We start from the raw sequence: 57,671 nt of genomic DNA, 5'->3' as shown, positions 1-57,671 counted from the left end.
AGGGTTCGACGTGACGTCCTGGACACGGTCGAGGACATCACCGGCCGCCCGGCCAGGACCTTCCGACAGTGGGCGGAGGAGAACGCGGACGCGTTCCGGTGAGCTGATACGAGGCCGGGCGCCCACGAACCGGTCGGCCTCGTCCCACCGGCGACGTCAGTCGCCCGGGGGCAAGCACTCCCACCCGCGCCTCCTGGCTCAACCGGGTCGAGCGGTTCTTTCTCGATGCTGAACCAACATCACAAAGACGTCCGAAAGGATCTACCAGTCCGCTGTTGATCTTCCACGCCGCTTCCACGCGGGTGTGTTTCGATGCTCTCACTCGTCGATGGGTTGGAGGGCCGGGGATGAACGGCGGAGTCTGGCGTCGCGGCGCGCTCGTCGGCGCAATGGTGCTCGCGATGGTGTTGGCTACCGGGGGAGCGGTCTTCGCCGCCGCTCCGCTACGCATCATGGTCGTCGGCGACTCGATCACCCAGGGATCGTCGGGCGACATCACCTGGCGCTACCACCTGTACCAGCATCTGCTGAACGCCAGCGTCTCGTTCGACCTCGTGGGTGACCGGACGGACCTGTACAACAACGTCACCAACCAGCACGGCGACCAGACCTATCCGTATCCGTTCGACCGGGACCACCACGCGCAGTGGGGACGGCCGCTGACGTTCGAGAAGGACACCGTCCAGGGCGCGGTGTCCAGCACCGGAGCGCAGGTCGTCCTGGTCCTGCTCGGCATCAATGACCTGGCCTGGTTCTCGCACAGCCCGGCGCAGGTCGCCGACGACATGCGTACCTTCGTCAGCAACGCGCGCGCGGCGAACCCCTCGGTCACCATCGTCATCGGCCACACCCTGTCGCGCTACGACATCTTTGGCAAGGTGTACCTCAACCAGGCCGACACGGCTGACCTCAACGCGCGGTACGACGCCCTCGCTGCGTCGATGTCGACCTCTGCGTCCAGGGTGGTGACCACCGCCGACCCGGCCGGCTGGGATCCGGCGGTACACACCTGGGACGGCACGCACCCCAACTCGACCGGTGAGGCGCGGATCGCGGCGGCGTTCGCCAACGCGCTGAACCGCGTCGGCATCGGCCGCAGCTTCGTCGGACCGACGAATGTGACGTGGCCGTCGACCGGTCCGGCGGTGAGCACCACGTCGCTGAACCGGGCAGCCCGGCTCAACTGGTCGGCCACACCGGGTGCCACCGGTTACCTGGTCGAGCAGCGGGTCATCAAGCCCTCGAACGAGACGACCTTCACCCGGCTGCCGTACCCCGTCTCGGACACCACATGGACCACGGATGGCCTGGCGGGCACGCAGGTCGACTACCGTCTCGTGCCGACCAAGGGGCTGATGACCGGCCAGCCGGGCAACCATTCCCGGGCCGTGTTCGGCGGCGTCGTGCCGGGCCGTGTAACGCTGAATGGCTCGCCCGGCCCCACCGCCAACGAGTCCCGGTTGTCGTGGACGTCCACAGCGGAGGCCACCGGCTACTACATCGAAATGATCGACCTCGCGCGCGCCCCTGACAGCTGGACCCGGCTGCCCTGGGCGGTTTCCGCGACGTCGTTCAACCCCGGCCTGTTGAACGCCGGCAACTGGTACCGCTGGCGTGTCGTGCCGGTCAACGGGCTGTTGGAGGGGCCGGCCTCGGTGCCCATCGAGATACGCACCACGGGCGTGCCGCAATACACCAGGTTCTTCGCGCTGGGCGACTCCTACTCGGCCGGGATCGGCAACCAGGATTCGAAGGCCGACGCGCAATGCGGGCGCTCGCCCAACACGTGGGCCTACCTGGCCAAGGCACCGTGGGACCCGCAGCCCGAACTGTTCGCCTGCTCCGGTGCCACGACCCTTGACGTGGACCTGTACCAGAAGGGCCTCATTCCGTGGCACGCCCCCGGCCCCACGCTGATCACCATGACGATCGGCGGCAACGACGCCGGGTTCGGGCCGGAACTGACCAACTGCATCCTGCTTCCGGTGCAGTGCACCCACCGGGAGCCGGCGCTCAACGACACGATCGACGCTCTCTACAACCCGCTGCGCCTGCTCTACCGGGACCTCCGGCTGCGGGCGCCGGGCGCCGACATCTTCGTGGCCGGCTACCCGCAGCTCGTTGCGCCGGGTCTGCCCTGCCCGCTCGCCATCAACGCGGCGCTCGACGACGACGAACGGCGGATGATCGTGCGGCTCGGCGGCCGGTTGAACAGCGTGATCCAGCAGGCCGCCTTCGACGCCGGCGTGGTGGCCTTCACCGGCGAGGTGACGGGCCGGTTCGCGGGCAACCAGCACGCCGCGTGCGGCACCGATCCGTGGATCAACGACCTCGTCTTCAGCTACCGGGAATCGTCGTTCCACCCGTTCGAGCCCGGGAACCTGGCGTACGCGTTGGCGCTCAACGACCGACGCGTGCTGGTGAACACCAACGGCGCGGTGCGTTCCGTGCTCTGAGGGCACGGGTACAGCCTGCGGCAGAGGAGGGGACCGGGGTGCCAATGGGACGCTCGTCGGAGCGCCCTGCCGGCCCCTGGCGGCCGCCTACCCGCACACCATCCTGGTTTCCTTCACCTACGGCCTCGGACCTCGACGGCTCTGGCCGGTCGTGGCCGCCGGTACCGCGCTGGCGACCGCATCGGTCGCCGGTTCGGTCGCGGTCGACAACGTCTCTCGCGCCACCGCCGACACCAGCGCGCCAGTTCCGACTTGTCGACTCTGAGGAGGGGTTTCGGGGGTAGACGGGGGCGTCATGCCCTGAGTCAGGGCGTAAGTGTCGCGTTGCGACGATGGTCGGCGTGGTGGGCTGGTGGGCGATGTTGACCGCCGTCGTGGTCCTCGACCGGCCGACGAACTGGATCGTGGTCGATGAGTTCGGGTCGTTCGGGTTAGAGTGTTCGGGCCACCACCTGGTGATCGTCGTCAGACCTCAGCTCGGCGTCCGCCGGAGCGTTCCGGTGCGGCGGGTAGGGCTTGGGCGACCCGCCTCGCAGATGCCGGCACCGTTCTTACGGAGGAACCGATGCGCAGGACAATGATCAGGACGTTTGCCGCCGCCGTGGTCACGGCGGGCTTCGCTGCCGGCCTGGTGGCAGCGCCGGGTACGGCCGCCGCGTCGACCGAGCAGATCTTCATCGCGTACGGCGTCAACCCGCCCGACGCCCACGCTGCGGCCTTGCGGCAGATGGAGGCGTACAGCCCCACCTGCCAGGAGGTCAGCACCACCTACTCGCCGGCCGGATCCGGGCACACCTGGAAGGCCACGCTCACCGCGCTCTGCTGACGAGGTGGGCGCCGGTGAGCGCGCCGGCACCCGCACGTCGTGCTGGACGAGTACGTTACTTCCCACAAACGGCCATCGGCCCCATCAACGCCGGTCGCAACGCCCTCCGAACGGGGTGACGCGTCCCTTCCGCCAGTGGCCGATGCCGGGCATGATCGCGATATAGCCGCGACGCATCCTTGACTTCCCGTAGTTGCGTAATGCAATATCAGCGCTCCTCGACAAGAGGACGTTGTCATTCCGCAAAACGGAAGAGCGGCAATCCCGGTGCGAAAGTTATTGATTCCGAGTCTGTTCCTGTCCGGCGTGGCGGTGGCCGCGCTGTTGCCGGCTGCCGGCGCGTCGCTCCGGATGCCGGGCGAGGTCACCGACCCGGTCCGGTACGTCAACCCGCACATCGGAACCGGTGACGCCGGTGGCGACGTGGGCACCGGCAACACCTCGCCGGCCGCCGCGCTGCCGTTCGGAATGATCCAACTCGGTCCGGACACCGACGGCCGGACGGCGGCGGGTTATCTGGACACCGCGGATGCCATCACCGGATTCTCCCTCAACCATCTCTCCGGAATGGGTTGCGACTATGTCGGCAACGACGGCGGTTTTCTGCCGGTCGTCGGTGAGCTGAGCAAGCCCGAGCAGGCGAGGGAGGAATTCAGCCAGGACGATTCCGTGGCCGCGCCGGGCTACTATGCCACGACCCTGCGGACCTCCGGGGTGGCAGCCGCGATGGCGGTGACCCGGCGCGGCGCGGTGAGCGAGTTCAGCTATCCGGGCACCGACGCGGCGCGGATGCTCGTCCGGGCCAGCAGCCTCAACACGGGCAGCGGCGGCTCGATCTCGATCGACCCGACGCGGCGGCAGGTGACCGCCGCGATCGTGAACAACACCCGGGAGGGCGCGGGCGGTTTCTGCGACAAGCCGAACACCTACACCGTCTATCTGGCGGCACGGTTCGACGAGGCGTTCACCGGCTACGGGACGTGGCGCGGCGACGCGGTGAGCGCCGGATCGACGTCGGCGGAGGGCAGCCGGCCGGCCGGCACCGCGGCGGGCGGGTACCTCACGTTCGACACCCGGGAGGCGCGGACCGTCCACATGCGGGTCGGGATGTCGTACGTCAGCGCCGCCGCGGCCGTCGCGAACCTGGACGCGGAAGTCGGCACCCGTACGCTGGCCGAGGTACGGGCCGCCGCCAGCACCACCTGGACCGACCTGCTGCACCGGGTACGCGTGACCGGCGGCAACGAGATCCAGCGGACGAACTTCTACACCGCGCTCTACCACGCCACCCTCGCGCCGAACCTGTTCAGCGACGCCGACGGACGTTATCCGGGGATGGATCAGCAGGTCCACCAGCTCGGCGAAGGGCAGGCCGCCCAGTACACGAACTACTCCGGCTGGGACACCTACCGGTCCCAGGCCGCCCTGGTCGCCCTGCTCGACCCGGTGGTTGCCGCCGACCAGGCCCAGTCCCTGGTCAACATGGCCGAGCAGGGCGGCTTCCTGCCGAAGTGGCCGGTGGCGAACGGGTACACCCAGGTGATGGCCGGCGACCCGGCCGACAACATCATCGCGGCGACGTACGCCTTCGGGGGTCGGACGTTCGACACCGGCGCGGCGCTCGCGGCGATGCTGAAGGGCGCCGAACACGGCGGCGGCGGTGCCGACGGGGTCGGCCAGTGGGGGTACGTGGAGCGGGAGGCCAACGCCGAGTACCTGAGTTACGGGTACGTGCCCGGCAACCCGTCGCTGACCCTGGAGTACGCCGCCAACGACGCGGCGATCGCCCAGTTCGCCAAGGCACTCGGCCGGACGGACCTCTACCAGACCTACCTCAGCCGGGCGCAGAACTGGCAGAACGTCGTCAACCCGTACACCGCGACCGGTCCGTACGTCCAGCAGCGCGACGGTGGGGGAGGCTTTCCGCCCGGACCCGGGTTCCAACCGCCCGGCGACGGGGCGTTCGGCCAGCCGGGGTTCAACGAGGGCAACGCCACCCAGTACACCTTCATGGTCACCCACAACCCGGCCGGGCTCGTGGCCGCGCTCGGCGGTGACGCCGCGGCCACCGCCCGGCTCGACGCGTTCTTCGACGCCCCGGCCGGCGAGCGCTGGGGGATGGCCGGGCCGAACGCGCCGTACTACTGGTTCGGCAACGAACCGACCTTCGGGCACCCGTGGCTCTACAACTACACCGGCGCACCCTGGAAGACCCAGCGGACGGTCCGAGCCGTACTCGACCGGCTTTTCACCCCGGCCTCGAACGGCCTGCCGGGCAACGACGACCTCGGCGCGGTCTCGGCCTGGTACGTGTGGGGGGCATTGGGGCTGTACCCGCTCAACCCCGGCACCGCCGACCTGCAACTGGCGGTACCACTGTTCCCACACGTCGAGGTGGTCCGGCCGGACGGTGCCGTGCTGGCCGTCGACGCGCCCGGCGCGGACGCCGGACCGCGGTACATCACCGGCGCGACCGTGGACGGTGAGCGCTGGTCCAGGCCGTGGCTGCCGGCCGCCAAGGTGACCGCCGAGGCCGGCACCACGGTACGGCTCGCCCTGTCGGCCACCCCCGACACCTCCTGGGGCACCGCACCCGGCGACCGGCCACCGTCGGACCGGACCGGCGAGGCGGCTGGCATCGGCTACACGTCGCCGGCCGGGGAACTGGTGGTACCGGCCGGCGGGACCGGCACGGTGCGGATCGGCGTACGCGGCACCGCCGCCGATCCGGCGACGGTCTCCTGGTCGGCGACGGCACCGACCGGCCTGACCCTGTCGACGACGTCGGGAAGCCTCGCCGTCGAACCGGCCCGGGACGCCGCCGTCGACGTCACCGTCTCGGCCGGGCCCGACACGCCGGCCGGCAGTTTCGATCTGCCGGTCAGGTTCTCGGCCAGCCACAGCCCACAGCCGGTGCTGCTGCGCGTGACGGTGGTGCCGGCCGGCTCCGGCTGAGCCCCGCTCGCACTGGTCCGGTATTTCGGATTCTCGTCGGCCGCCGCGATCAGCAGCGCTGGACGTTGCCGGAGGAATCGATGGGCGTTCCCCGCGGAGCGGAGAGCCCGCCGTCGGGCGAGTGGGTTTGCCGCCGCTGCTCGCCTCATGTCTCCGGTTGCTCGGTGACGGAGGTGGCGCATCCGCAGCTACGCCGCCGGACGAGGCGGCCGGTGTAGGTACGGTGGATCACTTCCCTCTGCCGGCTGGTGACGTGTTGCACGGCACAGGCCGCCATCCGGGCGACGGGTTGGCTCACGGTGGTGAGGCCCGGATTGGCGAAGGCCGCCGCCCGTGTTCCGTCGATGGACACCACGGCGAGGTCGTCCGGTATGCGTAGGCCGAGACTGGCCGCGGCGCTGATGACGCCAACCGCTTGGACGTCGGAGGCCACCAGGACTGAGTCCGGGCGGTCACGTCGGGTGAGGAGGTTGCGCGCCGTACGGTAGCCGCCGTGGTAGGTGAACGGCGCGTGGAGGCAGCTTCCCGGATGGAGGTTCGCGGAGGCCAGCGCGCGCTGCCAGCCTCGTCGGCGGCACTGTCGGAGGTGTTGCAGATCAGCAGGGCGTAGCCGAGGCGGGCCGCGGCGCGTTCGGTGGCGTGGGCCAGTTCGGCGAAGAAGGGGTTGGAGGCGTCGGGGAGGATGAGACCCAGAGCATGGGTACGCCCCAGCTTCAGTGAGCGGGCCCGCGCGTCGGGGCGGTAGCCGAGGACCTCGACCGCCGCGAGGACCTTGTCGCGGGTGGCCGGGCCGACCGGAACCGGGCTGGAACGGCAACAGCGGTCCTCGTTCCCTCGGTCAGGAGTTGCGCGGGGCTACCAGGCCGGATTCGTAGGCGAGGACGACGAGTTGAGCGCGGTCGCGGGCGTGGAGCTTGGCCATGGCACGGTTGATGTGGGTTTTCGCGGTCTGCGGGCTGATCACCATGCGCTGGGCGATCTCGTCGTTGGACAGGCCCTGCGCGACCAGCACGACGGCCTCGCGTTCGCGGTTGGTCAGTTCTTTCAGCACCGCCTCGGGGTCCGGGTGGAGCGGCTGGGTGATGTACTGGTCGATCAGCTTGCGGGTGATCGTCGGTGCGAGCAGCGCGTCGCCGCGCGCGGCGACCCGTACGGCGTGCAGGAAGTCTTCCGGTTGGATGTCTTTGACGAGGAATCCGGCGGCGCCGGCGCGCAGCGCGTTGAAGACGTACTCGTCGAGTCCATAGTTCGTGAGGATGACGACATGTATGCCGGCCAGGGCCGGGTCGGCGGCGATGCGCCGGGTCGCCTCGATACCGTCGATGACCGGCATCTGGATGTCGATGAGCGCGATGTCGGGCAGGTGTTTCCTGGCGAGAGCCAGGCCCTCCTTCCCGTCGGCGGCCTCGGCCACCACCTCGATGTCGTCTTCGATGTCGAGAAGGGCGCGGAATCCGCTGCGCAGGAGCGGCTGGTCGTCGACCAGTAGGACCCGGATCATGACATTCGGTCCACGGGGAGTTCGGCCTGGACGGTGAAGCCGCCCTCACTGCGTGGTTCCGCCCGCAGGTGACCACCGAGGGCGGTGACGCGTTCCCGCATCCCGAGCAGCCCGACGCCGGGCACCAGGGCGGTGCCCGGCGTGGCCTTGCCGTCGTCGTCGATCTGGATGGCGAGGGTGTCCGGACGGTAGTCGATCCGGACCGACGCCGTCTCGGCGGCGGCATGACGGGCGATGTTGGTCAGCGACTCCTGGACGATTCGGTAGACGGTCCGGTCCACCGCGGCCGGCACGTCGGGTCGTTGTCCCTCGATCGTCAGCGTCGCGTCGAGGCCGGTCGTCCGAGCCCGTTGTACCAGCTCCGGGACGTGATCGAGGCCATGCGGTGGGGCCTTTCCGTCGTCCCGTAGCGCCTCCAGGGTCGCCCGCAGTTCTCGGCTCGCCTCACGACCGGCCTCCCGGATCACCAGCAGGGCCTCCGGCACCGGGTCGCCCCGCCGGTGGGCGAGGTGGACTGCGACTTCGGCCTGCACCTTGATGACGGAGATCTGGTGGGTGAGCGAATCGTGCAGTTCCCGTGCGATGTGCAGGCGCTCCTCGTCGGCGCGGCGCCGCGCGGTCTCCTCCCGGGTGCGCTCGGCCTCATCCGCCCTCCGTTCGGCCTGCCGCAGCGCTTCACCCGCCGCGCCGGCGGCGATCAGCCAGGCCAGCTCGAGGACACTTCGGGCCTGCGCGAACGCTTCGCTCGTGTCGTGCAGGCCCGCCGCCATTGCGGCGAGGGGGAGAGCGGCCAGCATGATCACACTCGCCGCTACCGTGACAGTGCGGTGTCCCGCCCGTACGGCGGCGTACACCGCGAACAGGTACGCGACGGCAGGCACGTCGACCCCGGCCGCCTGGTGACCCACCGCGCACAGCCCGGTGGCGGCCAGGACGGGAACCGGCGCGCGGCGGCGCGCGGCCAGCGACAGGCCGCCAACCGTCAGCAACGCGTAGCCGAGCAGGTCGAGGTTGGTGGCGGAGCGCTGCCCGGTCAGCCCGGTGACCAGCAGGATCGCCGCCACACCAGCGGCGATCGCCCAGTCTCTGACACCGATCCGTCCCCTGCCCATGCGCGCACCCTAGCCGGATGTCGGCCCGGGCGACTCGTGCGCGCGGATGATCGGCCGGCTACCGCACCCGCGGTACCGTCCCGGCTTCTGCGGCATCCGCGTCAGCCGGACGTGCCGCTTGCGGCAGGGTGAAGTGCCCGCGTTTGCGGGACGACAGGTGGTGGGCCCGGCGGACAGGATCAGACGAGTTCCAGTCGTAGGAAGGTAAGGAGAACCTCATGCCCGTCCGTCGCCTGTTTACCGTTTTCACCGCCCTGCTCGGGGGTTTCGGGCTTGCCACACCATCGGCCGCGCACGCCTCGGCCCAGTCGGCCGCTGTCGATGCTTACACCATGACCGCCGGGCGACTCGTGGGCAGCGTGGCCGCGCTGGTGGCGCTGGCCGGCGTGGTCGTCGGTGGGCTGGCTCTGGCCCGCTCCGCCGGTCGTATCGGCAACGGCACCGGGAAAAGGGGGGCCATCGTGGCCCTGGCGGCGGGGCTGACCGGCATGGTCGGCGGCGGGCTGGTGGTGGCCGCCGCCGAGGGTGGTCCCGGCACCGGCTACGGAATCGTGGGTGGCTTCGTGGCCCTGGTGATCGGGTTGATCGCCACGGTCCTGGGCTGGCTGGCTCTGGCCCGTTCCCGCCGCACCGTGTGACCGGTTGGCTGCGGCGAGTACCGGAGGGAGAACGATGCGACACACCATCTCGGTCTGGCGAACACTCGCCGCCGGCCTCGCCGGAGGCATCGCGTTCGTGCTGGGCACGTTCGTCACCTTCCGCCTGTTCGGCGGTTCACGCCAAGGTGCGGAAGGACTGTTGTTCGACCCCGACACCCAGCATGCCAAGGTCATCACCGTGTGGAAGGAACTGGAGCCACTTCCACGGATTCTGGAGAATCCGCCGATCGTCGTCGGCGGGATGCTCGCGTTCGGGATCGGCTACGCCTTCGTCTACCGGTCCGTCGCGTCCGCCTGGCCGACGGGCCTGCACAGCAGGGCATGGCGGCTCGGCCTCATCGTGTGGCTGGGCACGGTGTTCGCCGAGTTCATGGGCCCGTTCAACGTACTGCACCAGCCCCTGAACCTCAGCGTCCTGGCCTGGGCGATGTGGGCGGTATGCGCCTTCGCCGAGGCGTACGCGCTCGTATTCGTCCTGGACCGTGGCCGGTCCGAGCGGCGTGCACAAGGCGAACGCGGCCCCGGGCATCGCGCCACCGCCGCCGAACCCCACGTCTGAGCTGCCGGCGGCGGACGACGTCGGCCGGTAGGGCGGGTTGCGACCGGATCGCGGCCGTCGGCTGAGGTCAACCCTGCGGATCGTCGAGGCAGCTGCCGCAGAACCCGACCGGCGGCTCTGGCTGGTCGTCCTCGTAGCGGACAGCCGCCGCGACCAGCGGGTCGGTGGTCGCGATCGGCTCCAGCGTGGCGGGGCCGTCCTCCGGCCACGTCACCCGCGCACAGGCGATCCGCTCGGTGAGGGTACGCATGGCGCAGACTCCCACCTGCTGTGACGTCGGTATCGTGCCGGCGAAGTGGGTCGGCCCGCCGGGTTGGTAGCTCACCAGCGATTCCGGGTACGCGGTCGCGAACCAGTCCTGCGGCTTGAAGACGACGACGGCGAAGGCGGAGTTGGCCCGGTCCGGCGCGCATCCGGTGACCTGGCCGTACAGCGCGGTGTATCCGCCGTGGGCGGCACCGACCGCGGTGAACTGGCCGGTGGCGCAGGGGGCCGGAACCCAGGGGCCGGCGGCCTGGGACTGGGGGGCGGTGCCGAGCGTGAGCGCCAGCGCGCTCGCCAGTACCGCGGCGGCGCGGGCGGCCGGCCGCCCGAGCGGGTGTGACACGGGGTCTCCTCAGGTGGTGGTGGAGCCGGGGGTGCCGTGGCGCGGTGGCCGGGGTGCGGCACCGGCGGCGCCGAGCAGCAGCGCGAGCTGGAAGCGGTTTTCGACGCCCAGGCGGTCCATCAGGTTCCGCATGGTGTAGGCGACGGTGCGGACGCTGAGCCGTAGCTCCTGTGCCGCGGACTGGTCGGTGTGTCCCATGGCGAGCAGGCGCACCAGTGCCTGCTCGCGTGTGCTCAGCTCGATGGGCGGTACCCCCTGGTCCCGTGGGTCGGTCCCGTCGTCCCACAGCCGGTCGAACATGCCCGCCAGGGCCTGGACGGCCTCGGGGTCGGCGACCTCGATGTAGCCCCGTTCGAGGTCCAGCGGGTCGCTCGGCACCATCGCGGCGCGCCGGTCGAAGATCATTACTTTGAGCGGAAGTGCCGACAGCTCGCGGTACATCCCGCCGGCGTGGCCGAGCGCGGTGGCGTAGGCGGTGTACCGGTCGCCGTCGCTGGGCGGCAGGCCGAGCACGCGCAGCCGGATGCCGCGGGCCAGGATGCTGCGGTCGAGTGGCAGGGCGGCGGTGGTTGCCTCGGCGTCGAAGACCTCTTCGGTGTTGATGGCGAGGTGCTCGTGGCGTTCGGCGGCGATCAGGCTGGCCGCCCGCTGCCGGGCGGCGGAGCGGGTCGGCCAGCGTCGCAACGAGGCGCGGGCCAGGGCGGCCAGGCCCAGCTCGGTGGCGGCCATGACGTGCCGGCGCCACCGGTCGAGCGCCGGGGCGGGCATACGGTGTTGCCGCAGCGTGTCGAGGACCCGTTCCACCGCCACCGCCTCCCACACGAGGGCGCCCGGTGACCGGTACCCGGTGTTGGTGGCCGCGGGGACGGGACGTACCGCCGCCGCGGCCACCAGCTCGTCGAGCGCCCGACTCACCCGGCTCTGGGGCATGCCCAGCTCCCGGGCGAGCCGCGCGACCGTGCGGGGGCCGAGCAGCGACAACGCCCGGTAGCCGAGATCGGCATCGGGCGTCACTCCCCACCTGGTCAGCCTGGGCACAACCTCCGTTGACAACTCCAACGGATCCCCCCCCGTCTCGAACCCAGTACAGCTCCCGCGAGGACAGGACATCATCTCCGGGTACGGCTGTGAAGGCCGGTTCCTGGGACTTGCAGGATCATGCAGGGCCTCGTTGCAGGGAGCTGCAAAGAATTCCGGACATTTGCCATACCGGGCGGTGCTCGTCTTGTCGCTCCCAAGAATTGACGGCTATACCTTCGCTGCCCAGCCAGACCCTCTGGCTCCGCGATGGAGAAGGTGCGCCGTGACCCTGGTTTTGAAACGCCGCGTGGGATCGGTGCTGTGCGCGATCCTGGCCGGCGGATTCCTTTCCGCCGCACCGGCGTCCGCGCGCGAACCGGCCGCGACCGCCTGCACTGTTCCCGCCGGCGGTCTGGTCGCCGAGACCGAGGAGGTGGCCCTCGCGCTGGCCGCCGAATGCGGTGTCGAGGTGCGGGTCGCCGAATACCAGGACTACGCGGTGCGGTGGTTCGCCGAGCCCGACGGGCGGGTGCGGACCGAGACGTACGCGGCGGCGCAGTGGGCGCAGGACGCTTCGGGGCATTGGGTGGACGTCGACCCGACGCTCGTGCCGACCGGCGACGGCGGGTTCCGCACCACTGCGACAGTCTCCGACCTGCGGATCGCCGGTGGCGATGGTGCGTTCGTCACGGCGACCGCGCCGACCGGGCAGCGGGTGGGCCTGGACTGGCCGGGCACGCTGCCGGCGCCACGGGTCAGCGGGAGCACCGCCGTGTTCGACGACGTGATGCGCGATGTGGACCTCGAGGTGTACGCGAGCGCCGACGGTTTCTCCTACGCGTTCGTGGTCCACACCGCCGCGGCAGCCGCCGACCCGGCCCTGAAACGCATCGAGCTGGGCCTGGAGGTGGCCGGCCTCGACGTGGCCGTCGATACCGACTCCGATACCGCCGAGCTGACCGACACCGGCGGTGAGCTGGTGTACGCGGTGGAGACGCCGTGGATGTGGGACTCCTCGACGCCGGAGGCCAGCACCGCGACCGCCAGGGCGGGCGGGAACGTCGTCGCCACCGAGTCCGGCCGGGCCGCCGCGATGGACCTGGAGATGGATGGCGAGACGCTGGCCGTACTGCCGGACGCCGACCTGCTGGGCAACCCGGACCTGCGGTATCCGCTGTACATCGACCCGCGTTTCACCGGAAAGATCAGCCAGTGGGCCAACCTCCACTACGGAACGAGCGGCCAGTACGTCCACCAGACCACCTGGTCCGGCGACTCGTACCTGCGGGTCGGCTTCCAGGGTTGGCAGAACGACAACGCCGTGGGCCTGTGGCGGTCGGCGATCCAGTTCAACGGGCTGGACGACCTGGAGCACCGGGTGGTCGCGGACGCCCAGATCTGGATGACCCAGGACCACACCGGCGGCTGCGGCACGAGCTACAAGGTGCGGCTCGGCGCCATGGACTACTTCAAGCGCTCCACCGCGACGTTCGCCAACACGTATCCGGACAAGTACATCGGCATGGTGGCCACGACGACGGTGCCGACGTCCAATGAGGACCAGTGCGGCGACGAGGGCGACAAGCGGTTCAAGTGGCAGGACTCGCATCTGACCGACCGGTTGAAGTACATCGTCGACCGTGGCTGGGCCACCGCGTCGTTCACCATCTTCTCCGACAACGAGGGCAGCCGGAACCAGTGGCGCAAGCTCCTGCCCGGCAGCGGAAAGCTCGTCATCTGGCATACCGCGAACAAGCCCGTCGACCTGTTCAGCAACGGTGAGCGGTGTGCGACCTCCGCGCCGGGCTACAAGCTCAACACGCTGGTACCCACGCTGAGGGCCACCGCCCCGGCCAACCTCGCCCCGGCCGCCGAGCTGCGGTTCGAGCTGACCAAGGTCGGCTCCAGCGCCGTGATCAAGCAGCTCAACGTCGCGGTGACCTCGAAGGGGACGAAGACGGTCACGGTGCCCTCCGGCACCCTGACCGAGGGCACCGGGTACCGCTGGCGGGTCCGGGTCTGGGACAGCGACGGCGACAGCGCCCGCACCGGGCCGTACTCCGCGTACTGCTATTTCCGGGTCAACGCCCAGCCGCAGGTGCCGAGCGCGATGTCCACCGAGAAGCTGGGCTGCGGCACCCAGTCCAGCCCGACCCTGGTGACCACGCCGACCCCGACGCTGACTGCGACCCCGCGCGACCCCGACGGCGGCAAGGTGCGGCTGCGGTACGAGCTGTCCCGGCCGACCGGCGCCGTGCTGAGCCAGAAGACGCCGGACGGCCAGGCCGGCACCGCGCTGCCGAGCAGGGTGGACAAGTCGCTCGCGCTCGCCGAGGGCGTGTACCGCTGGCGGGCGCAGACGCTCGACGAGTTCGGCGCCGGGCCCTGGTCCTCGTACTGCTGGTTCCAGATCGACACCACGCCGCCGGAGCCGGCCGACGTGGCGCAGGTGACGGTGGACCCGGCGCCGGGCGACGTCGTGCACTTCGACCTCGTCGGCGGGGGCGACGTCGCGAAGTTCAGGTACGTCCTCGCCCCGGAGGCCGGCGGAAACGGCAGGTCGGTCAAGGCGTGTACCAACTACACGTGCAAGCTCACGGTAGACGCGGTGAACGGTCGGGCCAGGATCGACGTCCTGCCGTCGCGCACCACGATCGACCATGTCCTCCAGGTGTGGGCGCTCGACGCGGCCGGCAACGAGTCCTCCCGCACCGACACCTGGTTCGTCAGCGCGCCCACCGAGCCGGTGAAGCCGGTCGGGGCCTGGCGGTTCGACGGCGACACCGCCGACGACGCCGGCCCGGCCGGACTCACGGTCGCGGCCGGGCCACGGTACGGCACCGATCGCCACGGCCGGGCCGGCGGCGCGCTGGAGGTCGGCGGCGACAACACGCGGTGCGCGGTGACCGGCGGCCCGCCTCTGGACACCGCCGACTCGTTCACGCTCGCCGCCTGGGTGCGGATCGACAACTACTCGACCGGCGCCGGTCAGACGATCTTCGGCATGCCCGGCTCCGGTGGCAGCAACGTCAAGCTGCTGCTGAACGGCAACGGCACCCTCTGGTCCGTCTCCCGGCACTCCCAGGGCACGGGTGCCCAGGCGTACTGGGACCAGGCGACGGCACCGGTGTCCGGGGTCAGCGCCGGTAGCTGGGTACACGTGGCCGGGGTGTACGACGCCCCGGCCGAGCGGCTCCGCATCTACCTCAACGGCGCGCTGGCCGGTTCCGGGCCGGTCACCTTCGACCCGCCGACGGGCACCGGCCGGATGGGGGTCGGCTGCGGGTTCGGCGGCAGTCCGTTCGAGGCGATCCACGGTGCGGTCGACGACGCGGTGGCGGTGCAGCAGGTGCTGACCAGCGGCCAGATCGCGGCCCTCGCCGGGACGAACGAGGGGCTTCCCGCCGGTACCCGGGCGTGGTGGCCACTGCGCCAGCAGTACGCCGCGGAGCAGTCCGGGCAGGGTCCGCAACTGTCCACTCTCGACTCCGCCTCGTGGGTGGCGGACCAACACGGCCGGGCCAACAGCGCGCTCGCCTTCGACGGCAACACCTGCCCGACCGCCGAGCGGGTGCCGGTACGCACCGACGGCTCGTTCACGGCCTCGGCCTGGGTATACCTGGACCCGGCGCACATCACCGGCCACTCCCGGGTGTTCAGCCTGCACGGCAGCCGGCACTTCGCGGCCATGCTGAAGTACAACTCGACCACGTTGGGTTGGGAGTTCGCGGTCACCAAGGCGGACGACACCGCCGCCACCGGTGGCTCCGTGAGCGGCGCCGCGACACCCGGGAAGTGGACCCACCTGGCGGTGACCGTGAACGCCGACACCCGGCGCATCGCCCTGTACGTGAACGGCGCGCTGGCCGAAGAGCAGACCGTCGGCTTCGCGCTGTGGCGGGCCACCGAGCTGGTGGTCGGCTGCGGCGGCACCGCCGACGGCACGCGCTCGTCGCGGTGGAAGGGCGCGATGTCCGACGTGCGGGTGTGGCGGGGCGTGGCGACGCCCGACACCATCCAGGGGCTGCGCACCGAGCAGCTCGCGTACTGGGAGCTGGGGCGGGACGAGCTCGGCACCGACGGCTGGGGCGCGGACCACAACCTTGTCTTCAGCGGCGAGCACCAGTGGGTCGAGGACCGGTACAACTGGTGCCACGCGGCTTACGGCCTCGGCTTCGCCGGCGCCGGCTACGCCAGCACCACCCGCCCGGTGGTGACCACCGACCAGTCGTTCACCGTCGCGGCCTGGACAAGGCTCAACAGCGCCGACGGCTACCGCACCGTCGCGTCACAGACCGGGGTCAACCGGATGGCCTTCAACCTGGCCTTCCACCCCACGATCGACGACGGCGGTCGCTTCCAACTGTCGACGCCGTCGTCCGACGGGACGAGCAGCGGCGCCTGGCACCGGATCGTCGGCAAGCAGGCTCCCGAGCTGGGCCGGTGGTACCACGTGGCCGGGGTCTTCGACTTCGGCACCGGCACGATGCGCCTGTACGTCAACGGTGTCCCGCAGGGCGAGCAACGGATGATCGCATCGCCGTGGCAGGCCAGCGGACCGTTCGTCGTCGGTGCCGCCTTCGAGGACGGCGCGATGGTCAACCAGATGGACGGCGTCATCGACCAGGTGCGGGTGTGGTCCGGTGTGGTGGACCCGCTGGTCATCCGCGACCTGGCCAGACGCCTGCCCAGCCAGCCCGATCCGGGCAGCGGCTCCTGCGACGGCGACGACGAGCAAGCACGGTGAAGGGTCACCTGACGATGAATTCCAGGCTGCATGTCCTCGTCCGCCTGACCGTGGTCGTCACGTTGCTCGTGGCAGCGGCGGTCGTCGCCTACCAGTTGCCGGAACGCTTCAGGTCCGGTGCGCTCGACCCCGACCTCGGCACGCCGGTGGAGGCCGAGGCCGTCACCGGCACCGCGGTCGACCCGAAGGCCGAGGGCGTGCACGTGCCGGACCAGAGCTGGGCGGGGCCGGGTACGGCCGACTGGCCGGCGGCCGGCGTCACGACGGTGCCCCTGCGGGCGACGGGCATCGACGCGGCCCGCACCGGCACCCCCACCGCCGCCGCGCTGCGCGTCTTCGGCCAGGATGTTTCGGCGAAGCTGGGTGTCAACGGTGTCGTGTACCAGGTCTCGTCCGACCGGAGCGGCCAGGCCGACCTGAAGATCGACTACCGCCGGTTCGCCGGCGCGTTCGGCGGCGGCTGGTCGTCGCGGCTGCGGCTGGTGGCGCTGCCCGGCTGCGCGCTGAGCGAGCCCGCCAAGCCGGGCTGCCTGACCGGCCACGAGCTGGCGAGCGTCAACGACACCAAGGCGCGGAGCGTGACCGCCACCGTCGAGCTCGGCGGCGAGGCGGGCGGCGCCGTGGTCCTGGCGCTGGCGGCCGACGAGAGCGGTGCGACCGGAAACTGGTCGGCCACCGACCTGTCGCACGCCGGTTCCTGGTCGCAGGGGGCCTCGTCGGGCAGCTTCGGCTACTCGTACCCGATGCGTGTGCCGCCCGCCGCCGGCGTCGTGCCGGAGCTGTCGCTGTCGTACACCTCGCAGGCGGTGGACGGCCGCACGTCCTCGTCCAACAACCAGGCCGGCCTCATCGGCGACGGCTGGGGCTACCACCCGGGTCTCATCGAGCGCACCTACCAAAACTGCTACCGCGACAAGGGTGGCAACACCCCGACCGCCACCGGCGACTGGTGCTGGGACGGCGCGTCCGACGCCGTGACCATGTCACTGGGCAGCGTCAACGCCGCGCTGGTCAAGGACGACACCACCGGACAGTGGCACGTCGCCGCGGACTCCGGTTGGAAGGTGGAGCGGCTCGGTTCGGCCGCCACCGCGTCGACCGCGACGTCGGAGCGCTGGCGGATCACCGCCACCGACGGCACCCGGTACCTGTTCGCGTCCCGCGCCGGCTCGCGGCTGACCGCACCGGTGTTCGGCAACCACTCCGGCGAGCCCTGCCACCGGCCCGGCGACTTCAAGGGCTCGGCCTGCACCCAGGCGTACCGGTGGCTGCTGGACGAGGTCGTCGACGCGTACGGCAACGTGACCCGGTACGAGTGGAGCACGGAGACCGGCCACTACGGTGCCGCCGCGGACGTCGACAACCGTACGGCCTTCCACCGGGCCGCCAGGCTGACCCGGATCGAGTACGGACTGCGCGCCGACGACGCCGCAGCCCTCGCCGCCGGCCGGGTGGTGTTCTCCTACGCCGACCGCTGCGAGTCCGACTGTCGCGAGTCCGGCGGCGATCCCCGGCCGGCCAACTGGCCCGAGACGCCCTGGGACCTCGACTGCACGGCCGCGCCGTGCACCGACAAGCTCCACATGGCGTTCTTCGCCTCGCAGCGGATCACCTCGATCGCCACCTACGTGCGCAGGGGCGAGGCGTTCTCCAAAGTGGACTCGTGGGCGCTGGAGCACGACTTCCTGCACTACGGCGACGAGGAGGACACGGTGCTGTGGCTGGCGTCCGTCCAGCACACCGGTCACGTCGGCGGCACCGGGTCCACCCCGCCGGTCACCTTCGCGGGCACCCCGATGGCCAACCGGGTGGAGCACTCCGAGGGCGAACCGTCGCTGTGGCGTACCCGGCTGTCCAGGATCGTCACCGAGACCGGCTCCGAGGTGCTCGTCTGGTACTCCGCCGAGGACTGCACCTGGGACAACCGGCCGAGCCCGCGGGACAACGACCGCCGCTGCTACCCGATGTTCTTCGACGAGGGCCCCGACGAGGAGCCGGCCGAGGAGTGGTTCCACAAGTACGTGGTCACCCAGGTCGCGGAGTTCGACACCACGGCGGGACAGTTGCCGGTGCGGACCCACTACGAGTACGCCACCACCGGCGGCGGCACCTCCCGGCTGTGGGCGTGGAACGACAGCGAGGTGGTCGACCACGACCTGCGCAGCTACTCGCAGTGGCGCGGCTACGCCCGGGTGACCACCAGGGTCGGTGACCCGGCTGAGGACACCCCGCTCACCTCCGTGGCCCGCTACTACCGGGGACTCGACGGCCAGCCCGACACCGCGACGGGCACCGGGTCCCGCACTGTCAAGGTCACCGACGGCGAAGGCAACGAGGTGGCCGACCACGAGGCGCTCGCGGGGATGGTGTTCGAGGAGGCCGAGTACGAGGGCTCGGCGATCATCAGTGCCACGGTGAGCCGGTACTGGACCAGGAAGACCGCCTCGCGCGGGCACGACGGCGGCAGCACCGAGGCGTGGCTGACCGGACAGTCGCGCACCGACACCCGTCGGCTGCTCGACACCGCCACCGACACCTGGCAGCGCACCCGCCACAGCACCGAGTTCGACGACCGGGGCCGCCCGGTGGCCGGCTCCGACCTGGGCGACCTCGTGGCGCAGGACGACCAGCGCTGCGTCCGCACCACATACCACGACGACGCCGGCAGGCACCTGTACGAGCGGCCGAACCGCATCCAGGTCTTCGCGGTGCCCTGCGCGACGACCCCGTCGCTCCCCGACGACCTCGTGGCCGACCGGCGGCTCTCCTACGACGGCGCCACCGGTGCCGTGACGGCCGTCGAGGAGGTGTCGGCGCACGACGGCTCCACCGCAAGCTGGCTCAGGACACGTGCGTACACCTACGACAAGCTGGGCCGGCAGACCTCCGAGACGGACGCGGTCGGCAGGACCACCAGCACGAGCTACACCCCTGCGGGCGCGGGCGTGACGGAGTCGGCGACGATCACCAACCCGCTCGGCCACGCCACGACCGTGCAGAACGAGCCGGCGTGGGGCGTGCCGGCCCGGACCGTCGACCCCAACGGCCGGAGCACCGAACTGGCCTACGACCCGCTCGGGCGCACCGTCGCCGCGTGGGGGCCGGGCTGGAAACGCGCCGACCACCCGGACACCCCGACGGCGGAGTATCGGTACCGGGTCCGGAACGACGGCCCGTCAGCGGTCACGACCTTCGGGCTGAACGCCGACGGCGAGCAGCGCCTGACGGAGATCGCCCTCTTCGACGCGCTGCTGCGGCCCGTGCAGCAGCAGGCACCCACGACGCAGGGCGGGCGGCTTGTCACCAGCACCCGGTACGACACCCGTGGCCTGACCGAGTGGAGTTCCGGCCCGAACTGGGTCGACGGCGCCGGGCCGGGCGTCGACCTCGCCGTGGTGTCCCAGGGGCAGGACCACGCCCGCACGCTCTACACCTACGACGCGGCCGGACGGGTCGTCACCGAGTCCTTCATGTCCCACCAGCAGATCCTCTGGACCACCCGGACCCGGTACGGCGGCTCCACCAAGGGCTGGATGCGGCGCACCGACCCGCCCCGGGGCGGCACCCCGTCGGCCACCGTCGTCAACCTCCAGGACGAGGTGATCGAGAAGCGCGACTACCGTGGCTCGACCGCCGACGGCGCCTACGACGCGACGGTGTACGAGTACGACCGCCGGGGCCGGCTCGCCTCCGTGACCGACCCGGCGCTCAACCGGTGGTCGTACGAGTACGACCTGCGCGGCCGGCGGGTGGCCGCGCACGACCCGGACACCGGCACCACCAGGGCCGGCTACGACGACGCGGATCGGATCGTGGCCACCACCGACGCCCGCGGCCAGACGGTCAGCACCGAGTACGACGTGCTCGGCCGGATGACCGCCCGGTGGTCCGGCGCCCCGCGGACCGGTCAGCCGTTGGCCGCGTGGGTCTACGACAAGGTGTCCGGCGGAATCGGCCTGCCCTACACGTCGTCGTCCTATCTGGATGGAAAGGCGGTGACCACCCAGGTGTCCGGGTACGACGCCGCCGGCCGGCCGACCGCCATCGTCGAGACGATCCCCGCCGTCACCGGGCTGGAGTCGCTGGCGGGGACGTACCGCACGTCGCAGTACTACAACCCGGACGGCTCGGTGTCGTACACGAACCTGCCCGCCGTCGGCGGCCTGGCCCGGGAGAGCGTGGTGTTCGAGTACGACGACCTCGGCCACGCCACCGACGTGTGGGGCGAGTACTTCGACGGCAACGGCACGGTCGTCGACTACGTGGACGGTGCCGCCTACACCGCCTGGGGCGAACTCGGCCAGCGCGTGCTCGGCGGGGTCGGCGGCAAGCGGGTCTACCAGACCTGGACCTACCAGGACGGCACCCGGCGCGCCGCCGAGTACCGGCTCTCCCGGGACGCGGTCGGCACGACGAACGTCGCGCACCTGTCGTACCGGTACGACCCGGCGGGCAACATCCTCTCCATCGCCGACGCGGCGACCGACGAGCCCGGCGCGCCGGAGCGGCAGTGCTTCGGCTACGACCACCTGCGCCGGCTGACCGACGCGTGGGCGCAGGCCGGCGCCGGCGACTGCGTGGCTGAGGGCGACCTGGGCAGCGACGACCTCGGCGGCCCGGCACCCTACTGGACCTCGTACACCTACGACGTGACCGGCAACCGCACCTCGGTGACCGACCACCGCGCGGACGGCACCAGCCGCAGGGACGTCTACGCCTACACCGACGGCGAGGCACATCTCGTCGAGAAACTCACGTCGCCCGCCGGCACCGACACCTTCACCTGGGACGACGCCGGCAACCTCACCAAGCGGGTGGTCGGTGGCCACACCGAGACGCTGGACTGGAACGCGCAGGGCAAGCTCGCCGCGATCACCGACGGCGAGGGCACCACGCGGATGGTGTACGACGCGGGGAACAAGCGCGTGGCCCGCATCGACCCCGACGGCTCGGCGACCGTGTTCGTGGCGGGACACGAGATCACCGCAAGCCCGACAGGTGGGGTGACCGCGGTCCGCACGTACAAGCACGGCGAGGCCGTGGTCGCCACCCGGTCCACCGCCGAGGGGCTCGTCTGGATCGGCAACGACCACCAGAACACCTCGACCTGGGCGGTGTCGGCGACGACCGCGAAGGTCACCCACCGGCGCCAGGACCCGTTCGGCAACGACCGCGGCTCGAACCGGCCGTGGACGGCGAGCCAGCAGGGCTACCACACCGGTACCGAGGATCCCGGCGGCCTCGTCTCGATGGGCGCGCGGTTCTACGACCCGGTCACCGGGCGTTTCATCTCCCGCGACCCGATCACGGTGTTCGAGGACCTGCAACAGATCAACGGCTACTCGTACGCCTCGAACAATCCGGTGACGACATCCGACCCGAGCGGGCTGAGGGAGACGGAATGCAGCCGGGGCACGTCCGGATGCGACGGCAACGGAATGGCCAAGCCCGAAAACTGCGGGACGTCGGGAAAGTGCAGCAAAGCCGATCCGGGCTGGACGAGGACCGTTCATCTGCCGGGAGACAACGAGCTGGTCCTGACGAACAACGGCAGCTACCTCAACGGGGTGCCCATCACCGGGGCCTGGAGCGAGCCCCTCGATCTCGCGCTCGACGTGCTCGAAGCAATGGCGGAGCACGGCCTTTCCAACAGCACCGCGGACACGATCAAGGCGCTGTACCTGCTCTGCGAGAGTTCGGAGAAGTACCAGGGATGCAACGGGTACAGCAAGGCATTGTCGGACATCTATGACATAGCCATGTGCGCCACCGGCGAGGAGTGCGTCACCATCGAGCTATGCGCCAACAACACCTGCCAGTACGTGAACGCCGAGGAGATTCTCGACGTCATGACCACGTACGAGGAGGAACATGACGTCGGCACCGGCGACGGATTCACCGTCCTGCTCTCCATGGCCTACTCCGACTATGCCGCCGCCGCAGGTGACGCGTGCGCGGTGCACGGTGAGCTGGCGGCTCTGGGCTGTGCGGCCGGCGGCGCGCTGTCGACCTCGCTACAGGTCTACTACGGCTGCGTCGACAACGCGGACGCGGGCGACAGGGCGTGCCTGGGCGCGCTCGTCGGGATGGCGACCACGGCGATGAACTCCTACATAAGCAGCCGTGCCCTCGGCGGCGACTACACCCAGAGCTTCCGGGGTGGCACGCTCCGGCCGAGCAGCCCGTGGGGAGCCAGATGACCCGGTGGGTTGTGGGATTCCCCCTCCTCGGCTGGCCGGCGGGGGCGAGCCGGGCGGGGCGGCACAACAGCCGATCACCCGCTGACCTCCACCCTGGCCCATTCGCGCCGGGAGCCGTGGCCCGTGCTGAGGTACGTCACCCCCGGCCGGTCGTCCCGGCCGACCAGGGTCCCGTCCGGCAACTGGCCCACCCAGTCCAGTGCTGGGGTACCCGGGGTCGGGATGTAGGCGCCGCGGTCGAGGTACCCGGACACCCCGGGACCGGTGATCACGAGCAGGCCGCCCCCGGCCGGTGCCACCGCGTACGGCCGTTCGCGTTCCGCCGTGATCCCGGTGATCGGGCGCGGCACCCAGGAGCCGCCCGCCCCCGAACCGGCCTGGTACTGCCAGAGCAGTGGCAGGCCGGTGCCCTTGCGGGCCTTGGCGCGGGCCGGAAGCCTGCCCCCACCCTGGCCGCCCGACGAGCCGGCCTCCTGGTCCGCGACGAGCCAGACGTCGCGGCCGTCCGCGGAAGTCACCACCCGGGCGTTCCCGATCGTGCCGCCCGGTTGCCCGGGCACCGGGAGCCGGGTGAAGCCGCCGGTGAGCTGGCCGAACGCCGTGACGGCCCGACCGTCCTGCACACCGGCGAGCCACACCCGACCGTCGCGGCCGTTGGTGAGCGACCGGATGCTCTCCAGGCCGGGCGGCACACTCCGCCGCCAGGTCGGCCCGGCCGCCCAGTCCCGGACGAGGCAGTCGCCGGTACCGTCCTGCGGGCAGTCCAGATAGAACCGCCCGCTGGCGGAGTGGTATTCGGCCGGTACCTCGCCCCGGATGTCGTACGGTCGCGACTGCCAGGAGGTGGCGCCGTCGCGGGAGACGTACCAGGCGTGTGGCTCGGCGAGCAGCACCACGGCCAGCCCGGCGCCGACGTACAGTTGGTGGTTCTCCGCCTCCGGCCGGGGATGGCGGAGCTGTCGCCAGTTCCGCCCCGCGTCCTCGGTACCGAACAGCCGCGCCTCGCAGGGCTTGGCGGCACAGCGGACGAAGAGGGCGTACCCCCGTCGGGCGTCGGCGAACTCGACGGAGAGCGGAGCGAACCCGGCCGGCAGGTCGAGGTCGACGGCCGACTCCGCCGGGCCGGTGGTGGTCGGCGGCGAGGCGGGGAGTGACGGCGTGCCGGGGAGTGGAGCCGCGGGTGGATCCGCGTCCGGGGCGCAGGCCGGCACCGCCACGATCGCCAACGACAGCAACGCAATGGCCGGTATCCGCCGCGAAATCCTCGTCACGCTGGCAGGAGTCGTACCGGCGTCCCCGGGTTCCCGCGGGTCGGACTACCGGGTCGCGACGCCCTGACGTGCCGAGGCGTGTGCCTTCCGGAGTTTGGCGCGGATCGACTCGGCGTCGACGTGGCTGATCTCGTCGAGGATCTCCAGTGCCCGTTGCCAGGCGTCCCGGGCGGCACGTTGGTCGCCGGCGGCGTGGTGGGTGTCCCCGAGGTGTGTCAGGGCCTCCACCTCTCCGTTGCGGTCGCCGAGTTCGCGGTGTATCGCCAGGGCCCGCTGGTAGCAGTCGGTCGCCCGCCGATGGTCACCGAGGCGGTGGTGGATGTACCCGACGCTGTCCAGGGTGCTCGCCTCGCCGTCGCGGCTGCCCAGCTCCCGATGGATGGCGAGGGCCTGCTCGCAGTGGACGAGCGCGGACCGGTACTCGCCGAGCATGGCCTGGTACCAGCCGACCGCGTTCAACGCCCTGGCCTCCCCGGTACGGTGACCGGCGGCGCGGAACAGTTCGAGAGCGCGGGCCGAATGGTGCAACGCCTCGGCGTGCTGGCCGCGTTGCCCGGCGGACCAGCAGAGGGCACGGCGGGCGCGGGCCTGGCCGACCAGGTCACCCAGTTCGGCGTAGAGCGCCAGGGCCTGTTCGAGGTGGTGGTCGGCGGCCTCGTCCTGACCGAGCCGGCCGAGGGCGTTGCCGATGAAACGGTGGGCGCGGGCCTCCCCGTCCCGGTCGGCGAGTTGCCGGGCGGCGCCGAGTGCCGCCTGCTGGGTGGCCAGGTAGTCGTGCCAGTGCCCCTGCCGGTCGAGGAAGGTGACCAGCGTCCACGGGAGTTCGTACGCGTGCCGGTCCATCCCGAGGTCGGTGGCCTGGTCGACCGCGGCCAGCAGGGAGCGCCGTTCGGCCCGGAACCAGGTCATCGCCTGCCGGGGATCGGTGAGTTCGGTGCGGACGACATCCGTCGGCGCGGCGTCCAGGCGGAGCGGATCCCGGTGCGGTTCCAGCAGCCGGTCCGCGGTGTGCGCGGTGTGCAGGTAGTGGTCGAGGATCCGGCGCAGGGCCGCGCCTCGTTCGGCCTCGGTGTCGGTGGTCCCGGCCAGTTCGGCGGCGTGGGCGCGGAGCAGATCGTGCATCGCGTACCGCCCCGGGAGGTGTTCGGTGACCAGATGGGCCTGGTTCAGTTCGGTGAGCAGGCGGCGGGCCACGGGTACCGGGACGCCGGAGAGGCTGGCCGCGGCGGGAACCGTGAGATCCGGTCCGGCGTGCAGGCCGAGGAGCCGGAACAGTCGGGCCGACGGGGTGCCGAGCGTCCGGTACGACCAGGACAGCACCGCGCGGACGTCCGTGGCCGTGTCCAGCCCTTCGAACATGTCGAGGCTGCCGGCGGCCTCCCGGAGTTCGGCGGCGAGCGCCGCCAGCGGCCGTCGGGGGTGGCCCGCCGCTCGGGCGGCGACCACGGCCAGCGCGAGGGGCAACCCGGTGCACCGGGCGATGATCTCGTCGACGGCGTCCGGCTCCGCCCCGACCCGGTCCGCGCCGAGCCGGCGGGACAGCACCCGTCGGGCCTCGTCGGCGGTCAGCACCTCCAGGGTGATCAGGTCGGCGCCCTCGGTGACGGCCAGCGCGGAGAGGTCGGTGCGGCTGGTCACGACGACCAGGCAGCCCGCCGAGCCGGGCAGGAGCGGACGGACCTGCGCGGCGTCCCGCGCGTTGTCCAACACGACCAGGGTGCGGGTACCGGCCAGGAGACTGCGGTACAGCGAGACCTGCGCGTCGCGGTCGGCCGGGAGCCGCCGCGGCGGGACGCCCAACGCCTCCAGGAAGCCGCGTACCGCCTGGGCGGGGTCCACAGGGGACTCGGCCGGGTCGAAACCGCGCAGGTTGACGTACAACTGCCCGTCGGGGAACCGCCGGGCGATCCGGTGCGCCCAGTGCACGGCGAGGGTCGTCTTGCCGACTCCGGCGGTACCCGACACCGCGCAGACGGCCACCGCGGTCGACTGCTCCCCGGCGTCGGCCAGGACGGCGTCGAGCCGAGCCAGTTCGTCCGCGCGACCGGCGAATCCACGTACGTCCGACGGGAGCTGCCGGGGCGCGGTGGCCGGCTCGGCGCGCGGCCCGGCCGGGATCTCCGGCGGCTCCCGCCGCAGGATCCGCCGGTGGAGCTCCTGTAGTTCGCTGCCGGGTTCGGCGCCGAGCTGGTCGCGGAGCACCCGGCGGGCATCCTGGAAGGTCTGGAGGGCCTCGGCCGTCCGGCCGGCGCCGCAGAGCGCGAGCATCAGTCGGGCCCACAGGTTCTCGTGCAGCGGATGCTGGAGGACCACGCGGCGCAGCTCGCTGATGACACCGTCGTGTTCGCCCAGCGCCAGCCTGGCCTCGGCGTGCTGGTCGATGGCGGTGAGGCGGTGCTCCGCCAATCGGGCGAGTTCGGCCCAGAGCCCCGCGCCGACGGGCAGCCCGTCCAGCGGGGCGCCACGCCACAGGCGTAGCGCATCCTGGTAGCACCGCGCCGCCCGGGCGAAGTCCGCGGTGCTCTGGGCCTGCCGCGCGGTGTCGACCAGCCGGTGGAACGTCTCCACGTCCAGCTCACCGGGTGACACCCGGACCAGGTAGCCGCCGGTCTCGGTGACCAGGCGGGAGTCGTCCGCGCCGGCCCGCCGCAACCGAGACCTGAGGCCGGCCACGTAGGTACGGAGGTTGGACTCCGGGCTGGCCGTCGGCGCCTCCCACACCGCCTCGGCGAGGCGCTGGGCGGTCACCACCTCGTTCGCGTGCAGCAGCAGAGCCGCCAGTACGGCGCGTTGGCGTGGTCCGCCCAGCGGCACGGCCGTCCCCGCATGCCGTACCTCCAGGGGTCCCAGCACCCGAAACTCCACCGGGTCTCCTCATCCACGTCGCTCTCCCCGTCGACGGGGGACGCGCCCGTCGGTCGGGCCACTCCACCGACGGCACAGCGATGCCACGTTGCTGCCAATCTAGGGGCGGAACGTCGTACGCGCCACGGTGCCTGGGCGGAGTCTGGGCGGGAATCTGGGCGGCCGGGCCCGCATGGTCCTGCCCGAGCGGTCTGGCCCCGGCGTGGCGGGCCGTGCCGTCGCCGGTGCCGGAATGGGTGCGGCGCGACGTCACGCCCGGTATCGGGGGCGGGGCCGGCCGCGGCGGGTGGGGACGCGCGAATATCTTCGAAAGATCTTGGCGTACCTGTCGATTGGGGCGGGTGCTATTCGTAGCCCTGGTGAGAGCCCGGCACGGAGCCGGTCCACACACCCGCTGGAGGGCACGATGACCACCACCGCGAACGCGACCCGCGCCACCACCACCTCGACCATCGGTGCGCTGATCGGGACCGGGTTCCTCGCCACGGTTGCCGCGAGCGCCGCCACCATGGCCGTCGCCGCCGCCGGCCACGCCGCAGGGATCAGCCTCGACATGGCCGGCGCCCCGATCCCGGTCACCGGGTTCGGCGTGCTGACCGCTGCATTCTCGCTGATCGGCGTGGTCATCGCCGGGCTGCTGTCGCGTTTCGCCCGGCGTCCGCGGCGTACGTTCGTCCGCACTACGGTGGTGCTGACCGTCCTGTCGCTGGTGCCGGACGTGATCGCCGACGCCGGGGTGGCCACCAAGGCGTTGCTGATGCTCACCCACCTGGTCGCGGCCGTGATCGTGATCCCCGCTGTCGCCCGCCGCCTGGCCGCCTGACCTGGCACCATCGCACCGTCGAGCTAACGGAGGACCGTCATGAAGCAGTACCTGCTTTCCGTGCATCTCGTCGAGGGCGCGCCGACGCCGTCCGACGAGGAGATGCAGACCATGTTCAGGGAGACCGCTCGGATCAACGACGAAATGCAGGCCGCCGGCGCCTGGGTCTTCGGCGGAGGACTCGTGTCGCCGGACAGCGCCACCGTCGTCCGGATCGAGAACGGCACCACCACCATGAGCGATGGGCCGTTCGCCGAGACGAAGGAGCACATCGCCGGATTCTGGATCATCAAGTGCGCGGACCTGGACCAGGCGCTGGCCTGGGCCGAGAAGTGCGCGGCGGCCTGCGGCCCGATCGAGGTACGCCCCTTCGACGACCTGTCCGAAGCCTGAACGGGAGCCGGTCACCCGACATGGACCTGGCGAACATCTACCGCGCGGAGTACGGCCGCTGCGTCGCCACCCTGGCCCGCCTCCTCGGCGACATCAACCTCGCCGAGGAGGCGGTGCAGGACGCGTTCACCACGGCGCTGCAAAAGTGGCAGACCCCGCCGCCGAACCCGGGCGCCTGGATCGTGACCACCGCACGAAACCGGGCCGTCGACCGGCTCCGCCGGGAGTCGACCCGCGAGGCCCGGCACGCCCAGGCCCTGCTGCTGCACCACCAGGACGAGCCCTCGGAGGTGGGACCGGTGAAAGACGACCAGCTGAGACTCATCTTCACCTGCTGCCACCCGGCGCTCGCTCCGGACGCGCGAACCGCCCTCACACTCCGGCTGCTCGGTGGCCTCGAAGTACCGGAGATCGCCCGGGCCTACCTGACCCAGGAGGCGACCGTCGCCCAGCGGATCGTGCGCGCCAAGAAGAAGATCCGCGACGCCGGCATCCCTTACCGGGTACCCGCCGAACACGAGCTGCCGGACCGGCTGCCGCCCGTGCTCACCGTGCTCTACCTGATGTTCAACGAGGGCTACGCGTCCACCGCCGGAGCGCTGATCGATGCGGACCTGTGCACCGAGGCGATCCGGCTCGCCCGCGAACTCGCCGCGTTGATGCCCGACGAGCCGGAGGTCCTCGGCCTGCTCGCCCTGTTGCTGCTGACCGAGGCGCGTCGCCCGGCCCGGCTCGGCCCGACCGGCGAACTGGTACTGCTGGCCGACCAGGACCGGTCGCTGTGGAACCGGACACTCATCGCCGAGGGCCACGACCTGGTCCGCCGCTGCCTGCGGCGCAACCGGCCCGGCCCCTACCAGATCCAGGCCGCGATCAACGCGGTGCACACCGACGGTGCCGCGACCGACTGGCCGCAGGTCCTGGCTCTCTACGACCAACTCCTCGCGCTCGCGCCGACCCCGATCGTCGCGCTCAACCGTGCGGTCGCCGTCGCCGAGGTGCACGGGCCGGCGGTGGCCCTCGCCGTGTTGGCGGACGTCGATCTCCCGGGCTACCACCGGCTGCCCGCCACCCGGGCCGAACTGCTGGCCCGACTCGGACGCGACGCGGAGGCCCGAGCCGCCTACGACCAGGCCGTGGCACTGGCCACCAACGAGACCGAGCGTGCCTTCCTGGAGACCCGCCGTACCGACCTGACGCGCGGAAGGAGAGCCTCGTGACCGCCACCTGCACCTTCGACGTCTTCCCGCCTCGGAGAAGTCCGAGGTGCCCTTGCGATCGCACGGCAGCCTGTCGTTGAACCGGACGCCGATGGCCGCCGGTCTGGTCGACTCGGCCGCGTGACGCTTTTCCCGGTGCTGCCGAGCCACCGGCCTCGGTCGCAGTGTGTAGAGGTCGAATATCGACCCACCTTGTGGCCTGGAAGGCTGATGGGCGTGACAGGCGATGCGGTTGAGGAGTTCGAGCGGCACCGTTCGAAGCTGTTCGGGTTGGCCTATCGGATGCTGGGTTCGGCTGAGGAGGCCGAGGACGTGGTTCAGGACGCCTTCCTTCGCTGGTACCACGCGCCCGCTGTCGAAGCGCCGTGGGCATGGCTGGCCAAGGTCGCCACCAACCTGTGTGTGAACCGGTTGACGTCCGCGCGTGCGCGTCGGGAGAGCTATGTCGGTTCATGGCTGCCGGAGCCGGTGCGGACCGCGGACGGCGCTCTGGGTCCGCTGGACAGTGCCGAGCAGCGTGATCTCGTCTCGCTGGCCTTCCTGGTGTTGTTGGAACGGCTCAACCCCGTGGAGCGTGCGGTGTTCGTGCTACGTGAGGCCTTCGGCTACAGCCATCGGGAGGTGGCCGAGGTGATCGATTCGTCCGAGGCGAACTCGCGGCAGCTGTACCGGCGTGCTCGCCTGCGGCTCGCCGACGCTCCCGGAAACGCCAAGCGCCCCACGGGCCGGGCCCACCGCCGCGACCTGGTGGAAAGCTTCCTGGCGGCTGTGGAAGAGGGGGATCTGCGCGGGTTGGAGAAGGTGCTCGCCGAGGACGTGACCGTGTGGGTGGACAGCGGCGGCAGGATCGGCGCCGCGAGGCGGCCCATCTGCGGCGTGCACCGCGTGTCGCGCTACCTGGTGGGCGCTCGGAGCACCGCTGGTCGGAGGGTGAGGTTGTTGGTTGCGGAGCTGAACGGCGCTCCGGGTCTGCTGGCCCTGGCCGGCGAGGAGCTGATCGGCGTACTGGTGCCGGAGACGACCGGCGACTCGATCAGCGAGATTCGGATCATCGCCAATCCCGACAAACTTCGGTTGTCACATTCGGGAGCCCTGTCCGGTTCTTTATAGGTGACCTGACAGCACTCTCCACGGGGGTTGCCACCGTGACGAACCCGATCCTGGTAACGGGCGGTACCGGCCGGCTCGGCCGTGCGCTCGTGCCACGACTTCTGTCGGCCGGCCATGCCGTACGGCTGCTGAGCCGGCAGCCGCCGCCTGACGACAGGACATGGCGCGGTGACCTGCTCACCGGTGACGGCTTGGCGCAGGCCGTCACCGGCGTCGGCGTGATCATTCACTGCGCGACCGGTAACGGTCGTGGGGACACGGAGGCCACTCGCAACCTGATCCAGGCGGCGGTGCGAGCCGGTCGTCCGCATCTGATCTACGTGTCCATCGTCGGCGTCGATCGGGTGGCCCTTTCCTACTATCGCGCGAAGCTGGCGTGCGAGCGGCTCCTGGAAGCGTCCGGCCTGCCGTGGACGATCCAGCGCACGACCCAGTTCCACGACCTCATCGTCTGGATGTGCGACATCCAGCGGTGGCTACCGGCGATCGTGATGCCCGCCGGAGTCAGCTTCCAGCCCATCGACACCGGTGAGGTGGCCGCTCGTCTGGCCGACCTGGCCAGCGCGGCACCGGTCGGCCGGGCGCCGGACATGGGCGGGCCGGAGGTACGTGCCGCCGCCGATCTGGCCCGCGCCTACGCTCGCGCCCGGTCCAGCCACCGGCCGGTGCTGGCGGTGCCGCTGCCCGGCTCGGCCATCCGCGGCTACCGACAAGGCGGGCACCTGGCCCCCGACCACACCGTCGGCCGGATCACTTTCGACCAGTTCCTCGCCGCATGAGCGCGCGCACCTGGCTCCGCGCGGGCCTGGCCTTCCTCGCCACGGCACAGTTCGGCGTGGGGTGCTGGGCCCTGGTGTTCCCCCGCTCGTTCTTCGACATCCCGTGGGTGGGGATGCGCATGCCCTACAACGCCCATCTGATGATGGACTACGGCGCGATGAGCCTGGCCACGGCGGTGGCACTGGGCGTGAGTGCCTTCGTGCTACGGCGGACCATCACTCGTACGGCGCTCGCGGTGTATCTGACGTTCGCCGCGCCGCACCTGGTGATCCACATTCGACTGCTGCACCATCTCACGCCGGGTGAGCGCGTGCCACTGCTGATCGCGCTTACGGCGGCGGTGGTTATCCCGCTGGTGCTGCTGCCGCTCACCAACCGGCTCGAAGAGGCGAAGCCTTCATGCTGACCCGACGTGATGGCGCCGTCGACCCGTAGTCACCGCGTCGCGGTCGGCTGGTCGACGGCGGCACGTGGAACGGGCGAGAAGCGTGCGGGTGTGTCGAGCCGGACCGTTGACCCCCTTGACACCACAACGCCGGACCGGATTACCGTGCCGGTCGTGCCCATCCACGATGACGAGGTCCGAGCCACCGTCGACCAGGTGCGCCGCCTCCTGGCGGACCAGTGCCCGCAGTGGGCCGACCTTCCCGTGACACCCCTGCCCGAGAAGCTCGAGGGCACCGACCACGTACTCTTCCGGATCGGCGACGCACTCGTCGCCCGCATGCCCAAGATCGCCGGGGCGGTCGACCAGGCCGACTCTGACGCGCGGTGGCTACCCGCGCTCGCGTCCCAGCTTCCCGTGCGGATCCCCGTTCCGGTTCACCTGGGCGAACCTGGTGCCGAATATCCGTGGCGGTGGACCGTGGTGCCATGGGTCGCCGGGACTACGCCGCCCAGGCTCGGCTGCGACGACGTCGTGCTGGCCCGCGAGGTGGCCGCCTTCGTCCGTGCCCTGCACCGCATCGATCCCGTCGGCGGACCGGTCAAGCCACCGGGTTCCCGCGGATCCGCCCTGGTCCACGCCGACGAGGAGGTGCGCCGGGCGCTACCCCGCCTTGCCGAGCATGACGACGGCTTCGAGGTGGCCGCTGCGGAGGCGGCCTGGGAGACCTGCCTGGCCGCTCCTGACTGGGACCGAACTCCCGTCTGGATCCACGGTGACCTGCAACCGGGCAACCTGATCACCAACGGTGACCGGCTGGCTGCGGTCATCGACTTCGGCGCACTCGGTGTCGGTGATCCGGCTCCGGACGTCGCTCCCGCGCTGTGGACCTTCACCGGTGCGGCCCGGGACGCCTACCGAGAGGCGGTCGGCTACGACGACGCTACCTGGCGCCGCGCCTGCGGCTGGGCCCTCGCACCATCGCTGACCGGCATCGACTACTACCGGCACACCTTTCCCCGGATGGCCGAGCACGGCCGCCGCATGGTCCGTGCGGTAGTCGCCGAACTCGGGTGAGTGCGACCGATCCCCCTGAGGCGCCTGACCATCCTCGTCATCGACCAGGCATCGCAGCTGCCGCACTTCGCGCGCTACACAGGGTCACGTTGACGTGACGGTTTGGCGGACGGGCTCCGGCTCATGACGGTACTCGACGCCGGCCGCGACGAGGATCCGCTCCGGCCCCCGCCGCCACCGGCAGAGGTCGCATACGATGGGCCCGGCTTCGATGTAGATCTGGAGGTTGCGGTGCCCGACCCGAGTTCCCCGTCGCCGTCGGTCGAGGGTGGCGCCACCCGGATCGACACCACGGTGCCGCACCCGGCCCGCCGCTACGACTACCTGCTCGGCGGCAAGGACAACTTCGCCGCCGACCGCGAGTCGGCCGAGGCGATGCTGAAGGTCTACCCGAGCGCCCGAATGGCCGTGCAGGAAAACCGCCGGTTCCTCCGCCGGGCGGTGAGTTACCTGGCCCGGGAGACCGGGATACGGCAGTTCCTCGACATCGGTACCGGCATCCCTTCGGTGGACAACACCCACGAGGTGGCGCAGTCGATCGCCCCCGAGTCGCGGATCGTCTACGTGGACAACGACCCGATCGTGCTGACGCACGCGCGGGCGCTGCTGACCAGCACCGCACAGGGGCGTACCACCTATCTGGACGCCGACCTGCGGCAGCCCGGGAAGATCCTCAGCCACCCGGACCTGCTCGGCACGCTCGACCTGAAGCAGCCGGTGGCGGTGCTGCTGGTGGCGATCATGCACTTCATCGTCGACGAGGACGACCCGTACGGCCTGGTCGAAGAACTGCTCGCGCCGCTGCCCTCCGGTAGCGCGCTGGTGATGACCCACTTCACCAACGACTTCCTGCCGCCCGAGCTGGCCGCCGAGATCGAGGCGGCCTGGCGAGAGAACCCGGCGAACGGACAGGGCCGGGCCCGCAACGCCGAGGAGATCGGCCGGTTCTACACCGACCTGGAACTGGTGTCGCCGGGGATCGTGCCGCTCGCCGAGTGGCGGGCCGAGTCGGAGCCGCAACCCCGGCCCGCCGCACGCGACGTCACCGCCTACGGCGTGGTCGGCCGCAAGCGCTGACGCCACCGGACGACGCCGGCCGGGCCGGGCCCACCCCGCTGGCGCGCTACACCGGACTCCCGCGTCCGATCGTCAAGAGGCACCACCGGCTGCGCGGAGTTGTGGGCCTCCATCCACGGCGGAATCCGCGACGAGGCCCGCAGCGAAGCCCGGGTGAAGGTTCGGCGCCGTGCTGCCGTGATCTGATCATCGAGGGTTGTCGCGTTCGTCGGGGCATTGGCTGTCGCCGATAGGGTGGGCACGTCGCGGTTGTCGACGGAGGTGTCCGTACCGTGCCCAGTCCAGGTCGACCCGAGTTCGCCGTCCTCGGTCCCGTCGAGGTCCACGTCGGAGCCGCGTCCGTACCGCTGGCGGGGCCCCGGATCCGTGCCCTCGTCGCCGTGCTCGCGCTGCGCGCCGGCGAGCCGGTGCCGGTGTGGCGGGTCATCGAGGCGCTGTGGGAGGGCGACCCGCCCGCGGGCGCCCGCAACCAGGTGCAGGTCTACATCTCCCGGATCCGCAAGGCCCTGCTCGCCGCTGGCTGCGCGGGGCCGGTGGTGCGGACGCGCGGTGAGGCGTACCTCCTCGATGTCGAGCCGGATCGGGTCGACGCCCTGCGGTTCGCCCGGCTGGTGGCGGCGGCCGAGGCGTGCCGGACCCGGGACGGCGGGCCGGCGGAGCAGGCCGAACTGCTGCGCGAGGCGCTGGCGCTCTGGCGGGGAAACGCCCTCGCGGACGTCACCGGGGCGGTGCTCGGCGTGGAGGCCGCCGCGCTGGAGGACGTCCGGTGCGCCGCCCAGGAGCGCCGGGTCGACCTGGACCTCGCCCGTGGGCGTCACGGTGACCTGGTAGCGGAGCTACGCGGTGCGGTGGCCGAGCGGCCACTACACGAGGGGTTCCGGCGCCGGCTCATGCTGGCGCTGGCCGGCTGCGGCCAGCCGGCCGAGGCGCTCGCGGCGTACCGGGAAGGACAGCGGCTGCTGCGCGAGGAACTGGGTCTGGACCCCAGCGAGGAACTTCAGGAGACGGCCCGGTCGATCCTGCGACGTACCGCGGCGCCGAGGCCGGACCCGACCGGCGATCGGCGGGCGCCGGTGGGCGGGCGGTTTGCCGCGGTGACCAGTTGCTCGCTGCCGCCGGCGGTGGCGGGATTCGTGGGACGCGGCACCGAGGCGAGCGCGCTGCGGGCGGGCCTGGACCGGGTCGGCGACTTCCCGGCCGTGGCGCTCGTGACCGGTGCGGGTGGGATCGGCAAGTCGACCCTCGGCATCCGGGTGGCGCACGAACTGCGCGGTACCTATCCGGACGGGCAGCTCTTCGTCGACCTGCGGGGGAGCCAGGCGGATCCGATGCCGCCGCGTGAGGCGCTCGGGCACCTGCTGCGCGGCCTGGGCGTGACCGGCGCGCTCCTGCCCGACGACCTGACCGAGCGCCTTCTGCTATACCGGTCGATGTCCGCCGACCGGCGCATTCTGATCATGCTGGACGACGCGGCGCACGAGCACCAGGTGCGGCCGTTGGTCCCGGGCGCGGGCGGCTCGGCGGTACTCCTGACCAGTCGTTCCCGGCTCGTCGGGCTCGACGACGCGACCCGGGTCGAGCTGGGTGTGCTGGCGCGCGCGGAGTCGCTGCGGCTGTTGGGCAGTATCGCCGGAGAGGACCGGCTCGCAGCGGCACCGGTGGCCGCCGGCCGGATCGCGCGGCTCTGTGGGGATCACCCGCTCGCGGTACGGATCGCCGCGGCCCGTCTCGCCGAACGCCCGCACCTGCGACCGGGCCGGCTGGCCGCTGAGCTGTCCGACGAACGGGCCCGGCTGGACGCGCTGCGCGCCGGTGACCTGGAGGTACGCGCGACACTGGCGGTCAGCTACGGCGGGCTGACCGAGGCCGAACGACGGGCGGTACGCCTGCTCAGCCTCGGCGACGTGCCGGACTTCCCCGCGTGGGCGGCGGCCTGCGTACTCGACCTGCCGCCGGACGAGGCCGAGGGGATCGTCGAGCGGGTCGCCGACGCGCGCCTGCTCGATCCGGTCGTCGCCGACGGAGGTACTGGCGAGGTCCGGTACCGTTTCCACGAGCTCGTCCGGCTGTTCGGCCGCGAGCGGGCGGCGGCCGAGGAGACGGCGGCGGCCCGGGCCGAGGCGGTACGCCGGCTCCTCGCCGGCTACCTGGTCGCCGCCGAAGAGGCGGATCGGATGGCGACCGGGATCGTCGGTGCCCCGCCCCTGGACGCGCCCCGGTACCCGCTGCCCGAGGACCGGTTGTCGGCTATCCGGGCCGATCCTCCGAACTGGTTCGCCCGGGAGCTGGCGGCGCTGGTCGCGCTGGTCCGGCAGGCGGCCACGATCGGGGAGGCGGTGGCGGCCTGCGGGCTCGCGGCGAGCATGGCGGAGTTCCTGGAGACGAGGAACTTCTACGACCACTGGTTCGACACCCACACTCAGGCGCTCGCCGCGGCCCGCGCCGTGCACGCCGTACCCGCGATCCTGGCGATGGTCCGTAACCTCGGCGAACTGCACACCATCCGCGACGACCACGCCGCCGCCGTCGACTGCTTCACCGAGGCGCTGGCGCTGTCCCGGCAGACCGGCGATCTCGCGTACACCGTTGCCGCGCTGGTCGGCCTCGGCTACCTGCAACGACTGGCCGGCCACTACGCCCGCAGTATCGAGTCGTTCACCGCCGCCGCCGAGGCTGCCCGCCGCGACGGTAACCGCAACGGCGAGATCTACGCCGAGCAGGGCGTCGGCGCGGTCTGGTTCGAGCAGGGCCGCCTCGACCAGGCCGCGACCCGGTACACCGAGTGCCTGCGCCGCAGCCGGGCCGCCGGATACCGGGCGGTCGAGGCGCAGGCACTGCGCGGTATCGGGCTGGTGCGGCTCGCCCGGGGCGAGCCGGCCGATGCGGCGGAGTCGTTCCGCCAGGCCCGGGAAATCAGCGCCGCGCTGGGCGACCAGCTCGTCGAGGCGTACGCCGTGCAGTTGCTGGGTCATGCCCACGCGCTCACCGGCGAGTACGCCCGGGCCGAAGCCCTGCTGCGGCAGGCCGACCGGGTCTTCGAGCGTTTCGACAGCCGGTTCGGTCTGGCGATGGTACTGGTCAGCCTCGCCACCATGCGGCTGGGCCAGCACCGCGTCGAGGAGGCCCGCGCGCTGCTGGAGCGGGCCTGCGGCCTCTGGCGCCGGCTCGGGATGCCGTACTGGGGCGCGCGGGCGCTGGACCTGCTCGCCGAAGCCCACCGGCGGACCGGTGACGGCCCGGCGGCGGACCGGGCCGCGGCCGAGGCGCGTGCGCTGCGGGTCACCGGTGCCGCCGAATCGGTCCGGGCGGCTGTGCCGACGCTTCCCGGCGGATCGGTACCGGCCTGCCGCTGAACGTTCTCGTGCGCGGGGTTCAGTCGGGTGTCAGCGCAGGTACAGCGCCCGTCGGCAGTCTGCTGGCGACAGTTTCCCTGCCACGGAACGGAGACCCGCGATGCGTTCACCGAAACGGATCCTGGCGGCGTTCGGCGCCACAGCCATGCTGACCACCGCGCTGGTCGGCATCGCCGCCGCACCGGCCAGCGCAGACCCCTGTCCCTCGGGGGCGACCTGCGCCTACACCTCGACGAACTGGGCCGGCGCGCCCGGCCCGGTGTACGGCGACAACAGAGATCTGTCCGGCTTCGCCAAGTGGCGGGGCGCGGAATCGATCTACAACAACGGCACGAGCTGCAACGTCTACGTCTACTCCGGCACCGGCTACAGCGGCGTCCGCTACCCGCTCGCCCGCGGCACCGGCTGGACGACGCTGAGCGGTTCGAGCATCTGGCATCACGCCTACAGCAACCGCTGGTACGGCTGCTGACCGTGATGCGACGCGCCTTCTCCGCGCTCGCGGCGGCGGCACTCGTCTCGGCGGGCCTGGTCGGCTGTGGGGGAGAACCCTCGGCCGACCGGGTCCGCCCGGCCCGGTTGTATCCGTTCGCCAGCGCGGTGTACTTCACCGCCGAGGAGGACCGCGTGCTCCAGGACGCGCTCGAGGACCGGACCGCGGCCTGCATGCGCGAGCGCGGCTTCGACTACCAACCCGTACGCGGTGGGTCGGCGGAGCCGGAGCCCGACAACCCGTACGCGCTGCTCGACACCCGTACCGCCGCCACTCACGGCTACGGCATCGTGCCGGCGGCGGTACGGCACCGCCAGCGGCCGGTGGCGACGGGCACCCCGCGCCCCGATCCGGCGTACGACCGTGCCCTCGTCGGCAGCCAGAACGCCCAGGTCACCCTGTCGTTGCCCGGAGGCGAGCAGGTGGCGGTGGCCAGCGACGGCTGCGTGGCGGCGGCGCGTACGGCGGTCTTCGGCGCCGACTGGGACGCGCTCTATTACACGTTCCAGTCGCTCAGCAACCGGGCGATCGAGCGGACCGGGCAGGATCCGGCGGTGAGCGCCGCGGTGGTGTCCTGGTCGGCGTGCGTCGCCGAGTCGGGTTACCAGGCGGCGACGCCCGCCGAGTTGCGCGAGCAGTTCGCGCAGCGGGCGCGGCAGGCCACCGACGACGCGGCGATGCGCGAGGTGGCGCGCGCCGAACTGGCCGGCGCCGGCGCGGACGCCACCTGCCAGGAGCGCGCTCGGCTGCGCGCGGTGACGGAACAGGCACAGGCCGCCGCCGAGCGCGATCTGCTCACCGCCCCCCTACAACAGGACCTGACCCGCCTCCGACACCTCAAGCAAGCCGCCCTGACCTCCGTTCCGCCGCCATGATTCGCGTGACCAGGGGCAAACTCCGGCGTTCCGTCGGCCGGGTGCGTTGTACCCGCGCCCCTGATCACGCGGATCCAGCCCGTACCCCGGCGCGGACTACCCGCGATGCCATCCCGACTCGTCGGGTCGGCGACCGAAAGCGATTCCGAAGGAGTTGGACATGCGCAGAATCTCCCTCGCGGCGTGCGTCGCACTCGCGGGCGTACTGCCCGTGCTGCCGGCACTGCCCGCGACAGCCGCGCCCGTCGACCAGGCGACCGTGTACGTGAACCCCGCCGCTGCCGCCGACGCCGGAGCCCCGGAGCGCCGTACCGGCCGGACACCCGGCACCGCCGTGGCCTCGATCGAGGAGGCGCAGGACGTCCTGCGTGCCCGGAACGTGAAGAACGCGAAGGTGCTCCTGCCCGCCGGCACCTACCGGTCGGCGTCGACCATCCGGGTGACCTGGTCGCCACCGGGTGGCCGGCTCACCCTCGGCACGATCGGCGTGGCGGCGGTGACCGTCGACTGCGGCACCTTCGACGACGGCAACGCCAACACCGAGTACGGGATGACGGTCACCGCCGACAACGTCACCGTCTCCAACTACGTCTTCCAGAACTGCCGCAACGGCGGAATCCGTGCCGCGGGTACCTCGGCGAACCGGCTCGACGGGTTGACCGTCACCGGCAACACGTTCCGGCGGCTCGGCGGCAAGTTCCAGAGTGGACCCGGCAACGGGTACGGCGCGGTGCACGCCACGTACACGACCGGGCTCAACGTCGAGGACAACCTCTTCCAGAACCTGGAGAACACCGAGAGTCCCGCCGCGATGCACGGGGTCTACGTCGCCAACTACGCGCGCGACACGGTGATCTACAACAACCGGTTCGAGCTGATCTCGGGCGACCCGGTGCGGACCCGCAACCGGGCGGACAACACCACCGTCGACCTCAACAAGTTCTGGCGGACCGGCGCGTACGCGATCTTCAGCGACTGGCGGTTCGACAGCGAGGGATGCAGCACGAACGGCTTGTTCGACCGGAACCAGGTCGGCACCACCTCGTACAACAACGACAGGTGGAACGAGGACGCGCAGGGCAGCATCAACCCGGTCCGGGTCCGCCTCTGGGGGCACGACGCGGCGACCAACGCCAATCTCTACGGCTGCGCCAGCGATCCGGTCCGCTTCGGCGGGAACAACGTCTACGTGACCAGCAAGCCCTGGTAGGACAGCCGTGGGCCGACCCCGTCAAGAACGACGTCCATCTGCCGCGGGCATACTGGATTCAAGCCGGCGGGGGATTCGGCCCACGTCCACACGGCGACCTTCGCTACCCAGGGCGGCTCCGGCATCCGAGCGGCGCTGCGTGCGGGGGACGGTTCCTGCCGGAGTGGACGTAGCTGTACCAGAGAGGATCTTGTATGTCTCGGACGTACCGGCGCGTGCTCGCGCGTATCGGTTTGACCCTTGGCCTTGCGCTCGCCTCGATCGCGTTCGTGGCCTCGCCCGCCTCGGCCCACACCCTGGGCCAAGCCGTCGTTTCGGCGCAGGGGTGCGGTTGGCCGAACGGCGCCTACACGGTGCTCACCAGGGTGGACCTGTGGGATGACCGGAACAACATGCCGCTGGGCGAGGTCTATGTGTTGTGGAACGGCAGCTATCAGGAGAACTGTGTGGTCACCCTCAGGGTCGGCCGGGCAGACGGCGTCGCCAGCTACACGGAGGCCGTCCTGGAGCGTCGGGGCATGAGCACCGTCAGGGACGAAGGGAACTACGCCCACTACGCGGCGGCCAGCGGTTACGCCGCCGGCACGTGCATCAGGTGGACGGGATCCATCGGGGCGATCTACGGCGGAGGCATCTACGGCACGACCACCACCGAGTGGAGGTACTGCGGCTAGCCCCTGGTCCGGCAGCCGTCGTCTGCGATCTGCCGCTGAACCCGGGTGGCGGCGGTGGCCACCGCCGCCACCCGGGCGGCCCTATTCGTCGACGAGAGCTGTCAGGTCGGCGGCGAAGCTGACCGTGACGGTAAGACCGCCGCCCGGGTGCGGGAGCACTCGCAGGTCCGCCCGGTGACTGTCGGCGATGGTACGCACGATCGCCAGCCCCAGCCCGCTACTCCCGCTCTGCGTCCGGGGCGGGGCGAGGCGCTGGAAGGGCCGCAGGATTCGGTCGACAGCGTCCTCCGGCACCACCGGACCTGTGTTGCTGATGGCCACTACCGCCCGCGTTCCACGCAGCGCGTCTCGACATCGACCCGCCCGCCGTCCAGGTTGTAGCGGATTGCGTTGTCGAGCAGGTTGCCGATCGACCCCCGCGGCGGCGAAGCTCCAGAGATAGGGCGCAGCAGCCGTACCATGCGCTGTCCCGTCGCAGGGTCGGCGTCCGGTGCTGGTGCGGACCGCGTGCTCGCCTCGGCAAGGTCAGTGGCGATGACGTCGACTCCTGGCCGTACCGGCCTCGCGGGCGGTGTGCGAGCCGTGGAATGGCGTGGTGAAACCGTCGTAGCAGAGCCGCAGCATCATCCCCTGATCCGCGTGCGGCAGGTTGTGGCAATGGTTCATCCAGATGCCGGGATTCGTCGCCCTGAACGCGACCTCCCACACCTCTCCTGGACTGACATCGAAGGTGTCCACCCACAACGGACTGCCGGACGACGGCGTACCGTTCCTGGCCAGGATCAGCACCGGATGGCCGTGCAGATGCCAGGGATGGGTTTCCAGGCTCCGGTTGAGCACGGTGAACCGGACGAGATCGCCCTCGGCCACGAGCTGATCCGGGATCGACGGGTGACCACGGCCGTTGACCGTCTGCGCGTACGTCGGCCGGCCGTCGACCATGGCCACACCACGGTCCAGAACCATGGTGAAGTGCCGGTCGGCACGGCTGCGGGCATCGAACGGCACGGCGGCCGGCGTGCCATATCGCAGCAGGTCGAGCACCGGCCAGCCGGAGGTGTCCTCGACGGCCGTGTCCGCGCCGACGGTACCGGCGCGGTCGTCCGGACGCAGCCGGAGGCCACCGGCGTGATCGTTGTCGAGGACGAGCGCCACCGGAGTGTCCGGCATGACGAAGACCAGGTCGTGCCGTCCGCCTGCGGGTAGGCGCAGTCCGGTGTCGCTGACCTCGCCGGGTTGGTGGAGATCCCGGCCGTCGACGGCCGCCACCCGGAAGGGCGTTCCGGCGAGCGCGAACCGGTGTGGACCCGAGTCGGTGTTGATCAGCCGCAACCGCACGGGCGTACCGGCCGGAGCGGTGTGGTCGGTGCGCCCGTCCTGGTCCGCGATCACGACAGTGCCGTCGAAGGTGTGCACGGGCAGGGTCAGATCCACCTGCTCGACGGAAGCACCGGCTTCGTCGATCTGTTCTCCGCGTGGTGTTACGACCAGGGTCCCGTACAGCCCTCGGCGCACGGCACGGTGCGACGCCTGATGGGTGTGGTACCAGTAGGTCCCCACCTGTTCGGCGCGGAATCGGTACACGAACTCCTCGCCGGGTGCCACCACGTCCTGGGTCACGCCCGGTACGCCGTCCTCACCGCACGCCACGTCGTAGCCGTGCCAGTGCACGGTCACGCCGTCGTCGATGTCGGTGTTGCGCAGGGTCACCTCGATCAGATCACCCTCGGTGGCGGTGATCGGCGGACCGGGTACCTGCCCGTTGTAGGTCCATGCGTGGATCTCACGTCCGGACGGGAGCCGGACGGTGGTGGTCTGCGCGGTGAGTACGTACTGCCGCCTGGTGCCGCCCGGTGCCGGTACGTCGGCCCCCCGCAGGTCGGCCACTGACACGCCGGTGGAACTGGACGAGCGCCCGGTACCGCCGCCGGTCGCGGCGGATTCGGCCGGTATGAGCAACAGCCCGAGGCCGGTGGTGCCGGTACTGGCCGCGACTGCTCCACCCCCCGCGAAGCTGATGAACCGGCGGCGCGAAAGCCCGGGCCTTCCCTGCGTCGACGGGGTGGGCGCGATGTCGGCGCCGCCGGTGGGGTCGACCGGCGCCGCCACGACGCGCGCGGTCAGCAGTGTGGCCGCCCCGACGAGGGAACTGGCGATCAATGCGGTGCTCCAGGTCAGGGGGTAACCGACCAGGAAGGTCACCACGAGTCCGGCCAGGGCCGCGTATCCGGCGGTGAGCAGCAGGACCACGCAACTTGCCGGTACCCCGTTGCCCGGCGCCGGGCCAGCGGCGCTCCCGGCTCCCGGCGCGCGCCTCGCCGCGAGTAGCCGCGGGCCGGCGATCAGGACGGCGGCCAACCCGGCGGCTCCCAGCATCGGCAGGCCGAACAGCACCTTCTCCTGCACGAACCACCAGCCTCGACCGGCCAGCATCGCCACCGTGACCACCCGGGCGAGAGTCACCAGCACCGAAGCGGCAAGGAGGCCGAGCGCGAGCCGGGCGCGCCGGGCGCCCGCGGTGGCGCCGGTCGCGGACCACGCGGCAACGCCCAACAGCGCGACCACATGGTCCACGATGATCAGCTGACCCGTCGTCATGACGTGGGTTGAGCCGGTCCGGACACCCGCGCGGCGCCGGCCGGTCGACCGGTCACCGCAGACCCCGGCAGCGCTCGCGACCGCCAGGCGACGGTCCCGGCCACGGCCAGGATGATCAGAGCGTTGACCGCGTGCAGACCGAAGACGACCTGGCCAGCCGTGGTGCTGGTGTCGCCCGTGCCGTCGAACGCCTTGGCGAGTTCCCGGATCACGACCTGGCCGACGGTCAGCCCGGCAACCAGACCAGTCATCCCGATGAGCCGGCCGGGCATCCGGGCCAGCGCGGCGACGATCGTCAACACGACCGCGAAGAGGAAGATCACGTACCCCAGCGAACGGTGCGGTTGGAAGGACTCGTCCTTGGGCGCCGTGTCGAACGCGGCGCTCGCGGCGAGGAAGAACTGTACGACGATGACCAGCACCAGCAGGGTCGCAAGGCCGGCGAATACTCTTCGCAAGGTAATGCTCCTCAGGTTGGATGTTCAGGTCAGGTGATTCGGGCGCCGTCTGATTCGGGCGCCGTCGCCCCGTGGACGACGGTCCGTCGCCGACCGCGCTCGCCGTCATGCGGGCGGCGGCTACCCAGCGGTTGCTGGCGGCAGGTGCCCGCCTCAGCGGGACAGGGCCGGTTCCGCGTCAGCGACGGGAGCAAGCCCGATCCCGGGATCCGATACATTCACAGTCGGGGCGGGTACGGGATGCGGGTCGGCCACTCCGGGCGCGGCTGTCGGTGCGGGTGTTCCCAGGCCGCCCAACAGCCGACGCAGGGTTACCGTCGCAGAGCCGGGTGCAGGTGGTCGCGGAGGAAGGCGAGGATCTCGCGGCGCGCGGGGCGGGCGGCCGGTACCAGGCCGGGGGTGCTGAGGAAGCTGTGGGTGGCCCTCGGATAGCAGGTCAGGCGGGCGTCGGTGCCGTCCTCGCGGAGCCGTTCGACGTACCGGCGTCCGTGGTCGGCCATCGGGTCCAGCGCGGCGGTGACGACCAGTGCCGGTGGCAGCCCGGCGAGGTTCTCGAACTTCACCGGGGACACGCTGCGCGGGTCGAGGGTCGGTGGCAGGCTCAGCTTGCGGCTCGCGCGCAGCCGGGACAGGGAGAGCGTGGGGTTGTCGGCCTTCTCCCTGATCGAGGGGTAGTCGGCCATGGTCTCGGTCCAGTCCGTGGCCGGGTAGTTCAGTACCTGGGCGCGTAGCGGCGGGCCGTCCTTTCGGGTATTCAACGCGATGAGTGCGGCGATCGTGCCGCCGGCGCTCTCACCCAGGACCGCGACGGCGGCAGGGTCGATGCCCCAGCCGGCGGCGTCGTCGACAAGCCGGACGAGCGTGTCGTGGCCGTCCTCGATCGGCTGCGGCAGTGGGTGTCGCGGGGCGAGGCGATATTCCACCGACACGACCACGGCCGGACAACGGGCCGCGAGGCGGCTGTTGAGCCAGTCGTTCTGCGCGGCGGTCCCCGCGATGAACCCTCCACCGTGGAACGAGACGATCAGTGGCAGCTTTCGAGCCGCGTTCCTCGGGCGGTGGACCCGCAGCATCAGGCGGCGGCCGGGAAGGTCGATCGCGGCTTCCTCGATGCGCGCGTGCCGGTCCGGCAGGCCGGTGACGATCCGTGCGGCCCGGGACGATCCCGCGCGGTTGACCTTCTCTCGCGCGGCGATCACCTCGTCGTCGGTCATCGCCTCCCAGTCCCGGGTGTCCCGGAGGATACGGATGCCCAGGGGAGCCCTGTCCTTCATGTCGTCCCGAACCCGGGCATGTGCTCTGCCATTGGCTGTCTCCTAACGTCCGTCAAGCGGCCGGGGCCACCGCGCGCTCCGCGGGCATGACAGCCAGCATCGCCGGCGCATCGCCGGGTGTATTGGAGAAATGTTCCGCTCCGCTGGTCAACGCCAGGAACGCCGGCTCGCGGCTCCCCGGCGGCCGGTGACGATGCGGTCGAGGGTATGCGGCCGGTAATCCCGTCGTCGGCGAGCGGCGAAGATCGAGAACTCGTACTAGCGGAAATTGGTTTGCTGTGGAAACCTATTGGCATGACCACTGATTCGGTACCCGCCGGCGGCGATCCCCGCCGGCTGCTGTCGGAGGTGCGCGGCCTCGCCCGCCGGGTGCGGGTGGACCAGCGGGTGACCTGGTTCGCGCTGCTGGTGCTGGCCACGGTGACGTTCGTGGGGATCCCGTTCGACTGGTACTTCCTCGTCCTGCGCTGCGTGGGCGACGACGCCGGGTGCCAGTTCTCGCGGCAAGGCGTGCTGTACTACTGGCCCCCGGCGTTGCTGCTGGCGTACGCGGCGATCGCCGCCTGCTACGTGCGGGTCGCCCGGGCACGAGGGCTGGGCGCCCGGGTGCTGCCGTACGCGCTCACCGGTGTCGCGCTGACCGTCCTCTTCACCGCCGCGTGGGTGGCGGCGCGGCTGTACTTCCCGAGCCACCCACAGACGGCGCCGCTCCCGTACTGGGTGTTGGTGCTGGACCGGCTGGTCGCGCCGTGGGGCACGATCGGGGTGGCGCTGCTGGTACTGGCCCGACTGGAGCGCAACGTCGCGCTGCTGGTGTTCACCCTCGGCTACCTGACGGTGGCGCTGGTACCGATCGACTTCGGCTGGCACTGGCAGGGCCAGGACGGCACGGTGTTCCTGCCGCAGCAGATCATCAACGGCACCGTGCTGCTGCTGGGCGCGATCGGCTTCGCGCTGGCCGGCCGGCGGCGCCGGTGACCGCCGAGACCGGGGCCCCGGACCCGCAGGAGGCGGCCAGCCACCCGGTCACCGGGCTGGACGAGGTGGTGCACCAGCGGGTACGGCTGGGCATCCTCACCATCGCGCACGAGGCGCGCCGGGCGGAGTTCGGCTACCTGCGCACCCAACTGGACCTGACTGCCGGAAACCTCTCCAAGCACCTGAGCGTGCTGGAGGCGGCCGGGCTGATCGAGGTCGAGAAGGGCTACGCCGGAAAGCGCGGCCGTACCTGGATCACCCTCACCGCTGCCGGCGACACCGCCCTCGCCGACGAGATCGCGCGACTCAAGCTGCTCATCGCCCGCGTCGAGACCACCGACACCCTGGAGGGCCGGTGACCACCGCACTGACCCGCCGCCACCTGCTCGCCGCCGCGCTCGCCACCGGGGTCGCCGTACCGCTCGGCGCCGGCCGCGGGTGGGCGGCCCCGGCCCCGGGTGCGCCCGGCCCGGCCCGGCTCACGAGCCGCTGCTCGTTTGTCCTCTATGGACTCACGCGGTGCTGATCAGATGACCGACGTGTTCCGGCTCGTCCACCTGCACATAGTGTCGCGCGGCGGGCAGCAGGTGCAGTTCCGTGTTGGGGAACAGGTCCGCGAACCGCCGTGCCACCCGGGCGTTGAGATACCGGTCCCGCGCGCCGAAGACCACCCGGACGGGTGGAGTGAACCGGCGCATCTCCGCGACCCGCCCGCGCCTGCGCAGCAGCGTGCCGAGCAGGTCCTCGTTGAGGCGGAAGAACGCGGGCTGGGCCGGCGGGAAGTCCTGGGCCAGCCGTGGGACCAGTTCCCGGCGTACCGTGGGATCGCTGATGAACGCGCCGACCTGCCAGGCGTACAGGCGCCCTTGGACTGCGGGGCGACGGCGGGCCAGGACCCGGGCGAGGGCGTTCACTCCCGGTGTGGAGAAGAGCGCGATGACCGGTGGACGGCGCATGCCGGGCAGCCATTGGTAATACGTGTTGAGCAACACCAGCGCCGCGACCCGGTCGGGATTGCGTAACGCCCAGTCGATGGCGGGTGGTCCGGATGCGTCGTGCGCCACGAGGACCACCCGATTCTGGCCCAGGTGGTGCGACACCGCGTCCAGTACCGCGGCCAGGTCGAGCATCTGGTTGTCGGCCGTGTACGGGTAGCCCGCCGGCTTGTCGGAGCGACCCCAGCCGAGGAAGTCGAACCGCACCACCGGCCGCTCCCCGTCCAGGTGCGGCAGCAGCCGGTCGTACAGGTGGAGGTTGTCGGGGAAGCCGTGCATCAACACGATGGGCACCCCGGTGCCCGGCCTCACCTCGGCGTACAGCCGATGCCCGCCGCGCACTACCGGCAGCAGACTCGCGGTCACCAGCCGACCGTAGCAGCGAAAACGTGCCCGGTGAGCGCGGTCCCGCAATTCGCCGAGCCAGCCCCCTGTGGGCGGCCACCTTGGCGGAGATCACCTCCTACCGTCGCCGCCCGGGCACCAGCTAGGCCGTCCAGAGCAGGCAGAAGGGCTTGCCGGCGGGATCGGCGTACACCCGCCAGTTCACGCCCTCACCCGGAAGTCGGGTGGCGCCGATGTCCAGGGCGGCCCGCTCGGCCGCGTCCACGTCCTGGACCGTCACGTCGAGGTGGACCTGCTGCGGGTACGCCGGATCCGGCCAGCGTGGTGCGGTGTAGCGCTCCACCTGCTGGAACATCACCGGCTGGGCGCCGTCCTCGCCGATCATGGCGATCCCGTCCGCCTCGTACGTCACCGGCTTGCCGAGCAGCTCCGCGTAGAAGTGGCTCAACGCCTTGGCGTCGGGGCAGTCCAGCATGACGCCCATCAGGGTGACCGCCGGATCGTCCGGGTTGGCACACACGTCGAACGGGTGACCGGCCGGATCGGCCAGCGTGTGCCACCGCTCGTTGCGGCGCAGCAGGGTGGCCCCGAGGTGTTGGGCCCGCTCGGCCGCCGCGTCGATGTCCGGTACCCGGAAATCGAGGTGGGCCTGCTGCGGCCGATCCTGGCCCGGCCAGCGTGGCGGCACGTGGTCGGTGGCCTGTTGCAGTCCGATTCGCCAGCCGTCGTCGGTGTGCAGGGTGACCCAGTCGTCCTCGGTGCCGGGGGCGCGGTGCCAGCCCGCGAACCGCTCGTAGAAGGTGGCCAGCCGGTCGAGGTCCGGGACGTCCAGCACCACGGTCTTGAGGGTGCCGATCGCCCGGCGGTGCGGCTCGGAGGTCATGCACCCGATCCTGCCGAATCGGTCGGCGTCCCGCCACCACCGCCGAACGGCTCTTCGACGCCGGACGGTCTCGGTGCGCATTCGGTCGTGGAGGCAGTGGGGACCCCGGAGGCGATGACGCAGTCGATCAACGCGGCCCGGCCCGGCGGGCACGTGGGCTTCGTCGGTGTCCTGCACGACGTCGTGCTGCGCGGCGAGGACATCTTCATGACCCACGTCCACCTGCATGGCGGACCGGCGCCGGTGCGCCGGTTCCTGCCCGAACTCGTCGAACTCATCTGGCGGCGTCAGATTGATCCCGGCAAGGTGTTCGACCTGGAGCTGCCGATCGACCAAGCCGCCGAGGGGTACCGGGCGATGGACGAGCGCCGCGCCATCAAGGTCCTGCTGCGGCCGTGACGTCGACCTGACCAGCGGGCGGTCGCTGCATGAGAGCGAACCACCGGCCGAAGCATTGCCTGAGCGCTACGCGGTTCAGTTGAAAGAGTTTCATGGGAACGGCGTGTCGGCGGCTTGTCGTTGACCCGGCCGCGGCCTTTAGTCAGCCTCGTGCCATGAGTACCGCGTCAGTTTCGATTATGAACAGCAGTCGCCTATACCGTGACGGTGTACTGGTCGACGAGGGCTTTCCGGTGCGGGAGATGGCCGGGCGGTTGTCGACCGACGACCGTGCGGTCGGCTGGCTGGACCTGCACCGACCTTCCGAGGAGGATCTGCACTGGCTGACGCGGACTTTCCACCTCCATTCCCTGGCCGTCGAGGACATGACGCACGATGCCCGACGCGCCAAGTTGAGCCGATACGACAGCCATCTTCTCCTCTCCACCTATCTGGTACGGCTGCACAACGACGGCGGATTCGCCAGCGCCTGGCTGTCGGCGTTCGTCACGCCCAGGCTGCTGATCACCGTGCACCACGACGACTTCGACCTGGACGAACTGCGCCTTCGGTGGGACGAAGACCGCGAGTTGGCCGTACACGGCGTGGCATTCCTGTTCTACGTCCTGCTGGACATGATCATCGACAACCAGTACACCTCCGTACGAGAGCTGGACGCCGCACTCCAACGGCTGGAAGACGACCTGTTCAACGAAGGGAGCCGGGTCCCGCTCCAGAGGAGGATCTTCCATGCCCGGCGGCACATGGTGCGGCTGCGGGAGGTCGCGCTGCCCATGCGAGAGGTCGTCAACTCCGTGATGCGGCCGACGATGCACGTGGTTCCCCAGGAAATGGTTCCCTACTACCAGACTGTCTACGACCACGCGCTACGAGTGGTCGAATGGACCGACACCCAACGCGATCTTCTGGTCAGCATTCTCGACACCAACATGATGATGCAGAGCAACCAACTGAACGTGATCGTCAAGCAGGTCACGAGCTGGGCCGCGGTCATCGCCGTACCGACGGCGGTCGCCGGCTACTTCGGCCAGAACGTCGGATTTCCCTGGCACCACACCACCGGATTCGTCATCTCCACAGTCCTGACCGTCGGCTTCGCCGCCGCGTTGTTCGTGGTCTTCCGCCGCAAGGGGTGGCTGTGACGCTTGGGCGCACGGCCAGGCCCGGGTAACCGAACACGGCTCAGTGCAGGCTGTCCGCGCTGGCGGAGGGTGTGGCTGCGGCGGCCACTGCGGGACGCATCCGGAACGCGACGACCAACGCGAGGACGATCACCACGGCCATGGCCAGGAAGGCGTCGGAGAAGGCGGCGCCTTCGTGGCCGGTGTGTAGGGGGTTGACGGCGCTGCCGCTCTGCTGCCTCGCGGTCACCAGTACGCCCAACAGGGCCGGGCCGGCGCCGGCGCCGAGGAACTGGGCTCCTTGGAGGATCCCGAGGCCGACTCCGACCTGGTCGGCCGGCAACGCACTGGCCGCGGTACTGATGATCGGGGTGATCACGAAGATGAAGCCGATACTGAGCCCGAGAATCCCGGCCGCGGCGGGAATCACCGACCTGCCTCCCGCGAAGGTCGAGAGGAACAGGGCGAAGAGTCCGATGGCCGCGAGGCCGGCCAGCACCAGAGATCGGGTACCGATGCGGTCGGCGAGGCGGCCGATCAGCGGCGAGAGGACGGCGACGGCAACCCCGGCCGGGATCATGACCAGGGCGCCCGCTCCCGGGTCGAGCCCGTTGACGTCGACCACCAGCAGGGGAACGAGTACCAGGCCGCCGAGGTTGACGGTCATGGCCAGGAAGGCGATGGTGACCGTGGCCCGGTAGACCTGGTTGGTGAAGAGCGCGGGCGGGACGAACGGCTGTGCGACGTGCATGGTGCGCCATCCGAAGAGCGCGATCGCCACGACCGCCACCACGAGGCTGGCCCAGGACGAGGGTGCGGTGAAGCCGGCGACCTGTGCCTGGGTGATGCCGTACAGCACCAGCCCGGCGCCGAGGCCCAGCAGGATGCCGCCGGGAAGGTCGAACCGACGCGCCCCCTCCGGCGATTCTCCCGGTAGCACGCGCAGCGCTGCCGGGAGCTGCAACAACGTGACCACGAGCATGAGCCAGAACAGCGCGGGCCAGCCGAGGAGTTGGCCGATTCCGCCACCGATGGCCGGCCCGGCGGCGGTGCCGACACCCGTGGCCGCGGAGAGGACGCCGATCCCCATCCCTCGCTTCTCCGCCGGCATCAACCTGGTGACGGCAATGATCGAGAGTACGGGTATCGCCGCCGCCCCCGCCCCCATCACGATCCTCCCGAGTACGAGCACGAGGAGATCCGGGGCGAGCGCGCAGACGAGGCTCCCGGCGGCGTAGCTGAGCAGGCCGAGACTGAAGAGACGACGCAGGCTCACCCGGTCCGAGATGCGGCCGTAGATGGGGATGCCGACCGAGAACATCAGCAGGAAGCCGGTGACGACCCACGCGAGCTCCGCCTCGGAAGCCCCGAACTCCGCTCCGATCGACGGGAGCATGAGGTTGACCATGTCGCTGGCGACCACCGTGACGAGCATCGCCGGCAGGAGAACTGCCAACAGGGCCGGTCCGGAGCCGGTCCGTTCGGTGTTGGTTGATGCGGAGGTCATTCGGCGTACCCTTCGCGTGGCACTTACTGCCACTGTTGTAGTTACAGTTTGGGTAAGAAAATGGCGGAGGACCTGCCTCCGCCACTGCTCGGTCAGTGATTCGCCGGCGCCGCTCCACGCTCGGCGGCGAGTACCTGTTGCACCAGGTGGGCGATGGTCGTCCGGCCCAGCCGCTCCTGCATGACCTGTTCCGCGTCCCGGAACTCCGTCTCGAGCAGGTTCTGCATGTGGCGCCCGACCTCGCACGCGTCACTGGGCGGATGGGCGTGCCGGGAGAGGATCGGCCCCGCCTCGACAGCGGTGTACGCGTCGTAGAGCGTGATCTCGCGTGCTCCGCGGGCCAGGGACCAGCCGCCCCCGCGCCCCTCGGTGGACGACACCAGGCCGGCGTCCCGCAGGCTGCCGAGGATCCGCCGGACGAGAACCGGATTGCTCGCCAGACTCTCCGCGATCTCCGCGGAGGTCAGCGAGCGGTCCCAGCGCGCCAACATCGTGAGCGCGTGAATCGCCACCGCACTCCTGCTGCTGAGACCCACCGCGCCCCCTTTTGGCCACCGTGACGCCACCCGTCGAACCGCAACTAATCTAGTTGCAGTTCGATCGTTCGTCAATCCGACACCTCAGCCTCCTGGCCGGACGGCGACGAGCGGCCCGCTCGGGGTCGGGTGTCGCCGGCACGCCAGGCTCACCGGTCGGGGCCGTAGAGGCCGAAGTGCAGCGCGGGGTCGGCCGGGTCCCAGGTGTTGGTGAACTGCGACCGTGCGCCCATCTCGGCAACTCGACCGAGGAGTTCGTTGCCCAACGCCAGCCGGGCCGGCTCCCAGGCGGCCAGCGCACGCGGAACGTCGGGCTCGGCGGAGAGTGCCTCCGCGAGCGCCCAGGCGTCGGCCGCCGCCTTGGCGGTACCGGCCGCCGCGTGCGGACGCGCGGCGAACGCGGCGTCGCCGATCAGGGCCACCCGCCCAAAGGCCATGTTGCGGACCGCGATGTCGAGGACGATCTGGAGGTAGGGCTCGGCGGTCCGGGTCACCAACTCGGCCGCCGCGGGGGGCAGCAGGTCCACCGCCTCGGAACGCATCTGGTCCAGGTACCGCTGCTGCACCGTCCCGGGGTGCACCGAGACGGGTGCGGTGAATCCGCGCTGGTCGGTGACCATCTCGTCCAGTTCCGGTCCCTCGGCGACGTTGCGGTACCAGACGTAGTTGAGCTGCCGGTCTCCCCGGGAGAGGCTCCCGTCACCGGCGGGGATCGGGTACATGCAGATGTGCGAGGCGTCGACGACGGCGTACGTCGTCGCGTCGTGGACGAGGTTGGCCGTCTCGACGGACACCTCCCGCTCGGGTACCGTCCCGCGCCAGCCGACGTAGCCGGAATAGCGCGGCCGGACCCGAGGCTGAAGGCGACGGCGCCCGACCGACGAGATCCCGTCGGCGAAGACCACGAGTTCGGCACGCTCGGTCCGGCCGCTGGTGAAGCGGACGTCCACGCCGTCGCCGTCCTGGCTGACCCCGACCGCGTAGTCGCCGAGGTGGTAGTGGTCGGTGCCGAAGTCGTCCAGCAGCACGCGGTAGATCGTCGTCCAGGAGCTGAACCGCCAGCTGGCGGGTTCCTCGTGTACGACCTTGTTCCCGACCCCGAGATAGCGGGTCACCGACGAGCCGATGCTGATGTCCTCGACGCCGAAGTTGTGTGGCCGTTCGCGGATCCAGCGGACGGTGTCGGGTTGCAGGACGATCCCGCCACCCCGGCCGTCGAGGTACGTCGGGGTCCGCTCGAAGACGTCGACGTCGAAGCCCTGCTCGCGCAGCAGCAGGGCGGCGGTGAGCCCGGCGAACGAGCCGCCGACGACGACCGCGCGGCGTGCCTCAGTCATGGTCGTACCTCTCGCTCTCCCCGAGCGCGGGGCCGTACGGGTGGTGCTCGAGGTTGACCACGATGGCGTCCTGGGTCGTACGCGCGACGATCATCCGTACCGGCTCGGTGTCGCTGGCGTTCTCCTCCCAGTGCACGACGTGCGGCTTGATGTAGACGAAATCGCCGGGGTGCGCCTCCCGTACCTCGTCGAGGGTGTCGCCGACCCACCAGCGGCCCACTCCGCTGAGCACGTAGAGCGCCGTCTCGGACCGGCCGTGGTGGTGCGCGCCGGTCCGGCTGCCGGGGGGCAGCACCGAGAGCCCCATCCACAGGTCCGCCGACCCGAGGCGACGGGCGGAGACGGCCTCGAACCGCCTCAGCCCGGACGTCTGGGGTGTGTCGTCGGACAGCTCGTCGGCGCGGACGACATGCACGCCGACCTCGCCGGACGCCCCGGCCAGTTCGGCGTCGGACAGCTCGTGGTCGCTCATGGCGCCTACTGTGGCCCGGGCCAGCCAGGTTCGGACATGTGTCGCTACACAGGTCTGGCGCACAGTCAGGTGTCGTGACACAGTCACACGATGCAGCCGACCGGTGCCGGGCAGCTTCGCCCCTGGCTGGAGGCGATCGCGACCATCGCCACCGCGCTCAACCGTCCGGTCTCGCTACCCGAGGTGCTCGACCTCGTCTCCGAGACCGCCGCCCGGCTGCTCGGCTACGACTTCTGCGCCGTCCTGCTCGTCGACGAGGAGCGAAGGTCGCTCGTGATCACCGGCGCCTACGGACTGTCGCCGAGCTACATCCAGCAGGTCAACGCCGACCACCCGGTCGTGCTGGATCCGGACGACGACCTGCTGGCCCCCTCCAGCAAGGCGTTCCTCACCGGTACGACCGTGCAGGTGGTGGACACCCTGGCCGACGCGACCTTCCTGCCCTGGGGTGGGGTGGCGCGCCAGCAGGGGTACCGCTCGATGATGTCGGTTCCGGTCGCCTCGTCGGGCGTACCGGTCGGCACGCTCAACTGCTACCAGCGGGTTCCGCACGAGTTCGGCCCCGACGAGCAGGACCTGCTCTCGCTCCTCGCCGAACAGGCCGGCGTCGCGATCGAGACGACCAGGCTGCGCGACCGCGAGGCCGTGACCATCGCCGAGTTGCTGGCCGCCAACACCGCCCTGGCCGAGCAGCACGAGTTGCTGCGTCGTGCCGAGGCGGTGCACGAGCAGTTCACCCAGGTCGCGCTCAGGGGTGGCGGCGTGACCGGCGTCGCGGCGGCACTGGCCGAGGTGCTCGACACCTCCGTCGTGCTGACCGAGGAACCGTCCGGCGCCGAGCTGGCCACGGTGCGGCGGGGCGCGCATCCCCTCGCCAGCCAGGACGCGGAGGCGTACTCGACGCCGGTCCTGCTGGGCCAGGACACGGTCGCGCGGATCTGGGTACCCCGGTCCGTGCTGCCCCTGCCGGCCATCGACGTCCGCGCGCTCGAGCACGCCGCCACGGTCTGCGCCCTCGAGGTGCTGCGGGCCCGCACCGCGCTGGAGGTCGAGTGGCGGCTCTCCGGCGAGGTGGTCACGGACCTGCTCACCGGTAACCCGGCCGGACTGGTGACCGCCGCCGAGCGGGCCGGACGGCTCGGTCTCGACCTGACGAACCCGCACGCCCTGATCGTGGTGCACGGCGGCACGCCGCGTGCCGGGTCGGCCCGGGTCCTCTCGGTCGCGAGGTCGCTGGTGGCCGCCGCACAGCCGCGCGCCCTGGTCGGCGCGATCGCGGACGACGTGGTACTGCTGTTGCCGGTGACGAGCCAGGCCGACGCCGTGGACCGGGCCGATCAGCTCCAGCGCCAGTTGCGGCGCATCGGTCTCGGGGCGGACTCCGGGGTGGCGGTCTCGGCGCTCTGCACGGCGCTCGCCGACTATCCGGCGGCGTACCGGCGGGCCCGGGGCGCGGCGACGGTCGCCCAGTCGCGCGGGGAGTCCGACACCGTCGCGAGCTTCGGATCACTGGGCGTGCACGGCCTGCTGCTGCAACTCGAGGACGTCTCGGAGCTGCGCCGCTTCGCCGCCGATACGCTCGCCCCGATCCGCGCCCACGATGCCGCGCGCGGGACCGCGCTCGAACAGACACTGCGGGCGTACGTCGCCCACGACCTCAACACCGCCGCCACCGCGGCGGCGCTGTTCGTCCATCCCAACACGGTCGGCCTGCGCATCCGCAAGGCCGAGCAACTGCTCGGGGTCTCCACCACGCACGTCCGGTCGCTCGCCGAACTCCAGGTCGCGCTGAGCGCCGACGAGGTGGCCGACGCGCTGGGGACTCCTGGGCAGGACGGCGGTACGGAGCGCGGCTGAGCGGCGGCGACCCTCGGCCGCGCCGGCAACCGGCTGCCGTACCTCACCGTCGGGACATGCCCCGGTCGACGTCGGAGCGGGGGTGGGCGGCCGGTCGAGAGCGGCGTGGTCAGGGCGCGGAAGGTGCAGGTCGTCCGGCCCCGGTGCCGCCGGCCGCGGATCCCTGCCGATGTGTCGTCCACCACGCTGTCGCGTCAGTTATGGGTGGCCACACATGGTGGCGCGTCACGTGCCGCGACGAGGCTGTGGCGCGTGGGCGGTGCCAGCGCTACCGCCCAGGCGAGGAGGAGGTCGGCATGTCACCAGCCACGGCCGGGCCCGGTGGGCACCGGGTGTCAGCGGGCCGCCCGCCGGGTGGTGGCCCGCTGCACGAGGCTGGTGGCGAACAACCGCTCGCGTCCGGCACCGATCTCGCCGTCGTGCTCGATCCGCTCGACCAGCAGCCGGGCGGCGGTCCGGGCCATCTCGGAGAGCGGCTGCCGGACCGTGGTCAGTTGGAACACCTCCCAGGACGCCATCGGGACGTCGTCGAAGCCGAGCACCGAGACGTCGCCCGGTACGTCCAGGCCGAGCGACCTCGCGGCGTCGATGGCGCCGAAGGCGATCACGTCGTTGCCGCAGACCAGGGCGGTCGGCGGCGTGGCCAGCCGGAGCAGTTCCCGGGCGTGCTGGTAGCCGGACTGGTGCGAGTACGGTCCCTCGCGGACGAACCGCTCGTCGAGTGCCACGCCGGCCTCGGCGAGACTGTCGACGATGCCGGCGTGCCGGTCCCGGCTGGTCGAGGTGTTGGCCGGGCCACGGATGACGCCGATGTCGCGGTGGCCGAGATCCAGCAGATGGCGTGCCGCCGTACGGCCACCCCGGTGGTTGTCCGCGGTGACGCGGTCGACGTCCATCCCGTCGACGTACCGGTTGAGCAGCACCATCGGCAGGTCCCGCCCGACGAGGGCTTCGCCGAGCCGCGAGTCGAGGGTGGCCGTGGTGACCAGGACACCGTCGATCGACCGGTTGAGCAGGTTGACCAGGGCCTCCTGCCCGGTGGGCAGGTCGGTGCGCTCGGCGAACAACACGACCCGGTAGCCCATGATCTGCAACTCGTCGTGCACCGGCGTGAGCAGCGTCGGGAAGAACGGGTTGGTCAGGTCGGAGACGACGACGCCGACGGTGTGCGAGCGGGGTGGCGAAGGCGGCACCGCCCACCCGGGGCGGTAGCCCAGCCGCTCGGCGGTCTCCTCGATCAGGCGCCGGGTGTCCGCGCGTACCCGGGTGTCGCCGCGGAGGGCGCGCGACACCGTCGACTGGGAGACCCCGGCGGCCTGCGCCACCGTCGTGCTGGATGCCGCCGGGCGCGCGCGTCGCCGTCGTGCTGGACGGTCGTCCGCCGTGCCCGGATCTCCGCTCACAAGCTGTCCCACTCTCTTCTCGATCCCCCGCGCCGCTCCCGATCGTGGGCGGCAATGCATAAGTTATGCAGGCCGAAGATAGGCGGCCGTCGGGACGCTGTCAACGCCCGGCCTACCTTGCTAACTGCTGGAACCCGATCGGGCTCGGGCGAATCCGCTGGTCTCCACGGGTACGTCCAGGGCAGGGGAATGCATAAGTTTCCGAGAAATGCTTGACTTGCAAGATTCACCACGGCAGTGTCAGGCGTCACACCACCCATCGGCCCCCGAGTACACCACCCACCACCACCGGGTCCGCCGCAACGTTGTCTCTGATCGCACCCTCGGACCGGTTGAACGATTCTGAGAGGCACGACATGAACTCTGCACGCATCATCCGTCCCCACCGCTGGCGCCCGGTGGCCGCCGCGGGCGTGATCGCTCTGCTGGCCTCCGGTTGCGGGGCCCGCCCGGCCGCCCAGGAAGGCCAGGCCAAGGACGCGAACGGCGTCGTCAACATGGTGATGGCTCCCGATCCGGTCTGGAAGTGGATGGAGAGCAAGGGCATCAAGCAGGAGCTGGAGGAGGCGGCCGGGATCCAGATCCTCACCTCGTCCTCCTGGGACGAGTTCGGGGTGTACGCCGGCGGCCACGCGGACGTCGTCTCGGCGGCCTCGTACGAGGTGCCCGACCTGGAGAAGCAGACCGGCGAGAAGACCACCATCTTCGGCAAGTTCAACTCCGACCGGAGCATCCTGGCCGTGTCGGCCCGGAGCGACGCCCAGACCATCTGCGACCTCAAGGGTAAGAAGATCGTGACGCACAGCGCCGTCTCGATCACGATCATGTGGGGCGTCTACGCCCGCAAGTTCTGCGACCTCGACCTGCGCGCCGGGGGCGGCGACTTCCAGCTCGTCGTCACCGACCCGCAGAACGCCGCCGGTCTGGTCGAGCGGGGCGACGCCGACGCCGGCCTGCTGCTGCCCGACTTCTCGATCCCGCAGCTCTCCAACGGCGCGGTCAAGCCGCTCTACGACTCCAAGTCGGTCTCGCAGATCTACGCCGAGAAGTTCTCCTCCGATCCGCAGGACGTCACCCACCCGCAGAACAACGTCTTCGTCGCCCGCAAGGCATGGGTCGAGAAGAACCCCGAGGAGGCGGGATTCCTGATCAAGCTCTGGGACCGGGGCGTGCAGGAGTGGGCCCAGCACCGGGACGAGATCGTCGCGGCCTACCCCGAGGACTTCGCCGCCGAGTCGCCCGAGGAGAAGGCGTTCATCC

46 protein-coding genes and 1 pseudogene (2 of these 47 only partly in view) are annotated in these 57,671 nt (G+C 71.1%); 28 read left to right on the top strand and 19 right to left on the bottom strand.

Going from position 1 to position 57,671, the window contains the following annotated elements; all coding sequences use genetic code 11:
- From Pma05_RS36445 to Pma05_RS36430, 4 genes are all read left to right on the top strand, one after another.
- Positions 1-102, top strand: partial view of a Rossmann-fold NAD(P)-binding domain-containing protein gene (locus tag Pma05_RS36445; RefSeq protein WP_203862088.1) — the 3' end only. 216 nt of this gene lie to the left of the window's left edge; 102 of the gene's 318 nt are visible here — the last part of the coding sequence; its start codon lies off the left edge, out of view; the stop codon is at positions 100-102.
- Between the two features lie 245 nt (positions 103-347).
- Complete coding sequence (locus Pma05_RS36440; RefSeq protein WP_203862087.1) at positions 348-2,456, top strand: GDSL-type esterase/lipase family protein; 2,109 nt, start codon at positions 348-350, stop codon at positions 2,454-2,456.
- Between the two features lie 565 nt (positions 2,457-3,021).
- Positions 3,022-3,282 (top strand): hypothetical protein, encoded by a 261-nt coding sequence (locus Pma05_RS36435; RefSeq protein ID WP_203862086.1) that lies wholly within the window; start codon positions 3,022-3,024, stop codon positions 3,280-3,282.
- A 267-nt stretch (positions 3,283-3,549) separates the two neighbouring features.
- Entirely contained in the window at positions 3,550-6,237 is a 2,688-nt protein-coding gene (locus Pma05_RS36430; RefSeq protein ID WP_203862085.1) for a GH92 family glycosyl hydrolase, read from the top strand.
- Between the two features lie 145 nt (positions 6,238-6,382).
- On the opposite strand, the gene Pma05_RS44185 is transcribed toward Pma05_RS36430, so the two are convergent.
- The 4 genes and pseudogenes from Pma05_RS44185 to Pma05_RS36415 form a co-directional block, all read right to left on the bottom strand.
- The gene (locus Pma05_RS44185; protein WP_372441617.1) at positions 6,383-6,832 is read right to left on the bottom strand and encodes a substrate-binding domain-containing protein; all 450 of its coding nucleotides are present in this window, start codon (positions 6,830-6,832) and stop codon (positions 6,383-6,385) included.
- Positions 6,826-6,930, bottom strand: a pseudogene (locus Pma05_RS44180) (LacI family DNA-binding transcriptional regulator); the annotation flags it as partial. The gene Pma05_RS44185 and the pseudogene Pma05_RS44180, both read right to left, overlap by 7 nt.
- A gap of 145 nt (positions 6,931-7,075) precedes the next feature.
- Positions 7,076-7,738 (bottom strand): response regulator, encoded by a 663-nt coding sequence (locus Pma05_RS36420; protein ID WP_203862084.1) that lies wholly within the window; start codon positions 7,736-7,738, stop codon positions 7,076-7,078.
- The gene (locus Pma05_RS36415) at positions 7,735-8,850 is read right to left on the bottom strand and encodes a sensor histidine kinase (protein WP_203862083.1); all 1,116 of its coding nucleotides are present in this window, start codon (positions 8,848-8,850) and stop codon (positions 7,735-7,737) included. Before Pma05_RS36415 ends, Pma05_RS36420 begins: the two co-directional genes overlap by 4 nt.
- 218 nt (positions 8,851-9,068) lie before the next feature.
- Between Pma05_RS36415 and Pma05_RS36410 the strand changes: the two genes are divergently transcribed.
- Positions 9,069-9,488: a DUF6223 family protein gene (locus Pma05_RS36410; RefSeq protein ID WP_203862082.1), complete on the top strand. Its 420-nt coding sequence runs from the start codon at positions 9,069-9,071 to the stop codon at positions 9,486-9,488.
- A gap of 34 nt (positions 9,489-9,522) precedes the next feature.
- On the top strand, positions 9,523-10,068 hold the full coding sequence (locus Pma05_RS36405; protein WP_203862081.1) for a hypothetical protein: 546 nt from the start codon (positions 9,523-9,525) through the stop codon (positions 10,066-10,068).
- Between the two features lie 67 nt (positions 10,069-10,135).
- Here the strand turns inward: Pma05_RS36405 and Pma05_RS36400 are convergent, their stop codons facing one another.
- Both Pma05_RS36400 and Pma05_RS36395 read right to left on the bottom strand, forming a co-directional pair.
- Positions 10,136-10,675 carry a hypothetical protein gene (locus Pma05_RS36400; RefSeq protein WP_203862080.1) on the bottom strand — a complete coding sequence of 180 codons (540 nt, stop codon included), beginning with the start codon at positions 10,673-10,675 and terminating at the stop codon, positions 10,136-10,138.
- A 9-nt stretch (positions 10,676-10,684) separates the two neighbouring features.
- Complete coding sequence (locus Pma05_RS36395) at positions 10,685-11,689, bottom strand: helix-turn-helix transcriptional regulator (RefSeq protein ID WP_203862079.1); 1,005 nt, start codon at positions 11,687-11,689, stop codon at positions 10,685-10,687.
- A gap of 289 nt (positions 11,690-11,978) precedes the next feature.
- Here Pma05_RS36395 and Pma05_RS36390 point away from each other — a divergent pair, with 289 nt between their 5' ends.
- Positions 11,979-16,442 (top strand): LamG domain-containing protein, encoded by a 4,464-nt coding sequence (locus Pma05_RS36390; RefSeq protein WP_203862078.1) that lies wholly within the window; start codon positions 11,979-11,981, stop codon positions 16,440-16,442.
- Between the two features lie 14 nt (positions 16,443-16,456).
- Complete coding sequence (locus Pma05_RS36385) at positions 16,457-22,642, top strand: RHS repeat-associated core domain-containing protein (protein WP_203862077.1); 6,186 nt, start codon at positions 16,457-16,459, stop codon at positions 22,640-22,642.
- Positions 22,643-22,716: 74 nt separating this feature from the next.
- Here the strand turns inward: Pma05_RS36385 and Pma05_RS36380 are convergent, their stop codons facing one another.
- Positions 22,717-23,913: a hypothetical protein gene (locus Pma05_RS36380; protein ID WP_203862076.1), complete on the bottom strand. Its 1,197-nt coding sequence runs from the start codon at positions 23,911-23,913 to the stop codon at positions 22,717-22,719.
- A gap of 45 nt (positions 23,914-23,958) precedes the next feature.
- A complete protein-coding gene (locus Pma05_RS36375; RefSeq protein ID WP_203862075.1) occupies positions 23,959-26,778 on the bottom strand; it encodes an AfsR/SARP family transcriptional regulator in 2,820 nt (939 codons plus the stop codon).
- Between the two features lie 406 nt (positions 26,779-27,184).
- Between Pma05_RS36375 and Pma05_RS36370 the strand changes: the two genes are divergently transcribed.
- The 13 genes from Pma05_RS36370 to Pma05_RS36310 all read left to right on the top strand — a co-directional run bounded on the left by Pma05_RS36370 (position 27,185) and on the right by Pma05_RS36310 (position 40,248).
- Entirely contained in the window at positions 27,185-27,601 is a 417-nt protein-coding gene (locus tag Pma05_RS36370; RefSeq protein ID WP_203862074.1) for a DUF6069 family protein, read from the top strand.
- Between the two features lie 39 nt (positions 27,602-27,640).
- A complete protein-coding gene (locus Pma05_RS36365) occupies positions 27,641-27,994 on the top strand; it encodes a YciI family protein (RefSeq protein ID WP_203862073.1) in 354 nt (117 codons plus the stop codon).
- A gap of 20 nt (positions 27,995-28,014) precedes the next feature.
- The gene (locus tag Pma05_RS36360; protein ID WP_203862072.1) at positions 28,015-29,214 is read left to right on the top strand and encodes an RNA polymerase sigma factor; all 1,200 of its coding nucleotides are present in this window, start codon (positions 28,015-28,017) and stop codon (positions 29,212-29,214) included.
- A 210-nt stretch (positions 29,215-29,424) separates the two neighbouring features.
- Positions 29,425-30,324: an RNA polymerase sigma factor SigJ gene (gene sigJ, locus Pma05_RS36355; protein WP_203862071.1), complete on the top strand. Its 900-nt coding sequence runs from the start codon at positions 29,425-29,427 to the stop codon at positions 30,322-30,324.
- A 35-nt stretch (positions 30,325-30,359) separates the two neighbouring features.
- The gene (locus tag Pma05_RS36350; protein WP_203862070.1) at positions 30,360-31,103 is read left to right on the top strand and encodes an SDR family oxidoreductase; all 744 of its coding nucleotides are present in this window, start codon (positions 30,360-30,362) and stop codon (positions 31,101-31,103) included.
- A complete protein-coding gene (locus Pma05_RS36345) occupies positions 31,100-31,510 on the top strand; it encodes a hypothetical protein (protein ID WP_203862069.1) in 411 nt (136 codons plus the stop codon). Before Pma05_RS36350 ends, Pma05_RS36345 begins: the two co-directional genes overlap by 4 nt.
- Positions 31,511-31,663: 153 nt before the next feature.
- Positions 31,664-32,566: an aminoglycoside phosphotransferase family protein gene (locus tag Pma05_RS36340; protein ID WP_203862068.1), complete on the top strand. Its 903-nt coding sequence runs from the start codon at positions 31,664-31,666 to the stop codon at positions 32,564-32,566.
- A 231-nt stretch (positions 32,567-32,797) separates the two neighbouring features.
- Positions 32,798-33,643: an SAM-dependent methyltransferase gene (locus Pma05_RS36335; RefSeq protein ID WP_239313856.1), complete on the top strand. Its 846-nt coding sequence runs from the start codon at positions 32,798-32,800 to the stop codon at positions 33,641-33,643.
- 272 nt (positions 33,644-33,915) lie between these two features.
- Positions 33,916-36,996, top strand: a complete 3,081-nt coding sequence (locus tag Pma05_RS36330) for an AfsR/SARP family transcriptional regulator (RefSeq protein WP_203862066.1) — start codon at positions 33,916-33,918, stop codon at positions 36,994-36,996.
- A gap of 100 nt (positions 36,997-37,096) precedes the next feature.
- Positions 37,097-37,468, top strand: coding sequence for a peptidase inhibitor family I36 protein (locus tag Pma05_RS36325; RefSeq protein WP_203862065.1), 372 nt, complete (start codon positions 37,097-37,099; stop codon positions 37,466-37,468).
- Positions 37,469-37,470: 2 nt separating this feature from the next.
- Positions 37,471-38,364, top strand: a complete 894-nt coding sequence (locus Pma05_RS36320; protein WP_203862064.1) for a hypothetical protein — start codon at positions 37,471-37,473, stop codon at positions 38,362-38,364.
- Between the two features lie 160 nt (positions 38,365-38,524).
- Positions 38,525-39,574, top strand: a complete 1,050-nt coding sequence (locus Pma05_RS36315; RefSeq protein WP_203862063.1) for a right-handed parallel beta-helix repeat-containing protein — start codon at positions 38,525-38,527, stop codon at positions 39,572-39,574.
- A 194-nt stretch (positions 39,575-39,768) separates the two neighbouring features.
- On the top strand, positions 39,769-40,248 hold the full coding sequence (locus tag Pma05_RS36310; protein ID WP_203862062.1) for a hypothetical protein: 480 nt from the start codon (positions 39,769-39,771) through the stop codon (positions 40,246-40,248).
- 81 nt (positions 40,249-40,329) lie between these two features.
- On the opposite strand, the gene Pma05_RS36305 is transcribed toward Pma05_RS36310, so the two are convergent.
- From Pma05_RS36305 to Pma05_RS36290, 4 genes are all read right to left on the bottom strand, one after another.
- A complete protein-coding gene (locus Pma05_RS36305; RefSeq protein ID WP_307837006.1) occupies positions 40,330-40,590 on the bottom strand; it encodes a sensor histidine kinase in 261 nt (86 codons plus the stop codon).
- Between the two features lie 183 nt (positions 40,591-40,773).
- A complete protein-coding gene (locus Pma05_RS36300) occupies positions 40,774-42,846 on the bottom strand; it encodes a multicopper oxidase family protein (protein WP_203862060.1) in 2,073 nt (690 codons plus the stop codon).
- Positions 42,843-43,304 (bottom strand): DUF6220 domain-containing protein, encoded by a 462-nt coding sequence (locus tag Pma05_RS36295; RefSeq protein WP_203862059.1) that lies wholly within the window; start codon positions 43,302-43,304, stop codon positions 42,843-42,845. The genes Pma05_RS36300 and Pma05_RS36295 overlap by 4 nt, the downstream gene beginning before the upstream one ends.
- A 311-nt stretch (positions 43,305-43,615) precedes the next feature.
- Positions 43,616-44,518, bottom strand: coding sequence for an alpha/beta hydrolase (locus tag Pma05_RS36290; RefSeq protein ID WP_203862101.1), 903 nt, complete (start codon positions 44,516-44,518; stop codon positions 43,616-43,618).
- 354 nt (positions 44,519-44,872) lie between these two features.
- Between Pma05_RS36290 and Pma05_RS36285 the strand changes: the two genes are divergently transcribed.
- From Pma05_RS36285 to Pma05_RS36275, 3 genes are read left to right on the top strand one after another with little or no spacing between them, the layout of a single operon-like run.
- Positions 44,873-45,556: a hypothetical protein gene (locus tag Pma05_RS36285; protein ID WP_203862058.1), complete on the top strand. Its 684-nt coding sequence runs from the start codon at positions 44,873-44,875 to the stop codon at positions 45,554-45,556.
- Positions 45,553-45,915, top strand: coding sequence for a transcriptional regulator (locus Pma05_RS36280; RefSeq protein WP_203862057.1), 363 nt, complete (start codon positions 45,553-45,555; stop codon positions 45,913-45,915). Before Pma05_RS36285 ends, Pma05_RS36280 begins: the two co-directional genes overlap by 4 nt.
- Positions 45,912-46,082: a hypothetical protein gene (locus Pma05_RS36275; protein WP_203862056.1), complete on the top strand. Its 171-nt coding sequence runs from the start codon at positions 45,912-45,914 to the stop codon at positions 46,080-46,082. The genes Pma05_RS36280 and Pma05_RS36275 overlap by 4 nt, the downstream gene beginning before the upstream one ends.
- On the opposite strand, the gene Pma05_RS36270 is transcribed toward Pma05_RS36275, so the two are convergent.
- Together Pma05_RS36270 and Pma05_RS36265 are read right to left on the bottom strand one after the other, a co-directional pair.
- The gene (locus Pma05_RS36270) at positions 46,069-46,917 is read right to left on the bottom strand and encodes an alpha/beta fold hydrolase (protein ID WP_203862055.1); all 849 of its coding nucleotides are present in this window, start codon (positions 46,915-46,917) and stop codon (positions 46,069-46,071) included. The two genes, Pma05_RS36275 and Pma05_RS36270, sit on opposite strands and share 14 nt — an antisense overlap.
- A gap of 121 nt (positions 46,918-47,038) precedes the next feature.
- Entirely contained in the window at positions 47,039-47,779 is a 741-nt protein-coding gene (locus Pma05_RS36265; protein ID WP_203862054.1) for a VOC family protein, read from the bottom strand.
- A gap of 87 nt (positions 47,780-47,866) precedes the next feature.
- Between Pma05_RS36265 and Pma05_RS36260 the strand changes: the two genes are divergently transcribed.
- Together Pma05_RS36260 and Pma05_RS36255 are read left to right on the top strand one after the other, a co-directional pair.
- A complete protein-coding gene (locus Pma05_RS36260; RefSeq protein WP_239313852.1) occupies positions 47,867-48,178 on the top strand; it encodes an MDR/zinc-dependent alcohol dehydrogenase-like family protein in 312 nt (103 codons plus the stop codon).
- 155 nt (positions 48,179-48,333) lie between these two features.
- Positions 48,334-49,320, top strand: a complete 987-nt coding sequence (locus Pma05_RS36255; RefSeq protein WP_203862053.1) for a magnesium transporter CorA family protein — start codon at positions 48,334-48,336, stop codon at positions 49,318-49,320.
- A 40-nt stretch (positions 49,321-49,360) separates the two neighbouring features.
- Here Pma05_RS36255 and Pma05_RS36250 read toward each other — a convergent pair whose 3' ends face one another.
- The 4 genes from Pma05_RS36250 to Pma05_RS36235 all read right to left on the bottom strand — a co-directional run bounded on the left by Pma05_RS36250 (position 49,361) and on the right by Pma05_RS36235 (position 53,151).
- A complete protein-coding gene (locus tag Pma05_RS36250) occupies positions 49,361-50,806 on the bottom strand; it encodes an MFS transporter (RefSeq protein WP_203862052.1) in 1,446 nt (481 codons plus the stop codon).
- Between the two features lie 92 nt (positions 50,807-50,898).
- Positions 50,899-51,342, bottom strand: coding sequence for an Rrf2 family transcriptional regulator (locus Pma05_RS36245; protein ID WP_275414806.1), 444 nt, complete (start codon positions 51,340-51,342; stop codon positions 50,899-50,901).
- Positions 51,343-51,491: 149 nt separating this feature from the next.
- Positions 51,492-52,679: an FAD binding domain-containing protein gene (locus tag Pma05_RS36240; protein WP_203862050.1), complete on the bottom strand. Its 1,188-nt coding sequence runs from the start codon at positions 52,677-52,679 to the stop codon at positions 51,492-51,494.
- Complete coding sequence (locus Pma05_RS36235; RefSeq protein ID WP_203862049.1) at positions 52,672-53,151, bottom strand: cupin domain-containing protein; 480 nt, start codon at positions 53,149-53,151, stop codon at positions 52,672-52,674. The genes Pma05_RS36240 and Pma05_RS36235 overlap by 8 nt, the downstream gene beginning before the upstream one ends.
- A 90-nt stretch (positions 53,152-53,241) precedes the next feature.
- On the opposite strand from Pma05_RS36235, the gene Pma05_RS36230 reads away from it, so the two are divergent.
- Positions 53,242-55,008, top strand: coding sequence for a helix-turn-helix domain-containing protein (locus tag Pma05_RS36230; protein ID WP_203862048.1), 1,767 nt, complete (start codon positions 53,242-53,244; stop codon positions 55,006-55,008).
- Positions 55,009-55,343: 335 nt separating this feature from the next.
- Here Pma05_RS36230 and Pma05_RS36225 read toward each other — a convergent pair whose 3' ends face one another.
- Positions 55,344-56,333, bottom strand: a complete 990-nt coding sequence (locus tag Pma05_RS36225) for a LacI family DNA-binding transcriptional regulator (RefSeq protein ID WP_203862047.1) — start codon at positions 56,331-56,333, stop codon at positions 55,344-55,346.
- A gap of 434 nt (positions 56,334-56,767) precedes the next feature.
- Here Pma05_RS36225 and Pma05_RS36220 point away from each other — a divergent pair, with 434 nt between their 5' ends.
- Positions 56,768-57,671, top strand: the 5' portion of a protein-coding gene (locus tag Pma05_RS36220; protein ID WP_203862046.1) for an ABC transporter substrate-binding protein. Its footprint extends 161 nt past the window's final position; only the first 904 of its 1,065 coding nucleotides appear in the window; its start codon is at positions 56,768-56,770; its stop codon lies off the right edge, out of view.

Origin of the sequence: Plantactinospora mayteni (assembly GCF_016862935.1) — a bacterium.
In the GTDB taxonomy this organism is placed as follows: Bacteria; Actinomycetota; Actinomycetes; order Mycobacteriales; family Micromonosporaceae; genus Plantactinospora; species Plantactinospora mayteni.
This window is presented reverse-complemented; position numbering and strand designations above follow the sequence as displayed.

What these genes read in the sequence shown, in the direction of transcription:
- Pma05_RS36440 (WP_203862087.1), top strand. Translation starts at nt 348, where the DNA reads ATGAACGGCGGAGTCTGGCGTCGCGGCGCGCTCGTCGGCGCAATGGTG.
- Pma05_RS36435 (WP_203862086.1), top strand. Translation starts at nt 3,022, where the DNA reads ATGCGCAGGACAATGATCAGGACGTTTGCCGCCGCCGTGGTCACGGCG.
- Pma05_RS36420 (WP_203862084.1), bottom strand. Translation starts at nt 7,738, where the DNA reads ATGATCCGGGTCCTACTGGTCGACGACCAGCCGCTCCTGCGCAGCGGA.
- Pma05_RS36415 (WP_203862083.1), bottom strand. Translation starts at nt 8,850, where the DNA reads ATGGGCAGGGGACGGATCGGTGTCAGAGACTGGGCGATCGCCGCTGGT.
- Pma05_RS36410 (WP_203862082.1), top strand. Translation starts at nt 9,069, where the DNA reads ATGCCCGTCCGTCGCCTGTTTACCGTTTTCACCGCCCTGCTCGGGGGT.
- Pma05_RS36405 (WP_203862081.1), top strand. Translation starts at nt 9,523, where the DNA reads ATGCGACACACCATCTCGGTCTGGCGAACACTCGCCGCCGGCCTCGCC.
- Pma05_RS36385 (WP_203862077.1), top strand. Translation starts at nt 16,457, where the DNA reads ATGAATTCCAGGCTGCATGTCCTCGTCCGCCTGACCGTGGTCGTCACG.
- Pma05_RS36370 (WP_203862074.1), top strand. Translation starts at nt 27,185, where the DNA reads ATGACCACCACCGCGAACGCGACCCGCGCCACCACCACCTCGACCATC.
- Pma05_RS36365 (WP_203862073.1), top strand. Translation starts at nt 27,641, where the DNA reads ATGAAGCAGTACCTGCTTTCCGTGCATCTCGTCGAGGGCGCGCCGACG.
- Pma05_RS36360 (WP_203862072.1), top strand. Translation starts at nt 28,015, where the DNA reads ATGGACCTGGCGAACATCTACCGCGCGGAGTACGGCCGCTGCGTCGCC.
- sigJ (WP_203862071.1), top strand. Translation starts at nt 29,425, where the DNA reads ATGGGCGTGACAGGCGATGCGGTTGAGGAGTTCGAGCGGCACCGTTCG.
- Pma05_RS36345 (WP_203862069.1), top strand. Translation starts at nt 31,100, where the DNA reads ATGAGCGCGCGCACCTGGCTCCGCGCGGGCCTGGCCTTCCTCGCCACG.
- Pma05_RS36325 (WP_203862065.1), top strand. Translation starts at nt 37,097, where the DNA reads ATGCGTTCACCGAAACGGATCCTGGCGGCGTTCGGCGCCACAGCCATG.
- Pma05_RS36315 (WP_203862063.1), top strand. Translation starts at nt 38,525, where the DNA reads ATGCGCAGAATCTCCCTCGCGGCGTGCGTCGCACTCGCGGGCGTACTG.
- Pma05_RS36310 (WP_203862062.1), top strand. Translation starts at nt 39,769, where the DNA reads ATGTCTCGGACGTACCGGCGCGTGCTCGCGCGTATCGGTTTGACCCTT.
- Pma05_RS36300 (WP_203862060.1), bottom strand. Translation starts at nt 42,846, where the DNA reads ATGACGACGGGTCAGCTGATCATCGTGGACCATGTGGTCGCGCTGTTG.
- Pma05_RS36290 (WP_203862101.1), bottom strand. Translation starts at nt 44,518, where the DNA reads ATGACCGACGACGAGGTGATCGCCGCGCGAGAGAAGGTCAACCGCGCG.
- Pma05_RS36285 (WP_203862058.1), top strand. Translation starts at nt 44,873, where the DNA reads ATGACCACTGATTCGGTACCCGCCGGCGGCGATCCCCGCCGGCTGCTG.
- Pma05_RS36265 (WP_203862054.1), bottom strand. Translation starts at nt 47,779, where the DNA reads ATGACCTCCGAGCCGCACCGCCGGGCGATCGGCACCCTCAAGACCGTG.
- Pma05_RS36255 (WP_203862053.1), top strand. Translation starts at nt 48,334, where the DNA reads ATGAGTACCGCGTCAGTTTCGATTATGAACAGCAGTCGCCTATACCGT.
- Pma05_RS36250 (WP_203862052.1), bottom strand. Translation starts at nt 50,806, where the DNA reads ATGACCTCCGCATCAACCAACACCGAACGGACCGGCTCCGGACCGGCC.
- Pma05_RS36240 (WP_203862050.1), bottom strand. Translation starts at nt 52,679, where the DNA reads ATGACTGAGGCACGCCGCGCGGTCGTCGTCGGCGGCTCGTTCGCCGGG.
- Pma05_RS36235 (WP_203862049.1), bottom strand. Translation starts at nt 53,151, where the DNA reads ATGAGCGACCACGAGCTGTCCGACGCCGAACTGGCCGGGGCGTCCGGC.
- Pma05_RS36230 (WP_203862048.1), top strand. Translation starts at nt 53,242, where the DNA reads ATGCAGCCGACCGGTGCCGGGCAGCTTCGCCCCTGGCTGGAGGCGATC.